Raw genomic sequence first — 57,671 nt, forward strand, 5'->3', positions numbered from 1 at the left:
GCGGCATCGAGGGTGGAGGCAAAACCTACCTTGTCGCCAAAGGCAACGAGGACTCGCTGAAGCGTTGGATAGGACGTTTCACCCGTTGACTTCACATACACCGGCTGCACATACAGCAGGCCGCCACCAACGGGAAGCGTCAGAAGGTTGCCGTTGAGCACATCGGAGGCTCCCTGCCTGAGCAGGTTAAGTTGCTGCGACACATCAGGATCGGAGTTGAACTTGTTCTGGGCCTGGCCCGGCCCTGGAACCTGGGTGTCCGTGGGCAACTGGAGCAACCGCAGCTGGCCATACGAGTCCGCTTTCACCCCCTTCTGGTTACCGGCGTCGGAATCGGCCGCAAGGAATCCGTAGAGGATATTCCGCGCATTTCCATTGACCACCTGCGGGATAAAGGAGGAGGTCAGCTGGAACGCGGGCTTGCTCTGGCCAGGCATCTGCAAGGACAAGTAGTACGGAGGTTGCCGGACAGGATCCGTGACAGTCGGATCGTTCGGGACGCTCCATGCGTCGTTGTTCTGGTAGAAGCTGTCCGCATTGGTCACGTGATAGCGCCCAAGCAGTTCCTGCTGGACCTTGAAGAGGTCTTCCGGATAGCGCACGTGGCTCATCAGCTGTCCGGACATCTCCGAGATCGGTTTGATGGTGCTGGGGAAAATCTTCTGCCACGATTTCAGGATGGGATCCTGGTCATCCCATGCGTACAGCGTGACTGAGCCGTCATAGGCGTCAACAGTGGCCTTGACCGAGTTCCTGATGTAGTTGATGGAGTTGTTCGGCAGGGCCGCGGTGCGTCCGGAGGTCGTCTGCGAGTCGGCGGTAGCGGTTTGCAATTGCTGCTGCTGCGAATACGGGAAGTACTGGCTGGTGGTGTAACCGTCCACAATCCACTTCACCCGGCCGTCAATCACCGCGGGATAAGCGCTGCCATCCACGGTCAGGTACGGGGCGACCTTTTCAACCCGATCGCGCGGGGAGCGGTCGTAGAGGATCTGGGACTTCTCATTGACGCCGTCGGAGAGCAGCAGATCCGAGGACTGGAACTTGATGGAGTACAGGAGCTTGTTGAACCAGTTACCGACGCTTGGACCACCGTTGCCGGTGAAAGTGTACTGCGTCTCAGTGGTGCTGTCCGTGGCGGACGGGCGGTCCTGCTCACGTTGCGGGGCACCGTCCGGAGCACCGACCACCGAGTAGTCCGGCGAATCTTCACCGAAGTAGATGCGCGGTTGGTAATTCGTATCGCTGCCGAGGACGCCCATGGACGGGATCCCGGAAAGCAGGAAGTCCGGCTTTCCGTCAACGGTGACCGTATTGCCCTTGGCGGCGACGACGCCGTAACCATGCGTGTAGACGATGTGGCGGTTGACCCAGGTCTGCTGGCTGGCATTCAACCCGTCCTGGTTCAACTCGCGGACCGCGATCACGGTGTCCTGGGTCTTGCCGTTCACAGTGTAACGGTCGACGTTCAGAGCCTTGGGGAACTGATAGTAGGGCCGGTACTGCTCCAACTGGGAAAACGCTGAGGAGACCAGGTTCGGGTCCAACAACCGGATATTGGCAGTGGTCGCCGCATCCTTGGCAAGCGCCCCCGTTTTGGCGTCCGTGGTGGCGTTGTACGGGGATACCTGGATCTTGTCCAAACCATAGGCGGAACGGGTCATCGAGATATTGCGGTCGATGTACTTGTTTTCCAGCGTCTGCTCCGAAGGACGGACTTGGAACTGTTGGATAACCCAGGGGTAGACGCCACCGGCGAGGATGGAGGTGATAATCAGCATGGCCGTACCGATGACGGGCAGGCGCCAGCGGCCTATCACGGCGGCCACAATGAAGAGTATAGCCACCAGACCCGCGGCAACGGCCAGGATGGTCTGCGTGGGGACCACGGCGTTGACGTCGGTGTACAGGGCACCCGCCCAGCGTCCGCCTTGGTTTTGGACGGTGCCGTAGACGTTAAGCCAGAAGTTGGCTCCGAGCAGCACCAGGAAAACCGCACCTGTCACGGCGAGGAAGATCTGTGCCGATCGGCTCGTGAAAATTCCCCGCTCCATGAGCCGGATGCTGCCGTAAAGGTAGTGGGTCAGGATTCCGGCGATGCCCGCAACCACCACGACGCTCATGAGGAAGCCTGTCACGAAGCCAAGGAACGGCAAGGACATGAGGTAGAAGCTGATGTCCAGGCCGAACTGGGGATCGGTTTGGCCGAACGGCACCTGGTTGAAGAACAGCAGGATCTTTTGCCATTGGCTGGCGGCGGCACTTCCGGCGAAGAGCCCGAAGAGGACCGGGATGCCGATCATGACGACGCGCCGCACGGGCTCGAGTTGGGCCTGGTACCGGTTCATGTTGTCCCTGGACTCCGAGTCAGGGGCATAGACCGGCCGTGCGTGGTAGGCGACGCGGATTGCGTAGAAAACCGCGAGGAACATCAACGCGAAGCCCCCCAGGAACGTCAAGATCCGGGCAAGGTTTTCCGTGACGTAGACCTCAATGAAGCCGAGCTGCTGGTACCACAGGACGTCGGTCCACACGTTGGCGAAGAAAATGAACCCCACCACCACGACGGCGACGACGATCAGGGTAGGCGTCAGCGCACCCCGTCTCAGCGGCGGTCTTCCGGGCGGGTTGGTGCTGGCTGGACGGGACAAACTCGGTACCTCATAGCTAGTCGTCAGTAAACGGACATCGGTGCGTGTGTTCGCCGGCCTTTACCGTGAAGCATGTGGCTGGGGCCGTCATATGTGCCACGAGTGGCGGTAGAGCTAAGTTCCATCGCCAGTCTAGTTGCTGGAGCAGGTCGGAAGCCGGGACATATCCTGCCCCGAGGCGAGTCGTTCCACGGCCGACTTGGCGTCCGCCAAGGTCTCCACCTTGACGACTTGGAGGCCGCTGGGAACGTGTCCGACCACCTCGTCGCAATTGGCTGCCGGCGCGAGGAAGAGGGTAGCGCCGCCGTCCCGGGCGCCGCGCATCTTCTGGGCAATTCCGCCGATCGGTCCCACAGTGCCGTCGGGGGTGATGGTTCCGGTACCTGCCACGTGCTTGCCGCCCGTCAGGTCGCCGGGAGTGATGCTGTCGATGATGCCCAAGGCGAACATCATGCCGGCACTTGGTCCCCCCACCTGGTCGAGCGAGATCTTGACGTCGAACGGGAAGGTGTACTGGTACTGCAGCGTCACGCCGAGGATGTACTTCCCGGCTGAGCTCTTGCCGGGCGTGATGGTCGCCGTCACGGGCTGGCCCTTCCGGTCGACGACGACGGCGGCAGGGGCGCCAGCGCCGTCGGCCAGCGCGGTTTGGATGACACTAAGGGACGTGACCGGCTTTCCGTTGATCGAGGTAAACACGTCCCCGACCTCCAGTTTGCCGTTCGATGCGGAGCCATCGGACAAGCCCGCGACCTGCAGTTTCTGCTGGTAGGGGATGTTTTCCTCCTGGAGCGCCGCAGCCACCGCGTTCTCCTGGGAAGTGGTCATGGCAAGGGCGCTTTCCTGTTCGGATTGCTGCTTGGTGGTGCCCTTGGGATACAGGAGCTCTTCCGGGTAGACGGCTTTGGAACTGTCCAGCCAAGCTTGGAACGCCTCGAAAATATTCACCGGACCATTCGGGCCGCCGTTGATATACACGGTGGTCAGGTCCAGTTCCCCTTTTGCCGGATAGCTCTGGTGGCCGGTAACGGTGATGACAGGCTTGTTGTTGTCCGTCCCCAGGGTGTTGAAGATGGGCCCGGGCGACTCAACGACATAGGGCACGGGAAGTGTGGCCGCCGCAATGCCGAGGAGGAGGGTCAAAGCACCGGACACCAGCATCGCGAAATATCGTCCGTCGCGGCGCTGCGCCGCACGAGGTGCCGGAAACTGACCAGGTTCCTGGCCGCCGTCGTGCGCTTGGGCAGGTCCGGGAGGCTGTCCGGGCTCCCCGGACGCTCCGGGGCTCGGCAAACTAGTCAATGGCAGACCTCTCCGCGCCGGGATATTTGAGTCCAACGCTACCGTTTCGGCCATCGCACAACGCAAGGCCGGTAAACATACCAACGATCCACCCTACGACGCTGTGCCCGTCCGGCGTGCTTTGCCTATAGCGAACGACGTGCCGATGAGGCAGACAGCCTCCGGGCATCGCGGTACCTTGAAAGTGATCACCAGTCACATCGACGATCGGCGGTACCATGACCTCCAACCCCAACACCCCCTCCAATGGAGACGATTCACCACAGGATCCTTTGGCCGAAATGCTGAAGAACCTGATGGGCGGGCAGGGCATGGGCAACATCGACCCCGCTGAGCTGGCGAAAGCAGCCGGGCTACCAAACGATCCGAACATGCTGCAGCAGATGTTCGCCCAGGTCCAGGCCATGATGAGTTCGACCACCGAAGGCCCCGTCAATTGGCAACTCGCCCATGAGAACGCGCGCCGCGTCGCGGCGGCGAGCACCGATCCGTCGGTCAATGCGCTGCAATCCCGCGAAGTCGACGAGGCACTCCGCCTCGCGGAGCTTTGGCTGGACCCGTTCACCGACCTTCAGGCAACCGGTTTGATCGGCCGTGCGTGGTCCCGCGCCGAATGGGTCGAAGCCACCCTGTCCACGTGGAAACGGCTCACCGAACCGGTGGCCAACAGCATCGCCAAGGCCCTCTCGGATGCGCTCACCCAGCAAATGCCGGAAGAAATGAAGGCAATGATGGGCGGTACCTCGTCCATGCTGCAGAACATGGGCGGCGCCATTTTCGGAATGCAGCTCGGCCAGGCGATCGGTGCACTGTCCGGCGAAGTGGTCAGTTCCACGGACATCGGCGTTCCGCTCGCCGATCTCGAAATGGCCTTGCTGCCGGCCAACGTGGCCAAATTCGGCGAAGGACTGAGCATCCCCGAGAACGATGTTCGGCTGTTCCTGGCCGTCCGTGAGGCCGCGCATGCCCGCCTGTTCGTCCAGGTTCCTTGGTTGAGGGGCCACCTCCTGAGCGCCATCGAGGCCTACGCCCGCGGCATCCACATCGACATGTCACGGGTCGAAGACCTCGCCCGCGACCTCGATCCCGGCAACCCCGAAGGTATCCAGGAAGCTTTGTCCCAAGGCGTGTTCATGCCCGAGCGCACCGCCGAACAGTCTGCCGCGTTGGAGAAACTCGAGACCGCATTGGCACTCGTGGAAGGCTGGGTGGACGAACTCACCGCCGCGGCCACCGAGAAAGTGCTGCCGTCCGCCGTCGCGCTCCGCGAGACGGTGCGTCGCCGCCGGGCCACCGGCGGCCCCGCCGAGCACGCCTTTTCCTCGCTCGTGGGCCTCGAGCTCCGTCCGCGCCGCCTGCGCGAAGCGGCAACCCTGTGGGCCGCGTTGAAGGATGAGCGTGGAATCGCGGGGCGCGATGCGATCTGGCAGCACCCCGACCTGCTGCCGACGGCGCAGGACTTGGACGATCCCGCCGGATTCACGGAACGTCGTCGCCTCGCCGAGGCCAGCGACAGCGAAGTGGACGACGCCCTGCAAAAGCTCCTTGAGGGCGGCTACGACGCGCCGGCCGAAGGTGAATCGGACGCTCCCAGATCAGACGACGGCGATACTCCGGGCAGCACGGATCCGGACGAGCCCAAGGGTTAGGCCAGCACCCCCGCAACATTGCACGGAATTGCACGGACGCGCCACAGCACTTAGTCGGCGTCGGTGCCCCAGCCCTCGGCTGGGGCACCGACGCCGTTTTCGTCTCCCGCCCCACTTAGCTCGCGGTCCAAGCCCCGCGACGTCGCAAACGCCACGCCTTCCAGGAAGGCCTTGGCTCGTTCGGTCTCAGGGTAGGCGTCCAAGTGCCGCCAAAAGGCGGCGTTGTGCCCCGCCACGAGGAGATGGGCCAATTCGTGGAGCAACACGTAATCGACCACCCAGGACGGCATGCCCTGAAGCTTGTCCGAAAGCCGGATCGTCCCGTCCGCCGGCGTTGCCGAGCCCCATCGGGACTTCTGGTTGCTTACCCAGCGGACCGACGTCGGAACAGCCCGCCCGCCCAGGTACTTCGCCGACAAGTTCGCGGCATGGTTCGCAAGGGCGACGTCGCCTGTCCGCCTGCCATTGCCGCCGCCTCCGGCTTGCTTCTCGCCTTGGCGCTTGAGCTTGTCCAACATCCGCCGGACCCACTCGCCCTCTTGCGCCTTCGTAAAGTGGGCGGGGATCGCCACGACCGCTTTCCCGTCCTCCCAGAAGGCGGCCACGGTCCGGCGACGCCTCGCCGAGCGGCGAACGACGACGGGCGCCCCGTCATGCGTGGTCAGTGGTTGGGCGCCGGCTCCCCCGGCTGAATTGCCCGTGCGCCGAGTCACGAGGAAGGCTCGCTCTCAGCCAGGACCGTCAGGACGGCTTCGCCGTACTTTTCAAGCTTCGAAGGCCCCACACCGGCAAGTTTCGCCAGTTCTTCAAGGGACGCGGGCCGCGCCTCAGCGATGGCAGTCAATGTGGCATCCGTGAACACAACATAGGCAGGAACGTCGTTGCCAAGGGCTTCTTCCTTACGCCATTGGCGCAAAGCCTCGAAGGTCTGTTCCTCATATGTGGGTGGGCACTGGCTGCAACGCCCCACCTTGCGCTCGGCTCCCGTCGCAAGCATGGTCCCGCACACCCTGCACGACGCCGGCGCGGCCACCTTGCGCCGTGGCAAGGCGCGGCTGCGGGCATTGGCGCCGAGGACGGAATCCGGGCGCAGCCCGTCGAGGAACCGCGACGGCTTCCGATTCGCCCGGCCACCGGGAGTCCGTGCGGTGGACCAGGACAAGCTCAAGTGTTCGCGTGCCCGGGTGATTCCCACATACAGCAGACGACGTTCCTCATCGACGCTTCCCGGAGTATCGGCAAAGGAAATCGGCATGAGTCCTTCGCTCAATCCCACCAGGAAGACAGCGTCCCACTCAAGGCCCTTCGCCGCGTGGAGCGACGCCAACGTAACGCCTTGAACCGTGGGAGCGAACTGGGCGACGGAACGCTCTTGGAGTTCGTTGACGAATTCCACCAAGCTGAAACCGGCGCCCCGGCTCAAAGCAAGCTCGTCGGCGAGCGATACCAGGGCCGCAAGCGACTCCCACCGTTCACGCAAGGCGCCCCCGCTGTGCGGCGCGGCGTCGGTGTAACCCAGGGAAGCCACGATGTCCCGCACCAATTGCCCAAGCGGCTCCTTGGTGGAATCCTCCGCGACTGCCCGCGTGGCAGCGCGCAATTGCAGGATGGCGTCCCGTACTTCCTTGCGGGCGAAGAATCGCTCGCCGCCCCGCAACTGGTAACCGATACCCGCAGAAGCAAGGGCTTGTTCGTACGCTTCGGATTGCCCGTTGGTGCGGAACAGGACCGCGATCTCACTCGGTTTTACGCCGGCGTCGATCAATTCCTTGATCCGTCCGGCAACCACTGCGGCTTCTGCTTCGTCGTCAGGACACTCCATGAACCGCGGCTCCGGCCCGCCGTCGCGTTGTGCCACAAGCTGCAGCGGCTTGGCCCAGGCAGCGTCAGCCGCGGGACCGCCGCTACGGCGGGAACCCAGGAGGTCATTGGCGAGCTTCACAACTTGCGGGGTGGAGCGGTAGTCCCGGACGAGCTTCACAACAGTCGCTTCAGGGTACTGGGCCTTGAAGCCGAGAAGGTGCTTAGGAGACGCTCCCGTGAAGGAATAAATGGTCTGGCTCGCGTCACCGACGACACAAAGTTCGTCGCGTCCCCCCAGCCACAGCTCAAGGAGCCGCTGCTGCAGAGGGGAAACGTCCTGGTACTCGTCCACTACGAAGTGCCGGTACTGTTCGCGGACGGTGGCCGCGACTTTCGGATCCTCCTGGAGAATACCCACCGTGATCAGGAGGACATCCTCGAAATCGATCACGTTCCGATCGGTCTTCACGTCCTCATAGGACTGGAAGACCCTCGACACCGCTGTGAGGTCGAAGCCTCCCGGAGTTCCACGACCTTGGGCATTTTCAAGGTAATTGGCTGGGGTCAACATCGAAACTTTGGCCCACTCGATTTCGGCAGCGAGATCACGGATGGACGCGCGATCGGTGCTGAGCCGGAGGCGCCGGGCGGCCTCGGCGATCATGTTGGCCTTGTGGTCGAGCAGGTTCGGCAGAACTCCGCCGATCGCTTGCGGCCAGAAGAACTGCAATTGGCGAAGGGCCGCGGCATGGAACGTGCGGGCCTGGACGTTCCCAACGGCAAGGTCCCGCAGTCGGCTGCGCATTTCGGCCGCGGCCCGTGACGTGAATGTGACAGCCAGGAGGCGTTGCGGGCTATAGACGCCCGAATGGACGCCGTAGGCAATGCGGTGCGTGATGGCCCGGGTCTTCCCTGTCCCGGCTCCGGCGAGGACACACATCGGTCCTTTGAGATTGCTGGCGACCTCCCGCTGTTCTGCGTCGAGGCCTCCAAGGATGCGCTCTTCGAGCGTTCCGGAGCCGTTGAAAATCACCTCGGTCACTGCTGAAGATCCTCGATGACTCCGCCGTACCAGTGTTCGATCAGGGACCGGGCGATCGAGAGCCTCGTGGGAACCGTGATCTCGCCGCTCAGCACCGCCGCCTGGACTTCCTCGCGACTGAACCACCGCGCCCGCGTGACCTCGACGCCGTCGGGCCGGGCATCGACGTCGTCCGTGGAAGCAGTGAACCCGAGCATGAGCGAGGCCGGAAACGGCCACGACTGGGAGCCAAGGTACTGGCACGCGGTGACCTTCACCCCGACTTCTTCGAGGATTTCGCGGGCCACGGCCTGCTCCAGCGATTCACCTGGCTCCACGAAACCAGCCAAGGTTGAATAATTCTTCGCGTCTGCCGGACCGCCTCCGCCCAGCAACACCCTGCCGTCCGCTCCGACAACCGTGACAATGATGGCTGGATCCGTCCGGGGGTAGTGCTCGGAATTATCGCGGGGGCACCGGCGGACCCAGCCTCCGGCTTCAATCCCGGTGGGAGTACCGCACTGCGGGCAATGGGTGTGCGTAGCGTGCCAATTCGAGATGGCACTCGCCTCAACGAACAGGGCGGTCTCCGTGGCGTCGAGGCGCGCGGCGACCTCCCGGAATCCTGTCCACGTTCCGTCGGCCGGCAGCCCCGCGGTTCCGGGGATGGGCTGCTCTTCGGGGACGAAAAGGACTATGGGCGTCCGCTCCGGAACCGAGGACGCTGCCAGCGTGCGGCCCAGGTAGATCGCCGTGACTCCACCGGCGACCCCTTGAAGGGAGGCAGCGAGGGCTTGGGCGTCCCCAAGCCACAGCTTGTTGTCAAGAATGAGGGCTTGGCGTTGCGACAACACCATGGCCTTGGCGTTGCCGGAAGCTATCACGTCCTGGACCATGCCCGGCTTCATCCGGTCTGCCGATCCCCGGTCAACCACGGCCGGACGTACCGGAAGAACGGTGTCAATGAGGTGATTTGCGGGGGCCCGGAACTCGGTGAAACTCATGTATCTACCGTACTGATTCCCACCGACAATTGACATTTGCCTCCAGGAGGCGGACACCTGCTTTGATACCTGTTTTCTCGCGGATCTCAAGACTCGCCGCGCTGCATCGCCCCCATAGCCGCCAGTCAATCTACCGTGGACACGTGAGAAGAACACCGTTCGAACTGGCCGCTATTGCAACTGCGGCGGTCCCCGGCCTGACGCCGACGGCCGCCGCGTCCGCGCCGGATGATGCTGCCGATTTCGATTCGGCGCTCCTTCTGGACTCGGAAGGCAAACGATGGCGCGTCCGGTCGCCCCGCCACCCGGAAGCCAGTGCGCGCTTGGAAACCGAGTTCATGATCCTCAGGGCATTTGCGCCGGCAATCCGGGCCGAGTTGCCCTTCCTGATGCCGACTGTGGCCGGAACGGTGCGCCAAGGAGCCCTCAGCACTTTCGTCTACGCCCACTTGGCGGGAGCGACGCGCAGCATCGAAGAGCTGTCCGCCGGCAACGATGCCCTGGCCAAGGAGATCGGCGCCGCCCTGGCCGCCGTGCACGACCTCCCCCAGTCGATCGTCAACAACGCGGATCTCCCCAGCTACACCGCCAACGAATTCCGGCAGCGCAAGCTCAACGAACTGGATCAGGCCGCAACCACCGGAAAAATCCCGTCCGCCTTGCTGCGCCGGTGGGAGCATGCGCTTGAGGACGTGGCCTTGTGGCGTTTCAACCCATGCGTGGTCCACGGCGATCTCCATGAAGACAACCTCCTCATCGACGGCGATGCCGTCACAGCGCTGACAGGCTGGACCGAGTTGCGCATTGGCGACCCTGCCGATGACTTCGCGTGGCTCGTGGCCTCCAATGAGCAGACCTTCGTGGAGTCGGTACTGCGGCACTACACCTCGGCCCGACGTGATGCCCCGGACAGCCACTTGCTGCGCCGTTCCGCCCTGCTCGCAGAATTCGCCTTGGCGCAATACCTCGTCAAGGCCCTCGCCGCGGGCCACCAGGAAATGACCGCGGAAGCCGAAAGCATGCTCAAAGCACTCGCGGACGATATCGAACAACAGAATGCACTGGCTGCTGAAGAGGCCGCGGCCATGGCGGCCGCTTCCGTGCCCCCGCCGGTGACACCAGCTGCGCAGGTTCCTCCCGTTCCTCCAGTAGCGCCGAACGCCCCGGCGTCGACGGCTCCAAGCCCGACCCGTACCGTGCCGGCCTCTGCTTCTTCGGCTCCGCCCGGTCCGGCCGCTTCCCTTGCCGTTCAAAGCGATCCGACGAAACCTGCAGTAACCGTGACACCCATACCGGAGGCCGAAGAACCAGGCGATTCGGCCGATCGCACTGAAGAGAAGCCGGCGATCCCTCCGGTCACGGTGGAGAGCTTGGAAAAGGACCAATCGTCCGCATCATCCGGGCCTGCCTCTGATGACGTTGACGCACAGCCTGCCGCACCAGGCGAACCGGACGACACCTCGACCACGGCCCTCAAAGTCGTGGACTCCGACTATTTGCAGGAAGCAAAAGACGCATAGGGGTGCGCTCAGCCTGGGAGGACGCCCGGGCTTTACGAACAGGGCGCCCTCCCCTATCAGGTGGTCAGGACTTCCTATGCAGTACCTAGTGCGGAGGCGATGATCTCCTCCAACTCTTCGGCACTCCCGAGGTCGTGCGGCCGGACGACGGCGTCGTCCGCAACGTAGTAGAACGCCGCACTCACCTCGTCCAGCGGAACACCCTTGAGCCTCGCCCATGCGAGGCGGTAGACGGCAAGTTGCACGGAACGCGTCTTCAGCTGCCGGCCTGCCGGGCGACGTCCCGTCTTCCAATCCACGAGCTCCCACGTACCGTCGGCCCCGCGAAAGACGGCGTCGATCCGTCCACGCACCACGACGTCGCCGATCCGCGTTTCAACGGGAACCTCCACAAAGGCGGGAGCGCGATGTGCCCATTCTGACGACCTGAACGTCGCAACCATCTCGTCCAGGCCATAGGCTTCGTCAATGTGGGCGTCGGAGCCGGGCATTTCGTCGAGGTCCAGCATGCCGGTGGTCCCGAAGTACTCCTCCACCCATGAGTGGAAAGCCGTGCCTTTGCGGGCCGAGACGCCGGGTTGCCGTGGCACGGGGCGCCGGAGCTGTGCCAGCACGGCGGAGGGGTCGTCCCCGAGGTCGACGAACATGGAGGCGGATATGTGTCCGGGCAGGTGAACATCCTGGACCGGTTTCCTGCGCAGTTGCCGTTCCAGCAAGAGGGCTGCTTCCTCCGCCCAGCCTGCCGCGGCGCCGCGGAGGGGCTCACGACTCGACGGACCGGCGTCGACGGCGTTCCCTCCCTCCGCCGAAGCATTGAGGACCAGCGGCGAATCCGGGAGCAACTGCTCAATGGCGGACCTGACCCGGGCGGCTGCGGCATCCATGGCGACGCGACGACCGGGAACGAGGCGGAGCCGTTCTCCTGTCCGCGGATCAATGGGACCTTCAAGGGGATCGTAGGGGAACAGCGCGACTTCCATGCCGACAGTCAAGGGACTCTCCGTGGGCAGGGCGTCTTCCTCCAGGGACTGGGAGTGTACAACAGCAACCGTGCCGCCGTCAGATCCGTTGCCGGGCTCACCCGTAAGCCGTGCGAGCTCGGCGAGGAACGGCGAGGTTTCCGCGATCCCTGCCCGCGATCCATTCCAGGCGGCGCTGGAGGCCCACAGCACGAATTTTGCGCGGGTGTATGCGACATACGCGAGTCGCCGCTCTTCGGCTTCGCCGTGGTACTGGACCTCGGCCTTGAATTCCTTTTCCGCGTCCAGCCAACCTTTCTGGTCGTGCTGGTCGAGATCCCACTGGGGCAAGTCCGCGCGGTCTCCGCGGAGCGGCCAGGGCAAAGCCGCGGCGCCGCTGCTCCACCGCGAGTCCCGATTGCTGGGAAACGCGCCCGCGTTGAGCCCGGGGACAAAGACGACATCCCATTCGAGGCCCTTGGACGCGTGGACCGTCAGCAATTGCACGGCCTCGTGGTTCACCTCCGCATCCGCCATGTCCAAACCGCCTTCTTCGGAGGCGGCAGCTTCGAGCCAACCAAGGAAGGCCAAAAGGTCCACCCGCTGCGAAGTCTGAAGGAAGCCTGCCGCGGCGTCATGGAAGGCATCAAGGTTCCGGCGCGCTTGGTGGATGCTCGTGCCTGGCTTCGCTGCGACCTCGATGTCCAAGAGCATGGCGCGTTCCACTTCGCCAAGCAGCGTGCTGAGGTCATCGCCCATGAAGCCCCGGAGGTTCCGGAGTTCGGCGGACAGCCGGTGCAGGCGGTCGAGGGCTGCCGGGCTCAGGGAACGGCCGTCGGCCGAGGTCCACCCAGGCCGCGGCAGGAAATCCAGTGCCTCCACAAGGCTTGCGGCATCAGTGATGTCGCTCTCCACAACGGTTTCTGCCGCGGCGTCATCCTCTTCCGTGGAAAGGCCTTGGGAGCGCCGCCTCGCGAGGAAACGGGACCAGTCACGGAACGCCATGAGGTCCGCTGGCCCGATTCGCCAGCGCGCGCCGGCGAGGAGGCGCATGAGGGCGTCCGACCTGCCGGGATCAGCGAGGACCCGGAGCGCCGCCACGAGGTCCACAACCTCGGGGGTGTCGAGCAGTCCGCCGAGACCCACAATTTCGTAGGGGATTCCTTGGACTTCGAATTCCCGCCGCAGGCATTCCATTTGTGCGCGACGACGGCAAAGGACGGCCACCGTCGGCGAAACCGGTGCACCGTCGGCTGTTGTTTCAAAAACCGTGCGGCGATAGCGACGGACAGCATTGGCGATCTCCCCGGCTTCATCCTCGTCCGTGGCGAAACGGCCGATGACAACATCGCCGTGGACCGCGGCCGGGCTCGGCTGCAACGCTGGTACTGTCACGGAGTCGCCGTCGGCTTTGTCCCCCGCGGCCTTACCGTTCATAGCCACCTGGTTGAGCGGCACCGAAATGACGTTCGCCGCCGCCAGGATGTTGCGGCCGTTCCGCCAGGCGGTTGTCAGGTACGACGTCGGTGCAGTTGCCCAGTCTGGTGTTCCGGCGTCGTTGTCCACGCGGACGGGAAACTCCTGGACGAAGTGGAAGAGCTGGCCCGCCGAAGCGCCCCTGAAACCATAGATTGATTGGTTCGGGTCGCCGACCGCGGTGACGGCATGCCCTCCTCCGAACAATCTCGAAAAGAGGACCAACTGGGCATGTGACGTGTCCTGGAATTCGTCGAGGAGCACCACTTTGTAGCGCTCCTTCTCGGTAGCGGCCGCCAAGGGTATGTCCCGCGCAATTTTCGCTGCGAGGGCCACGAGGTCGCCGAAGTCAAGGACTCCGCGGTTCCTTTTTGCCTCTTGGTACCGCCCCACCATGTCCGCGACACTGGCCCGGGTTCGCAGCATGGCGCCAAGTTCCCCCGCGGCTTGGGTCGGGTTCTTCTTAGCACCGGCTTGATAGGGCAAGTCCTCGTATTCAGAAACACGATCCATCAGCCAGGCCTCAACCTCAGCGGGTTCCCGGAGGTGCTCTGCGCATTCGCCTGCCATCTGGATGACGGCGTTGACCAGGGTCGACTTGGCTGCGGTGAAGTGTTCGTAGTCGCCGTCGTAGGCTTCGACGACTTCACTGGCGAGTTGCCACGCCTGCGCGCCCCCCAACAGCACAACGTCGCGTTCAATACCCAGGCGCAGGCCGTAATCCGAAACGATGCCGCTCGCGTACGAGTGGTAAGTGGAGACCTTCGGTTCGAGTTCGTCAGAGCCGGCAACGCCTTCCGGAAAGCCGTGCCGTCCATCGTCAGAAGCGGCGATTCGTTGAAGGGTAGCCAGTTTGGCTCGGATGCGGCTGGCCAACTCCCCTGCCGCTTTGCGCGTGAACGTGACGCCCAGGACCTCTTCGGGGCGGACCCATCCGTTGGCCACGAGCCACACCACCCGGTCGGCCATGGTCGCGGTCTTTCCCGAGCCGGCACCCGCGATTACCAGCCGAGGGGTGAGCGGCGACGAAATGATGGCCGCTTGCTCATCCGTGGGACGGTTGCGTTCACCCAGGATGTCCGCCAATTCGCCTGGGGAAAACCGTGGCGCGGGAAGCTCCCCGGGATTGCCTACGCCATCTCCGAGGGCGAATCCTGCAAGCGTCTGGATGGTCATTCGGTAACCTGCTTTCCCCTGGCGCACAACGGGCAAATATCGGGCAGGCGGCAACCGTGGCCGCCATGGCCGCTTTTCGAAGGATCATGGCGGGCCTCGAAGCTGGCGCCCGCCATGAGGACGGCTGCTTCTGCTACAAGGTCCTGTGCCCAGTTTTGCCCCGGCTCCAAGGGTTCCTGGGCCTGAATGGCAGGGGCCTTCGACTTGGTCCCGAGCTGTGCCAGCACGGCACCTCCGGGAACGGACCCCTGGAGCTTGGCCGGTTTGTCCAGCCCTTCCGGAGGGTCGAACGCTCCGTGCAGGACGGCGGCCTGGTATGCGCCGAGTTGCGGATGCCTCTCGAGTTCGGCCTTGCTCGGCTGGCGCTTGCCGGTCTTGAGGTCCACAATCACCAGGCGGCCTTCCGCATCGATTTCCAAGCGGTCCACTTGGCCACGCAGGACAGCATTCCGGAACTCGCGGGTGCCCTCCTGGTGGAGGCTTTCGTCCGGGGCTGCCGGCGGACGTGGGGCTGCCGGCGGAAGTGGGGCCGCAGGCGCAACAGTAGAAACAACGGAAACCGGTGCCAATGGAACGTCGAAATCCACTTCTACGCCGGCGAGGCTGCGGCCTTCTTGCCGCATGGAAATGACGTACTGGGCCAGCTTGCGGACCATCTGTTCCGCACGTTGGAAGTCGAGCCTGCCTTCCCAGTTGTCCTTCATTCCAAGGGTTGGCCATCGACGCACGAGTTCGGCGATGTACTCGGTTCCTGAAGCGTCGGGCAGCTCTTGCGCAATGGTGTGCACCAGCGTTCCCAGGCTCCGGGCGAAGTCGGTGGCCGCCTCTCCCCCTGCCGCCTGGACGAACCAATCCACGGGAGACCTATGCACTGTCTCAACTTTGGACGGAGAAACATATACCGTGCCTCCTTCCGGCACGACCGGTTCGGCACTGCTCAGGGGTGCCAGCCCCCACCAGGAATCGGGATGCGCTCCGGGGACCGCAGGCTGGACGGTCGCGAGGTGCGCGAGGACCCGAGCAGCTTCGGTGGCCTCCGCTGCGACGGCCGGTTGCGCAAGTCCGGCGTCATCGGGCTGGACCCGCTGGCGCAGTTCGGCAACCAGGGCACGCAACGTCATGGGCCGGTCCACCGGTGTGTAGTCGCGGCGGAACTGGCCGGGTTCGAGGGGTGCCACATAGTCAAGGAACGCCGATTGCTGTTCATCTTCGGACGAAACCGCTGTGCAGATGAGAAGCTCCTTGGCACGCGAAACAGCCGCGGAAAAGCTGCGGAGCTCGTCATAGCGGATATCGCGCAGCCTGCTGAGAGCGCCGCGTTGCAGGGCATGCGCCGCTCCATGTTCCACAGCGTCAGCGAACAAGGTGCTACCAAGGAGTTCACCGCGGAGCCTCGTGTTTGGCCAGACTCCTTCTTGCAAGCCAGCAACGATCACTACGGGCCATTCCCTCCCGGCAGCGCTGGCCGGCGTCATGAGCTCGACGGCGTCCTCCAACTGGGCCCGCGCCGCGAGTGTGTCCATAGGCAGTTCTTGACTGAGCAGGTACTCCAGGAACTGTTCCGGACCGGAACCAGGAAGCTGGGTGACATACCGCTCAGCCGTGTGGAACAGCGCCATCATGGCGTCAAGGTCACGGTCAGCACGGGCGCCGGCCGGACCGCCGTCGAGCGCCATTTCCGCCCAGCGAGACGCAAGTCCAGTGGCCTGCCACAGGGCCCACAGCACAGTCTCCGCGTTGGCGCCGGCCTCTTCGGCGGCCGCACGTCCGGCAGCAATCACACGTGCCAGCCGCCGCGCGGAACTGCCCTCGATACCGAGGGAACCCAATGCCCCGGGCTCCACCAGGGCTTCCACGAGCAGGGCATCACTGGACCGCCCTCCGCCACCCAGCAGTTCCTCCCTGCGCAGCGATTGCCGGAGGCGCCGCAGCTCGATGGCCGTGGCGCCTCCTATCCTTGATGTCAGGAGGGAAACAGCCAGTTCGGGCGTCAGCTTTCCGGCGTCGAGCACAACTCCAAAGGCCTCCAGTAGCGGACGGACAGCCACTTCGTCGCGGACGGCGGAATCTGCGACCGGGACCCGAACGGGAATCCCCTGGCCGCCCAAGTAGCGTTGCAATTGCGAAAGTTGTCCGCCGTTGCGCACGATCACCGCGATGTCCCCGAACGCGCGGTTTTCCCGTAACTGCGCTTCCAGGATGCGCTGTGTGACGTAGCGCAATTCGTGGACCGCGGAAGGCAGGACATGTGCCTCCACGCGGCCCTGCGGCTGCCCGGCTCCGGCAGCGTCCACGGGTGCCGCGTTACCGTTTGCTGCGTTACCGTTTGCTGCGTTACCGTTTGCCGCACTATCAGGTTCCGCGTTATCAGGAACGGGATCCAAGCGGCGGGCAAGCCGACCACCAGCCCGCTGGGAAATCCTCGCGGCCACGCCGGTCCAGGCATCGGCGAGCGCGGGAAGGTGGCGATGCGTATGGCGCAAGGGAAGCTCCAAGACTTTGCCGTCGATTCCGCCGAGGAGGGACGGCAGTTCGGCGACGAGGTCCGGACGGGCACCACGGAACCCCTGGACCACGGTGTCAGGAGAGGATGCCACAAGGACATCCTTGCCTTCCGCAATGTCCGCGAGGAGCTCGAAGACTGCCGGATTCGCTTCTTGGACATCGTCCACCAGGAGCAGCTGTAGGCGGTCACGTTCAGCCGCGAGGAACTCCGGCGCATCCTGGAAAATCTGCCGCGCCGCCGTGATGATGCCGGCGGGGTCGAACGCCTCCGGCATCCGCAGGTCCAGGACGTCGCGGTATTCCGAATACAGGTCCGCCGCGGCGATCCAGTCCGGCCGCCCGCAGTCGTAAGCCAGGGACCTGAGATCGTCGGCTGTACGCCCGGATTCGATGATGCGGTCAAAAAGTTGCCTGACCTCCTGCCGGAAGCCGCGCGTCGGCAGTGCCGCGGACAAATCCTTCGGCCATGGAAGCTCGAAGCCCGGCAGCTGGTGTCCTTCGAGGAGTTCTTTGATGATGAGGTCCTGTTCGGGGCCCGAGAGCAACTTCGGCGGGCGCTGGAGCGGAAGTATGCCTTCGGCCTTGGCGCGCCGGATCAGATCGAAAGCGTACGACGCCCAGGTGCGTGCCGGCGTCGTACTCAAACTGCGGTCCAGGCGGCCCGTAAAGGAATCCCGGAGCGCCGACGCCGCGTGCCTGCCCGGCGCCAGGATCAGGATCCGCTCCGGATCCACGCCGTCCCGCTGTACGCGCCGCACGGCTGTTTCCACCAGGACGGTGGACTTTCCCGTGCCCGGAGCGCCCGGTACCAGTACCGGGCCGGAACCGTGCGCGAGTCCGACGACGGCGGCTTGGTCGACCGACAGCACAGGCGCCACGTGCTGGACCTCGCGGGGCGGAAGCAACCGCAGCCTGGCCGTACCGGCCGGTGCCTGGGCTGCTGCTTGCGGATTTTCCTGCTGCTTTTCCTGTGGAGTTGCTGGTGGCGCTACTGATCGACTCACACAGTCATTTCATCATCGGGCACTGACAATTTATGGAGCTGGCGTTCGAGTCGCTCGGAGATGGCATCGATCGCGTCGAAATCCTCGTCGCCCGGAGCCCACCGCGCAAGGCCGAGGTCAACGCGCCAACGGCCCTCCCCGGTCCGCAGGTATCCGGCGTAATCGCCGTGGAGGGGCGTGCCTTCCTGCACATAGTGGCGCAACGCCTCGGCTTCGAGGCCCGGCGGAGCTTCGCCGCTCGCGCGGAGGACGCGCCACCATGCGACCGAGCTGCCGTGATGACTCATGACGGATCCGATCTGGCGCGGCCCTCCGGAGCCAAGAAGCTCGGCAATATCACCGTAAGCCACCGCTACACCCGGCGGCATGAGATCCACGACAGCCAAAACCGCCGTCACAAACTCCGTCCGCATCCATCCAGCGTATCGGCATCATGTGAGGTTCGTAGCAGCGGGAGTGTCGGGCCTTATCTTGTCGTAGGCCGCCGGTAGCGTGGTGGCATGAGCTCCTGGAACACCCTCCCCCGCGCCGCCTTCGATCTCGAAACCACCGGACGCAACTCGCGCTCCGCGAGGATCGTTACGGCGTCCATCACGGTGGTGGATGACAAGGGAGGCGTCGTCAAGGAGCTCGAATGGTTGGCCGATCCTGGCGTGGAGATCCCCGAAGAAGCCAGCGAAATCCATGGAATCACCACGGCGAAGGCGCGGGCCGAAGGGCGTCCGGCTGCGGACGTCACCCGCGAAGTCGCTGCAGCCCTCCAGGAACTTTTCGACGACGCCGTCCCGGTCATCGCGTTCAATGCCAGCTACGACTTCACGGTCCTGGCAGCGGAATCCGCCCGCTACGGTGTACCGCAGTTGACCCGGTTCCCGGTGTTGGACCCGTACGTCATGAACAAGCAAGTGGACCGCTTCCGCAAGGGGAAGAGGACCTTGACGGCCTTGTGCGAGGAATACGGCGTGACCTTGGACAACGCCCACACTTCGGCAGCGGACGCCCTTGCCACCCTCCGTGTGCTGGATGCCATGGCCGGTAAATTCCCGAAGCTCCACATGCCAGCATCCCAGCTCCACCACCTTCAGGTTGATTGGGCGGCGGCGCAGGCCGCGGACTTCCAGAGCTACCTTCGCCGAAGCAAGCCCACGGCTGTTATTGAGGGTGATTGGCCCGTGCTGCCGCCGCAAGACGCGAGCCGCGGCGACTTCTAGCAGCGCCGTCCACGAGCCGGACACTTTCCCGCCGTCCACATGGTGGGACGTACGTCACATCGCCTGCTGGAAGCTGAAAGCAAGCTGGGCGTCAGTCATCTATTCCACGCCCGGCCATTTCGACGCTCCGGATTATGCGCGGCAAGCGCGAATCCATGAACTATATTCGACGTTCCAAGCTTTTCTTTCGCTAATCGTCGTCTCACCGAGGCCGAATAACGTGGTGACATAATTAAGTTTGGCGGGTCGAGTTCTGATATTGCGGCCAAAGCTGCTTCGGCCGCGTTCCCCGCCCGCCTCGCTAAGAACGCATGTTCCCCGATGAAAGTGATTTGCTTGATGAAAATCAAAGCCCTGAAGTGGTTCTCTGCTGTCCCCGTGGCCGCGGTCCTCGCTGTGTCCCTCGCGGCATGCGGCGGCGGTTCGGGCAGCGCCAGCAGCGCCTCGCCTACCGACGCCCTCCAAGGCAGCGACCAAAAGACGCTGGACAAGTACACCACCAAGGACGTCACACCCCTCGACAAGATCGACAAGTCCAAGCTGGGCCTCATCACCGACGGAACCCTGCGCGTCGGCACCTTGTCCGACGCTCCGCCGAACATCTTCATCGATCCCTCGGGCAAATTCACCGGCTATGACAACGAACTCCTGCGCGCGATCGGCGCCAAGCTCGGACTGAAGGTCGAGTTCGCGTCCACCGATTTCTCCGCGCTGCTCTCCCAGGTCAAGAACAAGCAATTCGACGTCGGATCCTCCTCGATCTCCACCACGGACAAGCGCCGCGAGACGGTCGGGTTCACCAACGGCTACGACTTCGGCTACATGGCCGTCGTCACCAAGACCGATTCCAAGGTCAAGGGCTTCGCGGACCTCAACTCCGGCGTACGCATCGGCGTTGTCCAGGGCACGGTCCAGGACGACTACGTCACCAACACGCTCAAGCTCGAGCCCGTTCGCTTCCCGGACTACAACACCGTGTACGCCAATGTGAAGAGCGGCCAGGTTGACGCTTGGGTTGCTCCGTCGCAGCAGGCCACCGGCCAGGTCAAGGACGGCGACAACACCAAGATCGCCGAGAAGGTGGTCAACACCCAGAACTTCACCGCCTACGCCGTGAACAAGGACAACCAGGCCCTGATCGACGCACTTAACTCCGGCCTTGACGCCGTGATCGCCGATGGTACGTGGAGCAAGCTGACCGCCGAGTGGTACAAGGACCGCCCGACCACGGCTGAGCAGACCCCGCAGGGCTGGAAGCCGGGCAGCAAGGCCGTCCAGATCCCGGCCAAGTAACCCCGGCGCTCCATGGATCTCCAGGAAATCCTCAAACAACTCGGCGAAACGTTCCTTGACTGGAACGCGATGGGCGAAGTCATCCCCAAGATGTTCGCGGTCGGCTTGCCGAACACGCTTGTCCTGGCTGTCACGTCGGGCATTATCGGCACGCTCATCGGCATGGTGCTGGCCCTCATGGGGATCTCCCGGAATCCCGTCGCGCGGTGGATTGCCCGGATCTACACGGATGTTCTCCGCGGTCTCCCGGCTGTGCTCACCATCCTGGTGATCGGCCTCGGCTTCGGCCCGATCATCCGCCAACTGACAGGCTCAACAAGTCCGTACCCGTTGGCGGTTGCCGCGCTGGCCCTGATGTCGGGCGCCTATATCGGCGAGATCTTCCGCTCCGGAATCCAAAGCGTCGACAAGGGGCAGCTCGAAGCAACCCGCGCCCTGGGGTTCGGCTACAGCGCTTCCATGCGCCTCGTCGTCGTACCCCAGGGCATCAGGCGGGTCCTACCCGCGCTCGTGAACCAGTTCATCGCGCTGATCAAAGACTCGTCGCTCGTGTTCGTGCTCGGCGTTCTGGCCTCTGAACGGGAAGTCTTCCAGATCGGCAAGGACCTTGCCGCGACAAGCGGCAACCTGTCACCGTACGTTGCAGCGGGAGTGTTCTACCTGGTCATGACGATTCCGCTCACGCATTTCGTGAACTGGTTGGACCGCCGCTTGCGGACGGGCCGGCCTGAAAAGAAGGAACCGGACGAGGCCGCCGCCGTCGTCGGGAAGGGAGCCCAGGCATGAGCGAGTTCGCATCCGGAACACTGACTGCAAAGAACATCCATTTGTCCTTCGGTTCGAACCATGTGCTGCGCGGCATTGACCTGCACGTCGAGAAGGGCACCACGGCTTCCGTGATCGGGCCCTCCGGCTCGGGCAAGTCCACGCTGCTGAGGGTTATGAACCGGCTGATCGAGCCGGCAAAGGGCGACATCCTGCTGGACGGCCGTTCGGTGCTCAAGGACAACCCGGACGAGTTGCGCCGGCGCATCGGCATGGTCTTCCAGCAGTTCAATTTATTCCCGCACAAAACCGTCGCGGACAACGTTTCCCTGGCCTTGCGGAAGCTGCGCGGCATGTCCAAGGAACAGGCCCGCAGCGAGGCCTTGGCCCAATTGGACCTCGTCGGGCTCAAGCACAAAGCCGACGCCCGCCCGGCGAACCTTTCCGGCGGCCAGCAGCAACGCGTGGCCATAGCCCGGGCCTTGGCCATGAAACCCGAGGTCATGTTCTTCGACGAAGCAACTTCCGCCTTGGATCCGGAACTGGTCAAGGGTGTGCTTGCCCTCATGACGGACCTCGCACAGGGCGGCATGACCATGGTTGTGGTGACGCACGAAATGGGCTTCTCCAGGAATGTTTCGGACACCGTGACATTCATGGACGGCGGTGTGGTGGTTGAGTCGGGATCGCCCGAGCAACTCTTCACGGAACCGCGGACCGAACGTTTGAAAGGCTTCCTGTCGGACGTGCTTTAGGACTCCGAAGCACAAAAGAAATCCCCGGTGTTCCCGGTTGCCCCCTTGAGGGAGAACCAGGAACACCGGGGATTTTTCGCGTCCGGGGAGCCTGCTGCTTCCGGGATCCCGTTACTTCCCGGATTTCACGCGGATGACAGTCAAGGCGGCGTCGTCCACATCCTTTCTGAAACCAGGATCAGTCGACGCCCGCTGCAGGACCCGTCCGTACATTTCCGGTATCGCGGCCGGATCGGCACAGAGCACCATGGTTCCGCCGGCACCGATGAAACTGGTGGCCCTGTCCCCCATGCTCCATGGGGACAATTGCACGGCATTGCACAGGTCATCCGAAACGATGACCCCGCTGAAGCCTGCGTCGGCGCGCAGCATGGTTCGCATGATGGCAGGCGAAAACGGGGCAACATGGTCCGGGTCGATCTTGTCGTAGTAGGCGTTCGACACCATCACCCAGCGCACGCCGCCGTCGATCGCTGTTTTAAATGGAGCCAAGTACGGGTCCGTCCGCGTGGTCTCAGTGTCGTGGACATTGCCGCTGACGTCCGTGTTCAGGCTGACCCGTCCCATTCCCGGGAAGTGCTTCACTACGGGCACCACTCCGGCGTCCCTCAATCCCGCTGCCATTGCATTTCCGTGACCGGACACGGCCGATGGCGTGAATCCGTATTCGCGCTGGAAGGCACCAATCGGCTTGTTGGAAGGCGCAAACCCAGGGCTGGGAACAGTGTCCAAAACTGGCGCAAGGTCCATATTGACCCCGGCCTGCAGTAACTGGGAACCCCAGGTCCGGGCGTCGGCGCGAAGCTGCGCAGGGTCCGCATTGCCTTGCGCCAAGGCCGGCGGAATCTGCTGGAAACCGGGCCCGCTCAGCACTTGGACGGCGCCGCCTTCCTGGTCGGTGGCCACGTACAACGGGATGCCCCGGGAAGAGCCCGGCGACACGGCCGCCTTGAGCCGGTCCACGACTCCGGCCGTCGCGGCGACGCCGGCTTGGCTGCGTCCGGCCAGGTACACGTTGCCAATGTGGCTATCGAGCAGGCGACCCACGGTGGCGGCATCGCTTCCGTCGGCCTTCGCTGCGACCATGAACAACTGGCCCACGCGCTGTTCGAGCGTCAGGGCAGCGAGTTCCTGCTCCGGCGTCGGGTGCGGTGGCGGCTCATGCGGTGGGGCTGGAACGGCGAAAGGAGGCTGCGTCCGAAGGAACGGAAGCGGCTCGGCTACCGTGACGTCCGGAAGCGTTCCAGTCGACGGCGCGTGCGAAGCGCCCGGGGCCGGGGAAGCAGATCCGGCCGCCGGCGTCGGGGCGACGTCCACCGAATCCGAGCGCGCGACGCCGGCAAGGGCGGCAACCATGAAGGCCGCCAGCAGGAGCGATGCAATTTTCGAAGACGTGCTTTTCGAAGACCTACGCAGGGGAACCATCGCCTTGTTGATTCGTTCGTTGCCCACGGCCCGCTCCTTGCGCGTTCGCGCCAGCCGCGTTCGCGCCAGCCGCATTCACGCTAGCCGCGTTCACGCTAGCCGCGTTCACGCTGACAAGGAGCAGGCCGCCTTACCTCCGGGGAATGCCTGTGATCAGGCAGTCGCCTCGGCTGCGGCCTTGGCCGCAGCCGGCAGTGCGTCCAGGATTCGGTTCATGGCCGCGTCGTCATGGGCCGATGAGAGGAACCATGCCTCGAAGACCGACGGCGGCAGGTAGACCCCGGATTCCAGCATGGAGTGGAAGAACGGTGCGTACCGGAAGACCTCCTGTGCTTGGGCGTCCGCGTAGTTGTGGACGCCGTTGGCCGAGGTGCCGAACGCTACCGAGAAGAGGTTCCCTGCCCGCTGGATAGAGTGGTCCACGCCCGCGGCGTCGAGTGCCGCCGAAAGAGCCGTAGAAAGTTCCGTGGAGCGCGCATCGACGTAGCTGTACACCTCCGGAGTCGCGTGGGTCAGGGTGGCGACGCCGGCAGCCATCGCAACCGGGTTCCCGGACAGCGTGCCCGCCTGGTACACCGGGCCAATGGGCGAGAGGTAGTCCATGACGTCCGCGCGACCGCCGAGTGCCGCCGTCGGCATGCCGCCGCCGATGACCTTGCCGAACGTCAGGAGATCCGGCGCCCAGCCTTCCTGGCGACCCGTGAGTCCCCAGTAGCCGGCATACCCGGTGCGGAACCCGGTGAGGACTTCGTCGAGGATCAACAACGCGCCATGTTCGCGGGTGATCCGCGACAACGCGGCATTGAAGCCTTCGTTTGGCGTGACCACGCCCATGTTTGCGGGAGCAGCTTCTGTGATCACTGCGGCGATCTTGCTGCCGTGCGCGCCGAACGCGGCTTCGACGGCGTCGAGGTCGTTGTAGGGCAGGACGAGGGTTTCGGCCGCGGCCGCCTCGGTGACGCCTGCCGAACCGGGAAGTGCCATGGTGGCCAGGCCCGAGCCGGCGGAAGCCAGGAGGCCGTCGAGGTGTCCGTGGTAGCAACCTGCGAACTTGACGATGAGGTTGCGTCCCGTGAAGCCGCGGGCGAGGCGGACTGCCGTCATGGTGGCTTCGGTGCCGGTGGATACCATCCGGATGCGTTCGACGGCGGAGACCCGCTCCTTCACGATCGCGGCGAGGTTCGCCTCGTCCGGAGTGGAAGCCCCGAATGACAAACCACGGTCGACGGCGGCGTGGACCGCTTCCAGGACTGCCGGGTGGGCGTGGCCGAGGAGGGCCGGTCCCCAAGAGCAGACGAGGTCCACGTACTGGCGGCCGTCGGCATCGGTCAAGTACGGGCCCTGGGCGGAAACCATGAACTTCGGGGTACCGCCCACGGAGCCGAAGGCGCGTACCGGTGAGTTGACGCCGCCGGGCATCAGGGTCCGGGCACGGTCGAACAGCTGGTCGGAAACAGGGGTGTGTGAAGTCATGGTGTCCATTCTTTCAGGGATTGTGGCAGGCTCAGGCCGCGGCAAGGAGCTCCGCTACGCGCGGGGCCACCTCCGTGCCGAAGAGTTCGATGCAGCGCATCATGGATTCGTGGGGCAGAGTCCCGTTGCTGTACTTAAGGTCGAACCGGTCGACGCCGAGGTTTTCCTTCAGCCGTACGATCTTCCGGGCAACGGTCTCCGGAGAGCCGACGTAGAGCGCACCTTCCGGACCGCACATAGCGTCGAATTCGCCCCGGCTCGCCGGGCCCCAGCCGCGCTCCGCGCCGATCCGGTTGCGCTGGGCGAGCCAGTGCGGGAAGAGCTCCTCGCGGGCTTCCTCGTCGCTCGGCGCGACGTGGCCCGGTGAATGCGTGGCGATCTGCTGCATGGGCTGCCCATACTTGCCCATCGCTTCGCGGTAAAGCCCGACGAGCGGGGCAAAGCGCCGCGGTTCTCCGCCGATGATGGCGAAAATGATCGGATAGCCGTACTCGGCGCAGCGCAACACGGATTCAGGCGTGCCGCCAACTCCGATCCACGTGGGCAACAGGTGGTTTTCCAAGTGCGGGAAGACACTCAGGCCGTGCACATTCGGCCGGGTCCTGCCCTCCCAATGAACCGGTTGCTGGGCGCGGACCTTGTCGAACAGTTCCAGCTTCTCTTCGAAAAGGACCTCGTAGTCGGCAAGGTCCAGTCCGAACAGCGGGAAGGATTCCACGAAGGAACCGCGTCCCAACATCACTTCGGCGCGGCCATTGGAGAGCGCGTCGACCGTGGAAAAACGTTGGAAGACCCGGATTGGGTCGTCGGAACTGAGCACTGTCACAGCGGAACCGAGCCGGATGCGGGAGGTCCGGGCCGCAGCCGCGGCGAGGAACACTTCCGGGGCCGAGACCGCGAAGTCGCGACGGTGATGCTCGCCCACGCCAAACGAGTGAAGTCCGACTGCGTCCGCCAGCTCGGCTTGTGCGAGCAGCTCACGCAGCACCAGGGCATGCGGTTTCGGATTGCCTTCGGCGTCCACTCCGGCATCACCGAAGGTATTCAACCCGAGGAGGATCTCTCCCGGACCCACCGGGGCAGTGGGGCCGGGAGCCGTGGTGGTCATCAGGCTTCCTTGATCCAGCGGGCAAGCTCCGAGGCCCAGTACGTCAGCACCATGTCGGCACCGGCCCGCTTGATGCCAAGGACGGATTCAGTGATGGCGCCGCGGCGGTCGATCCACCCGTTCGCGGCGGCAGCCTCGATCATGGCGTATTCTCCGGAGATTTGGTATGCGGCAACGGGAACGGGGCTCATGTCCGCGACGTCGGCCAGGATGTCGAGGTAGCTCATGGCCGGCTTGACCATCACCATGTCGGCGCCTTCCTCGAGGTCAAGTTCGACCTCGATGATGGCCTCACGCCGGTTGGCCGCATCCATCTGGTAGGTCCGGCGGTCGCCCTTGAGCTGGGAGTCGACGGCTTCGCGGAACGGACCGTAAAACGCGGAGGCGTACTTTGCCGCGTAGGCGAGGACCGCCGTGTTCTTGTGTCCCGCCGCTTCAAGTGCCTGGCGGATCACGGCGATCTGGCCGTCCATCATCCCGGAGGGGCCAAGGACATGGGCGCCGGCGTCAGCTTGAGCCACCGCCATTTGCGCGTAGATTTCCAGGGTCGCGTCGTTGTCCACGTAACCGTTGGCGTCGAGGACCCCGCAATGGCCGTGGTCGGTGAACTCGTCCAGGCACACATCGCCCATGACCACGAGGTCGTCGCCAACCTCTGCGCGGACGTCGCGGATCGCTTTGTTGAGCACGCCGTCGGGATCAAGCGATGCCGTGCCCCGGGCGTCGCGGACAGCGGGAACGCCAAACAGCATGATGCCGCTGACTCCCAACTCCACGGCTTCCACGGCGGCGCGCTTGAGCGAATCCGTGGTGTGCTGGACGACGCCGGGCATGGACGTGATGGGTGCCGGCTCGGTGATTCCTTCACGGATGAAGGCGGGCAGGATGAGGTCCGCGGGCGCGAGCCTGTGTTCGGCAGTCATCCGGCGCATTGCGGGGGTAGTACGGAGCCGGCGCGGCCGGTGGTTGGGAAAACTCAACTTTCGTTCCCTTCGGTGTCGAATACGGTACGGAGGGCGGTCACTATCCCTGCCGGCGTCGGTTCTTTTGCCGTCGCCGCAACGGGCAGGCCAAGCGCGGCAGCCTCTGCCGCCGTCGAACGCCCGATCGCAATGAAGCGGCACTCCCGCAGGGGTGCCAGTGATTCGTGGATGCGGCGGGCTGCGCTCGGCGAGGCGGCGACGACGGCGTGGAGCCTGCCGCTGGAAATATCGCCCCGGGCGACCGCCGGTGTGAGTTCGGGGGCTCCGTTCAGTCCGCCGGCTTGCCAGCCGTTCGCCGCGACGAGCGCGGCAGTGAGCCGGCGTACGGGATCCGCCGGGTAGTCGACGGTGTGGTAGGCCGTCACCACTTGGACTTCCGCCCCTTTGGCCCTGATCCCGGCTGCCAACGCGGAGTCGGCAATGTCCGCTTGGGGCAAGAGAACGGTGGCTGTTCCTGCCGGCCAGGCAGCCACCAGTCCAGCGGCAGACTGCACGTCCTCAGGTGCGAGGTCGACGCCGACACCTTCAGCCTCCAGCACCCTTCGGCTGGATGGACCGATCGTCGCGACCCGGACTGTTTCGGGAATCAGGTCCCTCAGCTTGACGCGCCGCTCGGCCGCGATTTCCTTTAGCGCCCGCACCGTGGTGATGCTGCTGACCACCAGCCAACCAAAGCCGCCTGCGCGCAGTGCGTCGAGGGCGACTTCGAGTGAATGCTGGTCGCGGGCGCGCTCGAAGTCGATCAGCGGGAGCAGCAAGGGTTCGGCGCCGGCCTCCCTCAAGGCTGACACGAGCGACGCAGCCCGGTCAGGACTGCGCGTGATGAGGATCCGGGCGCCCTCGAGCGCCCGGGCCTCCCCCGGCTTGGCTGCGCTGTGCCGTCCCATGGTCTCCTGTTGGCCCTGTTCCACTGCCAGCTTAGGAAGCGGCAAGGTCGGTGATTTCCGCTGCCCCCGCCGCAAGCAGGAGTTCGGCAACTTCGATGCCCAGCAGCGTCGCGCCGACCTCGGTGAGCCCGTCCGTCGCCTTCTTCTCGCGGACGGTCTTGGTGCCGTCCACTGCGCAGACAATGGCTTCGAGGTGCAGCATGCTGCCTTTCCGGTAGGCGTAGGCGCCCACCGGCGCGGCGCAGCCGGCCTCAAGCCGTGCGAGCACAGCCCGTTCGGCCGTGACGGCCAGACGCGTGTCTTCGTCGTTCAGGGCAGCGAGTGCCTGGGCGAGCGCGCCGGCCGGGCCCGGCTGCCCGGGAGCGTCGGCCGTCCGGCACTCGATCGCGAGCGATCCTTGGCCCGGAGCAGGAAGCATGACATCGGTCTCGAAGAATTCCGTCACGACGTCAAGCCTGTTGATCCGTTCCAGCCCTGCTGCGGCGAGGACGACGGCGTCAAGGTCGCCGCTCTTTCCGGGAACCAGTGCCTCCGGTGCGTTGCCGGCTAGGCCGGGAACGCGGCCGAGCCGGGTGTCCACGTTCCCGCGGATGTCCACGACGTCCAGGTCCGGCCGGGCGGCGCGCAACTGCGCAGCGCGGCGCGGCGAGCCGGTACCGACCTTCGCTCCTTCCGGGAGGTCTGCCAGCTTCAGCCCGTCGCGTGCGCACAGGACATCCCTGACATCGACGCGCTTGGGCGTCGCCCCTATGGTGAGGCCGGGAGCCGCCCCCGTCGGTAGGTCCTTCAGGGAGTGCACCGCGGCATCGCACGCATCAGCCAGGAGCGCCTCCCGGAGGGCGGCAACGAACACGCCGGTGCCGCCCATCTGGGAAAGCGATCCGGTCCGGACGTCGCCTTCGGTCTTGATGTGCACAAGTTCCACGGAGAAGCCTCCGACGGCGGCCAACTGGTCCGCCGCCTGCTGGCTCTGGGTCAGCGCGAGTTTGCTCGCGCGGGTACCGATCCGGACGGTCATTTTGCCCCTTCTCCCACGGGGTAAGGGTCATGGCCCGTGCCGATGGTGGTGTCCGCGCCCGCAATGGTTGGCTTTTCGCCGCGGAAGTTGGCACAGCAGCCCGGACGGCAGACGTCGTACCACGGGCCGAGGCCGGTCGTAGCGGGGCGGTCGGCAATGTTGTTGGCCACCGTCCGTTCGCACACGAGGTCCACGAGGCCGGACACGAACTTGCGGTGTGTGCCAGGGGTAGGAACACGAGTCGCGGCGATGCCCAGGTTCGTGCAGGTTTCCAAGGCCTCTGTATCGAGGTCCCAAGCCACTTCCATGTGGTCCGAGACGAAACCGAGGGGAACGATCACGATGCCCTTGATCCCCTGCCCGGCAAGCTCTTCGATGGCGTCGTTGATGTCGGGCTCAAGCCACGGAACATGCGGCGCGCCCGAGCGGGACTGGTACACGAGGGACCACGGCGCTGTCAGCCCGGATTCGGCCTGGACGCGCTGGATGACCTCTGTGGCGGCAGCGAGGTGCTGGGCCACGTAGGCCGAGCCTTCCTCGAATTCCCGCGGCTCCCCTTCGGAGCGTCCGGCAGCTTCGGCGTCGCGCGTCGGGATGGAGTGCGTGGCGAACAGGATCTGGATCGGAGCGTCCTCGAGGCCGGCCGCGGCCAGCTTCTCCCGCACTTCGACGAGTCCGGCGGCGGTGCCTTCCACGAACGGCTCCACGAAGCCCGGGTGGTCGAAGTATTGGCGGACCTTGTCCACCTCGAGCTTGCCGTCCAGGCCGGTCTCCGTCAGGGCCATGCCGATGTCCTCGCGGTACTGGCGGCAGCTGGAGTAGCAGGAGTAGGCGCTGGTGGTGACCATCAGCAGTTTGCGGTGGCCGGCGTCGTAAGCGTCCTGGAGCGTCTGCGGAATGTAGGGGTCCCAGTTACGGTTGCCCCACAACACCGGAAGGTCGATGCCGCGGGACGCGAGCTCGGCCTCGAGCGAGGCTTTCAGGTCCCTGTTTTGCTGGTTGATGGGGCTGATGCCGCCGAAGGCGCGGTAGTGGTGCGATACCTCTTCGAGGCGTTCATCCGGGATTCCGCGGCCACGGGTGACGTTGCGCAGGAAGGGGATGACGTCTTCCTGGCCTTCGGGTCCGCCGAAGGACGCAAGCAGGATGGCGTCGTAGTCTTTGGGGGCCATGCGCCCGGCCTCGGTGACCTCGTTCACTTCGGTGAGGCTCGCGGGCCCGCTGGCGTGGCGGCCGCTCATGCGAGGACCTCGGCAATCTCTGCGGCGTCGATGCGGCGGCCGGTGTAGAACGGGATTTCCTCGCGGACGTGGTTGCGGGCATCGGTTGCCCGCAGGTGGCGCATGAGGTCCACCAAGTCGACGAGTTCGGGAGCTTCGAGGCCGAGGATCCATTCCCAGTCGCCCAGCGCGAAGGAGGAAACGGTATTGGAGATGACCTGCGGGAAGTCGCGGCCCAGCATGCCGTGGTCGCGGAGCATCTTGCCGCGCTCTTCGGCGGGCAGCAGGTACCACTCGTAGGAACGGACGAACGGGTAGACGCAGAGCCACGTGCTGGGTTGGACGCCGCGTGCGTAGGCGGGGACGTGGTTCTTGGCGAATTCGGCTTCGCGGTGCACACCCATGGCGGACCAGACGATCTCGGTGCCGCCGAAGAGGGCACTGCGGCGGATATCCCGGACGGCCTGCTGCAGGTCCTCGGCCCGGGCTCCGTGGAGCCACACCATGACGTCGGCGTCGGAACGCATCGCGGAGACGTCGTAGCTTCCCCGCAGGACGACGCCGTCCGCGGCGAGCTTTTCGGTCAGTTGCTCAAATTCCTGGACAGCGTCGGCGCTGCGCGGAACCTCGCCAGACCGCTTGAAGACGGTCCACAGTGTGAAGAACTGCTCCTCGGTTTCGGCAGTTTTAGTGACAGATTCGGCGAAAGTGTGGCTCATGGTACAAGTTTGCCCCGTCGATGCCCCTAAGTCGAAATAAAGATCTTCTACAGCACGTAGAAGTGGTTTATTTCACAATGTTGCGCCCATCTGCGCCCGGGTGTCCGCAACCACGGCAGCCAAGCCGTTTCCAGCCAGCCAACCCCCAACAACAGTCAAGCCATCCACGCCGGCACAAATCCGCCGAACCTCAGCAACCCGCTGTTTGTGACCGACCGCCGCGAAAGGCAAAGCACCCGCCCACCGGACAACGTCCCAATCGAGGACGTCTTCGCGGGCAATCGGCACTGTCAGCAACGTCGAAGCATCCCGCAACGCCGCCTCAAACAATGCGTCGTCATCGAGCGCGGCCACCGATTCCGGAGCGCCTTCGCCTTCGCCGCGTCCATAGGACAAGCGCAACACGTGGGTACCGGGCCCGGCTTCTTCGGCCAGCCAGTCCCATTTAGCGGTGGCGTGGGTGAGCGCTTTCGCTTCGATGCCGGCGGTCTGCGGCGCCACGAGTATGCCCGTGCCCCGGGGCCGACGGTCCAGTTCGGGAACATCCACCACCAGGGTCACGAGGCTTACCAAAGGGCCAGCGGCGGGGCGCAACCCTGAAAGTCCGGGAACCGAGGAATCAAGAAGCCCGAGGGCAGTCGGACCGTCAAGCGCAACCACGAGCCGTCCGGCGTCGTACGCTTCATCCCCGGCCGTGACGCGCCACTCCTTGCCGGAGCGCGTGATGGAATCCACCCTGGCACCAGGACGAAGAACAACACCCAGGGATCGCAACTCAGCCACAAGGGCGGTCACCAGTGTGTTCATGCCGCCCTTCAAGCCCCCGACGGCGGATCCGGCTTTCGCGGTCGCCCCACCGTTGGAGGCCTGGGCAGTTGGAGCAGGAGCAGTCTTGCGTTGATTCGCGACGGCCGCAGCCAACGACCCGTGCTTGCGCAATCCCGCACGCAACCCGGGCGCCACCATGTCGACGTCGAGCAGGCCGGGATCAGCCGAGTGCACTCCCCCTACCACGGGCGACACAAGCCGCTCAAGCACGCGCTTGCCCATTCGCGAGCGGACCAACGCGGAGACACTCGTGAGCTCCGCCGAGGTGCCCACGGAAGCGGGCAGGAAGCGGTCGAACGATGCCCGCAAGGAGCCGACGAGGCCGAGCGAGCGCCGGACCTCGGGGTCCCAGGGATTGGCGGGGATGCCGAGGACGCCGGTCTTGGGAAGCTCCTGCGCGCCGTCGGGCAACTGCACCCAGGCGCCTCCGGGGCGGGGTGAGACTATGTTGTTCCCCAGTCCCAGTTCGCGGGCCAGGTCCGCTACGGCGGTGGTCCGGGTTGCAAAGGACTCGGCGCCGCTATCGAGCCCAAGACCGCCAACTGTATGCTTCCCGACGCACCCGCCCCAAGCGTGGCTTGCCTCCAGAACTGTGACGCGCCCACCGAGCTTCGCCAACGAGCGGGCGGCGAGCAGTCCGGAAATTCCTCCGCCAACAACCAGCGCCTGCGGAGGCGCCGCCTTATCGCGCATGCCCGTTACCCCACGGGGATCGAGTGGATGAGTTCCACAACCCGGGTCAGGACAGCCGGATCGGTTTCCGGAGGAACGCCATGGCCGAGGTTCACCACGTGGCCGGGTGCAACGGAGCCAGCGGCGATCACGCCCCGGACGTGGGCTTCCAGGATCTCCCAAGGGGCGGACAAGAGGGCGGGGTCGATATTCCCTTGAAGCGGCACGCTGCCACCAAGCCGCCGGTTCGCTTCGTCCAGCGGCAGCCGGTAATCCACGCCCACAACATCGACGCCAACGTCGCGCATGGCGACGAGCAGCTCGGAGGTTCCGGTCCCGAAATGGACCAAAGGCGCGCCGAGATGGCGGACGTGGTCAAGCGCACGGGCAGACGCCGGGGCGACGTACTTCGAGTAGTCGTTCAGGCCGAGGGATCCCGCCCACGAGTCGAACAGTTGAGCCGCGGATGCACCGGCTTCGAGCTGGGCTTGGAGGAACATTCCCGAAGCGTCCGCGGCCCAGTTGGCCAGGGCGCTCCAGGTATCCGTATCGGCGTGCATCATGGTGCGGGGGCCGAGGTGGTCGCGGGACGGCTTGCCTTCAACCATGTACGCGGCAAGGGTGAACGGCGCGCCGGCGAAACCGATCAACGGGGTGGTGCCGAGTTCGGCGACCGTGAGGCGGACGGCCTCCCGGATCGGCTCGAGCGCTTCCCAGCTCAGTTTCGGCAAGGCTGCGACGTCCTCAGCCGTCCGGATCGGCTTGTCCAAGACAGGCCCGACGCCGGGAACGATGTCAACGCCGACACCGGCCAGCTTGAGCGGGATGACGATGTCGGAAAAGAAGATGGCGGCATCGACGTCGTGGCGGCGGACGGGCTGCAGCGTAATTTCCGAAGCGAGCTCGGGACGCAGGCATGAATCGAGCATCGCAACGCCCTCACGGACCTTGAGGTACTCCGGGAGCGATCGGCCCGCCTGCCGCATGAACCATACAGGACGCCGCGAAGGTGCCCCGCCGCGGTACGCCTGGATAAGAGGAGAGTCCGCGGTGCGGCCATCCATCAGCGGGTGGTTCGCGCCGAGGCCGGAAACGGCATTGCCGGCTACGTCTTGGGCAGGTGCGGAGGGGGCCGGCACGGAGTTGACCGACACGGACGGCGGCAGTGCGGAGCTGGAAGTCATGCCTTTGATTGTGCCGAAAATCGGGGGCAAAAGATAACGACAGCTTGTCCTGTTCCACCCGGGATTCACCCGAAGTGACGCGGGTCACTCCGATGCGTGCGAAGAACCACGGCCAAAGCATTGTTCTACAGGGCACCGAAAAAGCTATGATGACTCTTGCTGTGGTTCTTTTCTCATTGGTGGCTACACACGCCGACATCGACCTCGAGACCGTCGCTCAATTGAGCAACGGTTCATCTGAGGTTGCCTCCTCCGCCCTTGCCGATTCCCAACTCGTTTCGGGCGCCGTGGTCCTCGCGACCTGCAATCGCTACGAAATCTACGGCGAGACGCCCCACGCGGACAACCTTGAGGCGGCCCGTTCGGAATTGATCAGCCGGATCAGCAGCCTGAGCGGACTCAACGAGCAAGTGGTCTCCCATGCCTTCAGCACCCGGAGCGGCCCGGAAGTCAGCCGGCACCTCTTCGCCGTCAGCGCAGGACTGGATTCCGCCGTCGTCGGAGAACGCGAAATCGCCGGCCAGGTCCGCCGCGCCCTGATCACCGCCCAGCACGAAGGAACGGCGAGTTCCGGACTGGTGCGCCTGTTCCAGGCGGCTTCGAAGACCGCCAAGGACGTTGGAGCGCAGACGGCTTTGGGATCACGGGGGTTGTCCATCGTGTCGGTGGCCCTTGACCTCGCCACCGACCTCTCGGACAGCACCGATTGGACCACCAAGAAAGTAGTGGTCTTCGGGACAGGCGCCTACGCCGGCGCAACCATGTCCTTGCTCCGTGAACGTGGCTGCACCGACGTCTCCGTGTACTCCTCCTCCGGCCGGGCCGAGGCATTCGTGGCAACGCGTGGCGGAACAGCGCTCGACGCCGAAACTCTTCCAGCCGCCGTCGCCGAGGCTGACGTCATGATCGGCTGCAGCGGCTCGGACAACCGGGTCGAGGCCGCCGACCTCGCGAAGGTACGCGAGTCGTCCACGCAGACCCTTATCGCGATCGACCTCGCACTCACCCACGACTTCGATCCCGCGGTGGGCGAGCTCGACGGCGTCGAACTCCTGACGCTCGAATCCGTCCGCTTGGCGGCACCCCAGGAACAAGCGGAGTCGCTGGCCCAGGCCAGCACGATTGTGTCCGGCGCTGCAACGGCGTTCGAGCAGGCACGCGAAGCCCGCTCGGCCGATTCCGCCATCGTGGCCTTGCGGCGGCACACCATGAACGTGCTCGACGCCGAGATGGAGAAAGTCCGGGCCCGCCACGGTTGCACTGCCGCCGCTGAAGAGGTCGAGTTCGCTCTGCGCCGCATGGTCAAGCAATTGCTCCACATCCCCACGGTTCGTGCCCGTGAGCTCGCCGCCAATGGCCAGCAAGACGAGTACATCGCGGCCCTTGAAGCCCTTTACGGCATCCAGGTCGAGCAGCCGTCCCCCAAGGCTCCGGCTGCCGAATGCCCGGTAGTTCACGAGCCCGAAGCCGAGGAAATGGGTCCCGGCGGGCTTCGCGCGGAGAGCGCCTAACCCCATTCCCCTTGAGCATGCGCCACGCTCACGTCCACCAACGGACATAACCCGGCTATGTCCATCCCTCACCACAAAGAATGAGCATGCTCCGCGCTCACGGGCACCACTGGACATGACCCGGCTATGTCCATCCCTCACCACAAACAATGAGCATGCTCCGCGCGCGGCGCAGGGTCAGGCGAACGCGTTGACTCCGGTCATTTCCGCCGAAACTTCCCACAACCGTGCCGCGGCTTCCGGGTCGATGGCATGCGCGTCGACCCCTTGGTACCGGGCAAGGGGCGATTCCGGATCTGTGGGCTTGGCGATATCGCAGTCTTCGCAATACACCCCGCCTTTTCCTTCGAGGGCCGGGGAGGTCGCTGCCCAAGTCGATGTCGCAGCACCTTGCTCGGGTGTCTTGAACCCTTCGCGCACGTTGCCTTCGGCATCCATCCATCCAGCGGCCACCATTTCTTCGCGCGGCAGGTGGCGCTGCAACTCTGTCATGATGCCGCCGGGATGAACGGCAAATGCCCGGACGCCCGCGGATTTACCCAGGCGGTCCAGTTGGACAGCGAACAACGCATTGGCCGTCTTCGCCTGCCCGTAGGCCTTCCATTTGTCGTATCCGGCGTCGAAATTGATGTCATCGAAGCGGATCGGCGAAAGCTTATGCCCTGTGGAGGACAGTGCCACCACGCGGGCCGAACCGGCTGCTGCCAAGGCGGGCCAGAGTGTGTTGACAAGGGTGAAGTGGCCCAAGTGGTTCGTGGCGAACTGCGATTCCCATCCGGGCCCGACGCGTTGTTCCGGGCTTGCCATGATGGCCGCGTTGTTGATGAGGATGTCGAGCGTCGGATTGGCGGCGACGAACCGCTTCGCGAAGTCCTTCACGGCTTCCTGGTCCGCCAAATCCAAAGCCTCGACCGTCACGTCCGCGGTGCCAAGGCCGGCTGCCGCCAGCACTTCCCTGGCGTGTTCGGGCCGTCTCGCGGGAACAGTCACCCGTGCAACCGCCGAACTGAGTGCCCGCACAGTTTCGAGGCCAAGCCCGGAATAGCCTCCCGTGACAATCGCGGTCTTGCCATGCAGGTCGATGCCCTCGATGACCTCCCTGGCGTTCGAATAGTGCCCGAACCCCGATCCGATGGGCTGCTGGGCGGTTATGGATTCTTCGCTCACGTCAAGGCCTTTCGTTTCCGTCCAAGGGGAATTCCGCCCCGAAGGGTACTGCTTAGTACACAGGCTTGGCCGGTTCGACGTCGCGCACCCATGCCAGGATCCCGCCGTCGAGATGGCTGACGCGGGTGTAACCGGCTCGCTGCGCCGCCGCGAGCACGGCCGCCGAGCGCGTGCCGCCCTTGCAGTGGAACACGATGTCCTTGTCTTGGGGAAGGTCCGCCCACGCTTCCCCGGCCAGGATACGTCCTTGCGGGATGAGCACCGAGCCGTCGATGCTCACAATCTCGTGCTCGCCCGCCTCCCGGACGTCGATCAACTCGAAGTCGCGATCGCCGGCAGCGCGCGCCTCAAGCATCCCGGACAATTCGGTAGCGGTCACAGTTCGGACGGCGTCGGCGGCGGGCTCAGGCGTGATTCCGCAGAAAGCTTCATAATCCGTCAATTCGGTAATCGGCTCGGCCGCGGGATCCTTGGACACTTTGATCTCGCGCCAACTGCCGCCGAGCGCGTCATAGAGCGCCACGCGCCCCAGCATGGAGCGCCCGACGCCGGTGATCAGCTTGACTGCCTCCGTCACCATGAGGGATCCGACGGCGGCGCACAGCATGCCGAACACGCCACCTTCACCGCAGGACGGGACAGAACCGGCCGGAGGGGCTTCAGGGTAAAGGTCGCGGTAGCTGGGTCCGTACTTGTCCCAGAACACGCTCACCTGGCCGTCGAAGCGGAAAATGGATCCCCACACATACGGCTTGCCGAGAATGGCTGCGGCGTCGTTCACGAGGTAGCGGGTGGCAAAGTTGTCCGCGCCGTCGAGGATGAGGTCGTAGCCGGAGAAAAGCTCCAGGGCGTTGGACGAGTCCAGGCGGGCGTCGTGCAATTGGACGTTCACCAGCGGGTTGAGCTCCTTGATGGCATCCCGCGCGGACTCGATCTTCGGCCGGCCGACGTCGCCGACGCCGTGGATGATCTGGCGCTGCAGGTTGCTGAGGTCGACGGCGTCGTCGTCTACGATACCCAGCGTCCCCACTCCGGCGGCGGCCAGGTAAAGCAACGCCGGAGATCCCAGTCCCCCTGCGCCGATCACCAGTACCTTGGCGTTCTTGAGACGCCGCTGACCCGTCGCTCCGATTTCGGGAATAATGAGGTGGCGCGAGTACCGCTCCACCTCTTCCGTTGTCAGTGCGCCCGCCGGTTCCACCAGCGGGGGCAAAGTGGACGAGGTCGGAGACGGCAAGGATTGGGCAGCAAAAGTAGTGGCCATACTTCAAAGTATCCCTGCCGCAGCCGCCAGGTCATATTACCGCGCAGTATTGTGGTCATAACTGCAAAGGGGAAAGGCGGCAGACAAGTGGCTGAGAGTTCACGTACCAAACAGGAGACCCAGGTCAAGCCTGATCGGACCGTATCGCAGCGCTCGGCGAGGCTGCCCCGCGATGAGCGCAGGGCCCAACTCTTGAACGCCGCCTTGGAGGTATTCGTCGCCAACGGTTTCCACGGCGCGGCCATGGACGAAATCGCGGAGACGGCGCATGTCAGCAAGCCCGTCCTCTACCAGCACTTCCCCTCGAAGCGGGACCTCTACATGGCCCTGCTGGACAGCCACCTGGCCACGCTTACGGACTTGATGCTCACCGCGCTGAACTCGACGTCGGACAACAAGGAACGTGTCCAGGCCGTCATGCGTGCCTACTACCGCTTTATTGCGAGCGACGACCAGGCCCACCGGCTCGTCTTCGAATCGGACCTCATCAACGACCCCGATGTCAGTTCCAGGTTGGAGACTTTCAACCGGACGTTTGCAGATGCCGTCGCGAAGGTGATTGCCGAAGACACCAAGCTGCCGCACTTGGAAGCACAATTACTGGGCCGCGGCCTTGCCGGGATGGCGCAGGTCAGCGCCCGGTATTGGCTGGAAACGGACGGCAACCTGGACATCGATGTGGCGAGCGACTTGATCTACCGTTTAGCTTGGCGCGGAATCAGTCGCTTCCCCAAAGAGTCCTAAGCTACAAATAGAGCACTGAGTAAATTCTTTTGATTGGCTGGGAGGCCCTGCTGTGGAAATAAAGATCGGCATTCAGAACGTTGGCCGTGAGATCGTGCTGGAGTCCGCGTTGGATGCCGACGCCGTTGCCAAGATCGTGGGCGAGGCCATTTCCGGCGGCAAGGACCTTCGCCTGACGGATGAGAAGGGGCGCCAGATCATCGTTCCCGGCAACGTCCTGGGCTACGTGGAGATCGGCGCCGAGGAAGTTCGCCGCGTCGGCTTCGGCGCCCTCTAGGCAACACCCGACGCCGGCAATTTCAGGAACACCAGCGAGCCAGGAGTCCGCATGCTTTCACTTGTCATCGTGGTGCTAGCCACCGTCGCCACAGGCTTCATCGTCTGGGGTAACGACAAACGCCGTGGAACGTATGGAATCGCCTTGCCCGCAGGCGCGTCCGTGACCGTTGGCATGCTTAGTTGGATGGTCTTCATCCAACTCGGCTTCGGCTACCTGCCCGGCGTTACGTGGATTCCTTGGGTTTTGCCGATCGTCCTGGGCACGGTGGCGGCTATCTTGCTGGCGATCTTCCTGGGCCGTACCCGCGCAAAGCACGACCTCACGAAGCTGACGGCAGCCCTGAAGCTCTGACCGCGACTTTACCGAGCGGCCTGGAAACACGGGCGGCAGCCAAGCAACAGTGACCACGCACCGTCGGTGCGTGGTCACTGTTGTTTAACGTCACTGTTGTTTAACGTCACTGTTGCTTAACGTCAAGACTGCCTAACCCGGCTCGGCATCGGGGTATCGTTCCGGCTGGGGCGCCGCTCCAAGTTCCCGGGCGGTCCTGCCCACCTCGGTGGCTGCGCGGATGTCGCGCCCAGTCACCTCACCGCCGGCATCGTGCGAGCTGTAGCGGACGAACACCCGGTTGTAGCGCCAGTCCAGGTCCGGGTGGTGGTTCTGGGCCTCAGCGATGCGCCCGACGGCGGCAATCAGCTCAAGCGCGGCAGCCGACGTCGGGCATTTGAAGACGGTGACCACCGCGCCAGAGCGGTATTTCCAGTCCGGCAGTGCCGCCAAGGCGGCGTCGAGCGCCGGTCCGGTGAGGATTTGGTCCTTGCCCGCCATGTTCGTTCCTTCCCCGGCGTGCCTCCGTTTCGGGAGGCTTTATGCGACGGGCTGATTGCCGCTAGAGGAACTCGGCGCGTCCTTCCATGGCCGAGGACGCCAAGGCGTGCTCCCGCCGCGGGATACGGCCCGCTTGCCTTGCCAGCCTACCGGCGATGACGGCATGTTTGAAGGCTTCGCCCATCTGGACCGGGTTCTGTGCGCGGGTGACCGCCGTAGCCAGCAGAACAGCATCGCAACCGAGTTCCATGGCCAGGGCGGCGTCGGAGGCGGTGCCGATCCCGGCGTCGAGCACTACCGGCACGGAAGCACGCGACACAATCAGTTCGATGTTGTGCGGATTCAGGATGCCAAGGCCCGTGCCGATCGGTGCGCCCAGCGGCATCACGGCGGTAGCCCCGAGGTTTTCCAGGCGAAGGGCCAGGACGGGATCGTCGTTCGTGTAGGCAAACACCTTGAAGCCGCGGTCCACGAGCTTCTCTGTTGCGTCCACGAGCTCGACGGCGTCAGGAAGGAGGGTGTGTTCGTCGGCGATGACTTCGAGCTTCACCCAGTCCGTTTCGAGTGCTTCCCGGGCCAGTTCGGCCGTCATCACGGCGTCTTTGGCCGTGAAACAACCGGCGGTGTTGGGCAGGACGCGGATTCCGTGGTCTACGAGCAGTTGGAAAAGTGAGCCGGTTTCCGACGGCGAGTACCTGCGCAGTGCCACCGTGGTGAGTTCGGTTCCGGACGCGAGCAGGGCTGCGCCCAGTCCGTCGAGGCTCGGCGCCCCGCCCGTCCCGGTGATGAGCCGCGAACTGAATTCGACGCCGTCGATCACCAAGGAATCGGTAACGGTGCCCGCACTTTGGGTGCTTGTTGTTGTCATGGTTCAGCCTCCTTGGACTGCTGTAACGATTTCGAGTTCGTCGCCCTCTGCGAGCGCCGTGGCCGCCCATTGGCTGCGCGGCACCACTTCGGAATTGCGTGCGACGGCGACTCCGATCTTGAGTCCGTCGCTCGCCTGGCCGTTGGCGTCCAGTGCGCGTCCGGTGATGTGGCTGACGACAGTAGTGACCGATGCGCCCTCACCCAGGGTGTGTTGGGCGCCGTTCAGTTTGATGTTCATGCGTAATCCTTCGAGAGGTGTTGGCAGGTCAGGTCCTGGTCTCCGTCAGCGGAGGCAGTTCCTGTGAGTGGTCGTGAGAAGCGGCCGGGCCGGAATTTGTTCCAACGCGGATCGGCGACGTTGTCCATGATGTCGACGCAGATCCGGCCGGCTGCCGGGGTGAGGAGCACGCCGTGCCGGAAGAACCCGGTGGCGACGATGAGGCCCTGCACGTCCTCGCCGCCAGTGTGACCCGAGGTTCCGGGGCTTTGGACGCGTCCCAGCAGCGGCGCGTTGTCCGGTGTGCCCGGGCGGGCGCGGGCGGTTGCTTCCAGGAGTTCGAGTTCGGATACCGCGGGCACCAGCACTTGGGCGTCGCGCAGCAATTGGTAGACGCCGCCGGCGGACACTGGGTTGTCCGATGTTCCCGCGCCGGACAGGTCGTCTTCCCGTTGCGTCGCCCCGATGACCACGGTTCCGTCTTCGCGCGGAACGATATACACGGGCACGCCTCGGACCATGCCCCGGACAGTAGCCGTCACGAGGGGCTGGAGCTTGTCCGGAACGCGCAGCCGCAGGATGTCTCCATAAACAGGACGGAGCGGGAGGCTGAGCCCATCCGGCAATTCTCCGAGCGCGGCGGCACCGAGTCCGTTGGCGACGATCGTCTCGGTGGCGAAGACTCGCGTACCCGATTCGAGTGCCACTCCGGCGACTCGTCCGCTGTCCCACAAGAGCTGCTTCGCCCGGTCGGGGACAGTGACGCCGTCGTCGGTTCCCTCGGTCCAGGTGGGATCGGCGGGCTCGTGGTCTTTCAGCGCGGCCAGGATGGTGGCCGCAAGCCTGCGGGGATCCACTTGGTGGTCGCCGGGAATGGCGAACGCGCACGAAATCTGCGGACTCAACAGCGGTTCCTGTTCCCGGGCCTCACGGACAGGCACTGACTCCACCTGGAGACCGTGGGAACGCTGGACGTCCCGCAGGTCGGCGAGTGCGCGCCGGTCCGCTGCGTCCGCGCCGACGGCGAGGGTCGGCGTCGTGCGGTATCCCGTGCCATGTCCGGAAGCCGAGGCCGGAAGCGATTGTTCGAATCCGGGCCAAAGCGCCGACGATTCGAGCATGAGCTCCAGGAGGTCCTCTTCCTGGTAGTGCAATTCGCTGACGGGCGCCAGCATGCCGGCGGCCGCGAAAGTGGCGCCGCTGGCTGGCGCGGGATCGATCAGCGCAACTGAGCGGCCAGATTTTCGGGCCTCCCACGCGATGCCGAGGCCGATGATTCCACCGCCGATCACGGCTACGTCGGCCTGCAGGCGGGCAGGCTGGAATGTGTTCTGGGGTTTTGGCTCGTCCATGGAGTCCTTCCCTACGCCGGTACTAGCCGGATCAGGTCAAGCGGTCGGCGCTGAAGCCCTCTCAGCCGCGCGGCGATTGTGACTGCCGCCGCGGCTCCCGCGGTACCAGCCCAGTTTAGAGGAACTACTCTGTTTTCCATGACCCTGAACGATGTCCACACCACCGCCCGCCTTTACCTCTGCACCGATGCCCGCAAGGAGCAGGGCGATTTTGAACAATTTGTCGATGCTGCGTTCCAAGGCGGGGTGGACATCATCCAGTTGCGGGACAAGAGCCTTGAGGCAGCCGAGGAGCTCGAACTCCTCGAGGTCCTGCATGCGGTGGCACAGCGACACGGCCGCTTGTGGGCCGTGAACGACCGCGCCGACATCGCTTCCCTGTCTGGGGCTCCCGTGTTCCACATCGGCCAGAAGGACATTCCGCTGCGCTCCGCCCGGAAGCTCCTCCACGATCCCACTGTTATCGGTCTCTCCACCCACTCGCCGGAGCAGATCGACGCCGCGATCGCCGCATCGCCCGGCCGCAGCGGACTCGACTACTTCTGCGTGGGACCCGTGTGGGCGACGCCCACCAAGCCGGGCCGTACCGCCGTCGGGCTCGAGTTGCTGAAGTACGCTGCCGACGCAGTGAAGAGGGCGGATGAGGAAACCGTGGGAGGCGTCGTGCTGCCGTGGTTCGCCATTGGGGGCATCGACCTCGGCAACGTCGACGCCGTCGTGGAGGCGGGCGCCAGCCGCATCGTCGTGGTGCGGGCGATCACGGAGGCGACGGACCCGACGGCGGCTGCACAGTCGTTGCTGGCTGCCCTCGATGCGGCGGCCGCGTAGGCGCGCTGCCGCGAACAGGAACGGGCCGGGAGACAGTGCCTCCCGGGGTCCGTTTGGCAGACTCCGGGAGGTTTTGGAGTTACCCTGACTTTCGTGTCACATCAGCTAGCCCCGAACGTCAGTGAAGCCGCGAACACGCTGGCGGAAGCGCTTGCGTCCCTTCGAACGGAACTTGAGCTGCCTTCCGGCTACCCCGCTGATGCACTGCGCGACGCCGAAACCGCAGTGTCCCGCCACACCCTGCCCGCCGTCGACCTGACGGACGTTCCTTTCATCACGATCGACCCCGCTTCGTCCACGGATCTCGACCAGGCCCTCTTCATCGAACGCGAGGGGAACGGTTACCGGGTTCTTTACGCGATCTCCGACGTTCCATCGTTCGTGCTTCCCGGTGGCGCGCTCGACGCCGAGACCCGCCACCGGGGGCAGACCTACTACGCTCCGGACGGCCGGATCCCGCTGCACCCGGAAATCATCAGCGAACGCGCCGGGAGCCTGCTGGCCGGGCAAACGTGCAGCGCGTTCGTCTGGGATTTCGACCTCGACGCCGACGCCGAGTTCCGTGCTGTCTCCGTCCGGCGTGCGAGCGTCCGGAGCCGCGCCAAACTCAATTACAAGGGTGTCCAGGCGGAGATCGATTCCGGAACGGCCGATCCGGTCCTTCAGCTCCTCAAGGAGGTGGGGCTCAAGCGGGTGGAACTCGAGAGGCTTCGCGGCGGGGCAAGCCTGAACATGCCGGAGCAGGAGATCGTGCAACTGCCCGACGGCGGTGGCTACCGGATCGTTGCCGCTCCGTCGCTGCCGGTGGAGGACTGGAACGCGCAGATTTCCCTCATGACCGGGATGGCGGCGGCCCGGCTGATGCTCGACGGCAAGGTGGGAATCCTCCGCACGATGCCGGCACCGGATGAGCGGTCCTTGCTCCATTTCAAGCGCCAGACGGGTGCGCTCGGCAAACCGTGGGATGACGGGATCAGTTACGGCGAATACTTGCGGACCTTGGACGCCAAGGATCCAAGGCAACTGGCGATCCTCCACTCGGCCGGGATGCTTTTCCGCGGCGCGGGCTACACGCCCTTTGACGGCGAGGTACCGGAGAGCGTCATGCAATCCGCGATCGGCGCACCGTACGCCCACACGACGGCTCCGCTGCGCCGCCTGATCGATCGTTTCGTCCTGGTAATTTGCGAGGCGCTCAGTGCCGGGACGGCGATCCCTGCGTGGGCGCGCGACGCCCTGCCGAGCCTGCCGGAGATCATGGCGTCTTCCGACCAGCTTGCGGCCCGGATGGAGCGGCTCGCGCTTGACACCGTGGAAGCTGCCCTCTTGGTGAACCATGTCGGCCAGGAATTCGACGCAGTGGTTATCGCCGGGTCAAAGCCCTCGAAGAACAACGGAAACGGCAATGGCAATGGGAACGGCGCCAACGGTAACGGCAACGGCCACCCCTACGGCACCGTCCAGATCGCAGAGCCCGCGGTCACCGCACGCTGCGAAGGAGAGCTCGAGTCCGGGACGAAGGTCCGGGTGAAGCTCCTTGAAGCCAACATCGCCACTCGCCAAATCACGTTCGAACTGCTTTCCCAGGCCGATGCCTTGGGCGTTCAGGAGCCCTGATCCGGGTTTTCCCGCGTCCTCACGCTAGACTGTGGGGGTAGTAATGGATGCCCGGTCGTTGATTCAGTTAAATTCTTGACATCAACAAGCCCGCCCCTACGCGATCTTGAGATACACCAGCTGGTCCCCAGTGCCAGTATTTAGATAGCCCGCGATCGGCTTCCACTGGATTTGCCCGCGCGCCATCCGTGCTCCGGAACGGCATTGCCACCACCGTTGAGCACGCAGCGCGGCCTAAATGAATAAGGAAACTCCACCGTGAGTGAATTGCACACCCATGAAGTCCTGACAGACGGAACAGAAACAATTGAGCCCGAAGAAACCATCTCTTCGGACGAGACGCCCCACGAGATCGCCGAAAAGTCCTTCGCCGACTACAACGTCCGCGCGGACATCGTCGAATCCCTCGCCGACGCAGGGATCACCCACCCGTTCCCCATCCAGGCCATGACCCTTCCGGTAGCCCTCGGTGGTCACGACATCATCGGCCAAGCCAAGACCGGCACCGGAAAGACCCTTGGGTTCGGCATCCCGGCCCTCCAGCGAATCGTGGGACGGGACGATCCGGGCCACGATAAACTGGCGGTCCCGGGCGCGCCGCAGGCCTTGGTGATCGTCCCCACGCGCGAACTCGCCGTGCAGGTGGCCAACGACCTCCAGACCGCTTCCAGGAAGCGCAATGCCCGGATCGCAACGATCTACGGCGGCCGCGCCTACGAACCCCAGATCGAAGCCTTGCAGAAGGGCGTGGAGATTGTGGTGGGCACTCCGGGCCGCCTGATCGACCTCTACAAGCAGCGCCACCTGAGCCTGAAGAACGTCCGGATGGTCATCCTCGACGAAGCCGACGAGATGCTCGACCTCGGGTTCCTCCCCGACGTAGAGACTCTCATTGCCGCCACCCCCGCGGTCCGGCAGACCCTCCTCTTCTCCGCGACGATGCCCGGTCCGGTCATCGCGATGGCCCGCCGCTACATGACGCAGCCAACACACATCCGGGCCGCGGATCCGAACGACGAAGGCCTGACCAAGCGGGACATCCGCCAGTTGATCTACCGCGCCCACAGCATGGACAAGACCGAGGTCGTGTCCCGGATCCTGCAGGCCCGCGGCCGTGGCCGGACCATCATCTTCACGAAGACCAAGCGCACCGCGGCCAAAGTCGCCGAGGAACTGGTCGACCGCGGCTTCGCGGCTGCGGCCATCCACGGCGATCTCGGCCAGGGTGCCCGCGAGCAGGCCCTGCGTGCCTTCCGGAACAACAAAGTGGACGTCCTTGTGGCAACGGACGTCGCCGCCCGCGGCATCGACGTCGACGACGTCACGCACGTCATCAATTACCAGTGCGTCGAAGACGAGAAGATTTACCTGCACCGCGTTGGCCGCACCGGCCGTGCCGGCAACAAGGGAACCGCCGTCACGTTTGTGGACTGGGACGAAGTCCCCCGCTGGGCCCTGATCAACAAAGCCCTCGGCCTGGACACGCCGGAACCCGTGGAAACCTACTCCTCCTCCCCGCACCTTTTCAGCGACCTCGACATTCCGGAAGGCACCAAGGGCCGCTTGCCGCGGAACCAGCGCACCCTTGCCGGAGTCGACGCTGAAGTCCTCGAAGACCTGGGCGAGACCGGCAAGAAGACTTCCCGTTCGCGCGGCGGCTCGGCCGGCGGACGTTCAGGGCGCGACGGCGGCCGCGGCGGACGCCGGGCAGCCAAGTCCGGAGACGCTTCCTCGCAGGAAAGCACGGGCGAGGGCGGACGCACCCGCACGCGCCGCCGTCGTACGTCCAATGGCGAAGCAGCCGCAGCAGAAGGTTCGGCCCAGACAGCGGACGCCCAGTCCGGCGAAGGCACCGAGAAGCCGGCCCGCGCCCGCCGCTCGCGCACCCGCCGGCGCAACGGCGAAGTGGTTTCCTCCCCGGCCACGTCCGGCGAGAGCACCGAGGCTTAACGGCCTCAATGACTGACATTGTTTGGGCGCCGGACGGCAGCAACCTGGTGGTTCACGCGGACAACGCGGTATTCCTCCCTACGCTGCCGGACGGCGCCTTCACACTGATCTATGTGGACCCGCCATTCAACACGGGGCGCGTCCAGCGGCGCCAAGAGACGCGCATGGTCCGCAACGCCGAAGGCGACGGCGACCGCGTCGGGTTCAAGGGGCGCTCCTACGACACCATCAAGGGCGCCCTGCACAGCTACGACGACGCCTTCAGCGACTACTGGTCGTTCCTCGAACCGCGCCTCCTTGAGGCCTGGCGGCTCCTCGCCGACGACGGAACCCTGTACCTGCACCTCGACTACCGGGAAGTGCACTACGCCAAGGTGATGCTGGACTCGATCTTCGGGCGCGAGTGCTTCCTGAACGAGATCATCTGGGCCTACGACTACGGCGCCCGGGCCAGGAACCGCTGGCCCACCAAGCACGACAACATCCTCGTGTACGTCAAGAATCCGGGCAAATACCACTTCGACAACGCCGAAGTGGACCGGGAACCATACATGGCGCCAGGCCTCGTCACGCCGGCCAAGCGCGAACTGGGAAAGCTCCCCACTGACGTGTGGTGGCATACGATCGTCTCGCCTACCGGCAAGGAGAAGACCGGCTATCCGACGCAAAAGCCGGAAGGCCTCGTCCGCCGGATCGTCACGGCCTCAAGCAGGCCCGGCGATTGGTGCCTGGACTTCTTCGCCGGCTCGGGCACGCTGGGCTCGGTAGCGGCGAAACTGGACCGCAAGTTCGTGTGCGTGGACCAGAACGCCCCCGCCATCGAAGTGATGCGCAAGCGTTTGGAAGGAAAAGCCGTCTTCCACTCCGCCTAGGGCGCGGTCACTTCCCGCGTCCGGCGCGGGAAATCAACGGACGACCTTGCTCCCGGTTCCGAGTTCCTCGATCAACGCAAGGACATCCGGAGACGTCAGGTTCTCCCCTAGCAGGTTGGGCTTCCCGGTCCCGTGGTAGTCCGAAGAACCCGTGATGAACAGGCCCTGCTCCGCGGCGAGGCGTCGCAGGAACGCCCGGCCTTCCTCCGGATTGTCGCGGTGATCGACCTCGAGTCCCTGCAAGCCCGCGTCAATCATTTCCCGGTAGGTGCGCTCGCCCACCACGCGGCCGCGAGCCGAAGCGACCGGATGGGCGAAGACCGCTACGCCGCCCGCCGACCGTACAAGTTCGACGGCGATGGCAGGGTCCGGAGCGTAGTGCTGCACGAAGTACCGCGAATGGGAGGTCAGGATCGCCGCGAACGCCTCCGACCGGTCCGCCACCGCCCCGGCAGCCACTAGCGCGTCGGCGATGTGCGGCCGCCCCACCGTCGCGCCGGGCGCCACATGGTGGATGACATCGTCCCAAGTCAACGGATAGTCCTCCGCCAACAACGTGACCATCCGCTTCGCGCGCGTGAGCCGCGCATCCTTCGCCTTGGTGATTTCGTCAAGCAAGCCGGGGTGCGCGGGATCGTGGAGGTAGCTCAGGAGGTGGACGCTGATTCCCTCCTGGGTGCGGCACGAGATCTCCATGCCCGGCACGAACGCCAGGCCATATTCACGCGCCGCGACTGATGCCTCGTCCCACCCAAGAGTGGAGTCGTGGTCGGTCAACGCCACGGCGTCCAGGCCTGCTGAAGACGCCGAGGCGATCACTCCAGCGGGAGGCTCGGTGCCGTCGGAAACATTGGAGTGCGCGTGCAGGTCGATCTTCACCCATCAAGCGTATTTGATCGGGGCCAGCTTGCGCCGGTGCGCCGTTGGCCTAGCGTCGGCCTTGATGGGACGATGGGACGGTGAATGATGCACATAACACCCAAAACGGTGAAAACACAGCCTCCCAGCCGTTGGAGGAGCGCGTCAACAACCGCTCCCAGCGGCCCACGTCGGACGCCTTCAAGGCGTTCATGGCCAGCAACTGGGCTCCCGCCCCGCAGGAAACCCCTGCACGGGACGCCGTTGCGGACCATGCGGCCACCCGTCGCAGGGTCATCTCAGAGAAATTCCCCGCAGTCCGCCTGGTCATCCCGGCAGGTCCTCTCAAGGTCCGTTCGAACGATTGCGACTACCGCTTCCGTCCCCATTCCGCTTTCGCCCACCTCACCGGCCTGGGCCTGGACCACGAGCCCGACGCCGTGCTCGTCCTGGAACCCGTAGAGGAAGGAACCGGCGACGACGGCGGCAACCACCTCGCGACGCTCTACTTCCGTCCGCTGGCCGGCAGGGACACGGAGCAGTTCTACGCCGACTCCCGTTCGGGCGAATTCTGGATCGGAGCGCGCCCGACGCTCGCCGAGTTCGAAGCCAGGCTCGGCATCAAGACCGCCCACATCGATGAGCTTGAAATCGCGGTCACCAAGAACGTCGGAGCCCCGGAAATCGGCGGCGTCGCCATCCGGTTGGTTCGCAAAGTGGACGACAACATCGATGCCCTCGTGGACACCGCCCGGTACAACACCGCCAAGGATCCGGAAAACCTGGACCTCAGCGAACTCGACGCTTTGGACGAGTTGCTCAGCGAAGCGCTCGCCGAGTTGCGCCTCCTCAAGGATGCATGGGAAATCGAGCAAATGAAGACCGCCGTGGCCGCCACGGTCGAGGGCTTCGCAGACGTCGTCCGGGCCCTCCCCCGCGCCATGACCCACCACCGCGGCGAACGCGTCATCGAAGGCGCGTTTTTCGCGCGCGCACGCGAAGAAGGAAATGAGCTCGGCTACGACACCATTGCCGCCTCGGGAAACAACGCAACGGTGCTGCACTGGACCCGGAACACGGGCAAGGTCAATGCCGGTGAACTCCTGCTCCTGGACGCCGGAGTCGAGGCCGATTCCCTCTACACGGCTGACGTCACCCGGACCATCCCGGCCAACGGAAAGTTCACGGATATCCAGCGCAAGGTCTACGAGGCCGTCCTGGACGCCGCCGACGCCGGATTTGCCGCTGCCCAACCCGGCGTGAAGTTCCGCGACATCCACACTGCCGCTACCACCGTGCTTGCCGAACGCCTTGCGGAGTGGGGTCTCCTCCCGGTGTCCGTGGACGAAGCCATCAGCCCCGACGGCCAGCAGCACCGCCGTTGGATGCCGCACGGCACCAGCCACCACCTTGGCCTGGACGTCCACGACTGTGCCCAAGCGAAGCGCGACCTCTACCTCGACGGCGTCCTGACCGAGGGCATGGTGTTCACCATCGAACCCGGCCTCTACTTCAAGAACGAGGACCTCGCGATTCCGGAGGAGTACCGGGGAATCGGCGTCCGCATCGAGGACGACATCCTGATGACGGCCAACGGCCCCGTCAACCTCAGCGCGGCACTACCCCGTAAGGCGGACGACGTCGAGAACTGGATGGCCGGCATCTACGAGGAAGCCGAAGGGTAGGCGCCACCCCTTAAAAGGGAAGGCCACGGGATCATGACGTTTGATGATCCCGTGGCCTTCCCTTTTGCGTAACTTCAACTTGTGGGTTGACCACTAGTAATAGTGACGGCCGGCGACGGTAACCAACCGCCCCGGTTCGGTGCTGGGCGATGCTCTCGAGCAGGTGAGCTGCGTTCGCCGGCGTACCCAGCCGGTACGCCTCTACTTCCATGGCCTCATAGTCCGCCAGGGACATGAGGACAGCGCTGCCCTTTTTGGAAATGATCTCAATGGCAGTGTGACGTCGTTCTTTTCCCGGAAGCCCATCTAGGTGTAAACCGCGTTTTGCACCTAGACGGCAAGTTGCGACCACCTAGATTCATCGATTTTGCACCTAGATTGCCGCTCCGGGCACCTAATTCCTCCATGAGCCACCCATCGGGGTCGTACTTTCGTCGTAGGCGGCACCGAGGAGATTCCCTCCACGTACGGTGGCTGACCGCCTGGAAATGAAAGCGGCACTTGATGCCCTACGACGAAGGAGGTGAAACCGGATGGAACTGACTACAGAAACCGAACTTGAGGCAGGAGCAACTTTGGCCTGCAGCGGCGGGTGCCTGTGCACCTGATCCCGTAAACCCTGTTGGCGGCGGGATCTTCCGCTCCCGTCGCCAACAATCCACCATCACAGCAATTACCGATACGGGAATATGGGGAAACCGTGCGCTTACCACTCTTTAATGTATTCGAGTTCCCACAACACAAGAGTCTCTACGAGGCCATCCACGCCGCAGGTCCAGGGGTCGCGTGGAGCATCATGAAAGAGCTCGAAGCCTTCGATCAGCCGCTCTACCGGGCACACCAAACAGGCGACGACAATTTTGATTCGTTGAGGACGCGTGCCCTCGGATTCATGAATGCCGTCCCTGGCCTTGCCGCCCACGACAAATCCACCCACGCAACACGATTTGCCGAATACGGCCCAAAACTACAGTTTGAGTCGACTTTCCTCAATCTTTGGATGAGGGACAAAGAGACCCTCTTCCGTGATGTTGTCGAAGTCGTCGGGCGGCACCACCTTCATGAAGCAGCGGGTACGGGACGTGGCGTCATTGCGCTCCCGCTTCATCTGGGTCCCTCGTACGCTGCAATTCCCATGCTCGCCCATGAGATGCCGACTACAACTCTGTATAACCGGATGAATTTCGACGAGATTCAGGCTGTGTCCTTCCCCGACTTGGACTTCCGCGGAATTCAGCTTGGAAGCAGGTCCGCCTTGCGTGCAGGACTGTCCGCACTGCGAGAAGGCAGGATCTTCTCCATGTTCCCGGAACTCGATCCCCGCGGCGTGGACGAACACCATGTGCGGGTTCCATTCCTTGGGACGACAATCATGGTTCCGACGGGCCCCGTCATCCTAAGCCATATGTCGCGTGCTTCCATGGTTCCGGTGGTCCTCAAAGCCGTGGGCGGAGGTCGCTTCCAACTCACATTCCATCCTGCGATAGTTCCACCGACGTCTGAGAACGCGCTCCTCAATTCGTTGCTGGACCTCTGGAAGGTCATAGAGTCAGAACTCCTCACCGGCGAAATCGGTGAATGGGAAATGTGGTTCGAATTCGATCGGATGCTCCCGAAAATAGGTAAAGCTGCATGAAGACAAATTGCCAACCGCTACTCTCCATCAGAGAAGCCTGCCGCAACTACAACGACGGGGCCGGGAACACAAAGATCGCGCTCAGCCGCGTTGACCTGGACGTCCTTCCGGGGGAACTCGTCGCAATCATTGGTCCTTCGGGATCAGGTAAATCCACTCTGCTCCAAATTGCCGGGGGAATCGACTCACCGACGACTGGAAGCGTCGACGTGGCCGGTCGACGGATCTCCGATATGACCGAGAAGGAACGGACGCTGTTTAGGCGCGAACACATTGGTTTCGTTTTCCAGGCCATTCATCTTGTCCCAAGCATGACAGTGGTGGAGAACATCGGATTAACCTCGATTGTTTCGAACCACAGAACTGTCGATTGGAAAGCCGAAGCCCTGGTTCTGCTCCATCATTTGGGACTTCATGAATATGCGGACAAGTTCCCTGACCAGTTGTCGGGAGGCCAGAGGCAACGGGTAGGCGTTGGGCGGGCGATCTTCGGAAATCCGAGTGTCATCCTCGCCGACGAGCCGACCGGAAGCCTTGACTCCGGAAACCGGGAAATCGTCCTCAAGCTGATCCGCCAGGCTATCGATGACGGTCAGCGGACAGGTGGCCTTATGGTCACCCACGACCTGCAGGCCGCAAGCTATGCGGACAGGATCATAGCAATAAGCGATGGAATCGTCGTCGACCAGTTCGTGAATACTGCGGCTCAACAATTCAATGGTCAGAGGGGAGGCCATGTCCATGATGAGCGCATTCGCTCGTGGTTTACGGCAGTTTCGCTTTGACTTTCCACGCTATGGGATAGCGGGGATTGCCCTGGCACTTGGTGTGGCATTGGTTTTTGGAACGCTGCTGACCTCGAAAGCCTTCAACGATCAACTCACACGCGGCGTCGGTTCGCTGAACGGGATTGCGGATGTCGCCGTGGTTCCAGCAATTCCAGGTACCACGGTGCCCGAAAGCACCGTGGAACAAATAGCCAAGTTGGCGAATGTTGAAACCACCATCCCAACCCTCGCCCGCAACACAAGCCTCAGGTCTTCGACACCGGCTGGATCAGAGCAACCGCTCACTTTGACGGGGTACCCGACCTCGCTCAACGTGGGATTAATGATGGGCTTGGATGTCCGGGGAAGGGCTCCCGCCGCGGACAAGCCGGAGGCGTTGGTCCCGGAAGACGTAGCCACTCGCCTTGGCGTCAAAATTGATGACTTTCTCACAGCTTCGTCAAGCGAAGGTGCAACAAAGTTACAGGTGGTGGGTATTTTTGACGGACGACGCCTCGGCCCACTTGCCTACGACAACATATTTGTCGATTTGCAGTACGTCCAGAGAGTATTCTCCCTGCCGGGCCAAATATCCAGGGTCGACATTCGTTTGCATCCAGGGCATTCAGCAGCAGACTGGCAAGCCGACAACGTAGGAAGCTTGCCACGCGTCCTAAAGGTGCAGGACACCTCCGTGCTCAGCTCCACCTTTGGACCGCTCCTCACTGTGGTGTCCATTATTTTGATGGTGGCGTCCGGGACGGTTCTCGGCATAGCAATACTGCTGTCGGCGACGGCCTTTCGCATGGTGGTCGCCGCCCGCCAACCGGCCTACGGCATTTTGAGAACCGTTGGTGCGCAAGGTCGGTGGCTTGCAACGTCCGTCCTTTTCGAATCACTCATCCTCGCGCTGGCATGCTCAGTAGTGGGTCTTGGAGCCGGGTTTGGGGTCAGCTTGCTCCTCAACCACGTGCTTTCGTCAGTTGGCAATCTTCCGGGCGGAACAATCGCAACCGAGCCATGGCAGATTGCGATCGCAGTTTCGAGCGGTGTGTTGGCAAGCATGACCGGAGCATCCGCATCCATCCTGAAAGTGCTCCGCCACGTCCCTATGGCGGCCATTTCGCCAGAACACGCCGAACGTCGGACACGGCAAACTCTCCGTTCCATCCTCGGTTTCCTTTTGCTGGCGTTCGGCGCTGCCAGCTACTTGCTGGATGCTGCAGCAGCCAAGTGGGCTGGTGTGGTCGTTTCGCTGGGAGCAGCCGGACTTCTCGCTCCCCAGGTGCTCGTGGTCTTGGTACGGCTGAAATTTCATCCGGAATGGACGGGAAAGGCCGCGGCCAGTCGACTGAGGCGGCATGCCTCGTTGGACTCGACCGTCACCGTCACCGCGATGGTTGTGTGTCTTGGAACCGCGCTTGTCATTGGGGTCAGTTCGGTGCGGAGCGCCATGGTCGAGCAGATCGATCGCCAATTTGGCGCAGATATCCAGATATCCTCGGCAACCGCAATGACCGGAAAGTTGGACGAAAAGCTATCCTCGGTCCCCGGCATTCAGAAGATTTCGGAGACGGTCTGGGATTATGGGGCCATCGATTTCGCCGGAAAAACAGGTCAGGTCGGAATCCTCGCCGTCGATCCAACCAGCTATTTTGACACGGCCCAACTCCCTTGGCGTCAAGGCAACGACGTTTCCTCACCAACTGCCCTCAAAGATGGTGGATCAATCATTTTTCCTGAGGCCCTTGCAGCCAGCCGGGAGATTTCAGTCGGCGATCGCGTGCAACTGAGCCGGGCCGGGAAGGCAGTTACCCTCCGAGTGGTCGCGACGTTTGCGTCTCTCGCCACGGGGACGCAGGTAGTTGTTGATCGTGACACTGCCTCTGCGCTCGGATTGATCGGATTCAATGGCTGGAACATTGAAGCAAAGCCAGGTGTTAACATTGCAAGCCTCCGTGACGCGATCTCCGCTGTAACGGCGGACATCCCGGGGACCACCGTGATAACCGCGGAAAAAATGCGACAACGCTCGGAGTCTGAACTTGGTTCTTATGCCGGGGCAGCGTTCGGGGTAGTGGTGATTGCACTCGGTCTCGGCGCAATCGGTTCAGCGGGCCTGTTTTCGGTGGCCGTCGTGAGGCGGGAGAAAGAATTCGGAATGCTCCGAGCGATTGGTGCAACCCGTGGAAGCATCACAAAGCTCGTTGTCTACGAAGCAATTTTGACGGGGACCGCAGCTTCATTGAGTGGCCTGCTCATCGGTCAGTTGTCGGGCTGGATCCTCACCCAAATCGTCGCCGAAACCCTTGGAGCGACGCTGCAACCATCGTTTGGCATATCCGCTTGCATTGGAATCCTTGCGGTCACCCTGGCATCCCTGTGCCTCGCGTCACTGGGTCCCGCCATCCGCAGCTCGCGGGTCGAGCCGGCAGCCGCGCTACGGACCGAATAGCACACAAATAGTTAGGAATTACTTTGGACAAAATGCCCTTGAGGCTGCGTGACAGGGAATCCCCGGGTTCACCCGCCAGTCGTTGAAAGACGTCCTGACAGTCATGCGGAACCAGCGCCTCCTCGATCGTCACCCACAGACAGAACATCCGGGAACCTACCGATTTGAAAGACAGGCGAGACTTTTTCACGAGTTCGCCTCAACCTTTTCCCTTGATGCGTCGCCTTCCCTGCGAAAACGTACCTTAGCGCCCGGCGCCCCTACTGCTTTGCCGCGTTGCCGCCGTCGTTGTTTTCCTCGCCGTTTCCTGAACCGTTCACGCGGATGCCGTATTGCGGCCGCCCGTCCGGGAGATCCGGGTACCTCACGCTGCTAGTAGGCCGTGCAGCCGGCGCCGGAGTCTCCGCACCTTCCTGGCCGGGCTCCGCCGTGCCAGCCTGCTGGTTTTCCGGACCGCGCTGGCCGTATGGATCCTGCCAGGACGCAGGACGTTCCGGGGCGGAACCGTGTGATCCACCGGACTGGGTGGGATGGTTCCGGTAGTCCTGTGGTGTGTATGAGTGCGGCGGCCGGCCGAAGGAAGCCTCAGAAGGGTTCATCGGCAGTTGGTGGAGCAGGCGGCGGGCTTCCTGCGAGGCTTCGACGGCGACGATGACGTCGTAGTTGGTGGCCACTACCTGGCTCGTTGACGTGAAGTCGCGCTTACCGCGTTGCGCCGCATAGGTAACGATCCCGAAGAGCATGAAGAACGCCGCACCCATCAGGACCGATGTGAAGATCGAGAACGGGCCACCGGCCGGGGTGAAGAACGAAAGCATGACGCCGACGAACAAGCCGAACCACATACCACTCAACGCCCCGGACAGCGCAACCCGCGGGTAGCTGAGCCGTCCAGTGACCCGCTCCACCATCTTGAGGTCGTTGCCCACGATGGAAACATGCTGCACCGGGAACTGCTGGTCAGCTAGGTAGTCCACCGCCTTTTGGGCATCAAGATAGGAGGTGTAGGAACCAACAGTGTCTCCCTTCGGGACGCTGCGGGACTCCTCCGTGGCCTTGGGGGCACCGAAAATGTTCGCCATAGCCCCATTCTGTCCCATTCGTATGGGAAGCGGCTGAAATTCAGCTAAAAGAGAGCAGACTCGGTAGCCTGTAAACGTGAGCACAAATCCTTCACGCGTCTTTGTTGCGCGCTTGCTCGGCCTCGACGTCTTCGACCCCCTCGGAGACCGCCTCGGTCGGCTACGTGACGTCGTAGTGCTCTCGCGCGGCATGCGCGGGGCCCCGCATGCGGTGGGTATCGTCGTCGAAGTTCCGGGCAAGAAGCGCGTCTTTGTTCCCATGACCCGGCTGACATCGATGGACCAGAGCCAAATCATCTGCACCGGGCTGGTCAACTTGCGCCGGTTCCAGCAGCGCGGCGCCGAACAGTTGGTGGTCGGCGGACTTTTCGACCGCAAGGTGACGCTCAAGGATGGCAGCGGCGAGGCCATCATCGAGGACATAGCGATGGACCAGCAGCGCAACGGCGACTGGCTGGTCTCCAAGCTCTTCGTGCGCCGCGGGACATCAACATCCAGGCTACGTGGGTTGCGCCGCGGCCACACCTTGCTCGTGGACTGGGCGGACACCCTGCCGGACGCCACCACGGATCCCCAGGGCGCCAGCCACTTCGTCGCTACCCATGAGGACCTGAAACCCGCAGACTTCGCCGACGCCCTCCAGGAGATGTCGGACAAGCGCCGCATCGAGGTAGCGAGCGAACTCCAGGACGAACGCCTGGCTGACGTCCTCCAGGAATTGCCGGAAGAAGACCAGGTAACGCTGCTGTCCGCGTTGGACAAGGAACGCGCCGCCGACGTCCTTGAGGAGATGGACCCGGACGACGCCGCGGACCTCCTCGCCGACCTGCCATCCGCCAAGGCGGAAGAACTGCTGCTGCTGATGGAGCCGGACGAAGCCGACGACGTCCGCAGGCTCCTCCAATATGACGAAGACACCGCGGGCGGCTTGATGACCCCAGTGCCGGTCATCCTGCCACCGGAAGCAACAGTCGCCGAAGCCTTGGCCCACGTCCGAAGCGAGGAACTCTCTCCCGCGTTGGCGTCCGCCATCTTTATCTGCCGTCCGCCGCTCGAGACTCCAACTGGACGTTTCCTGGGCGTCGTCCACATTCAGCAATTGCTGCGCAGCGCCCCGCCCGAACAACTCGGCACCATCGTGGACAAGAACCTCGAACCGGTATCGGACCACGCCAGCGTCAGCGAGGTCAGCCACACCATGGCCTCCTACAACCTCAACTCACTGCCGGTAGTCAACAGCTCCGGCCGCTTGGTGGGGGCGGTGACTGTTGACGACCTCCTGGACCATCTGCTCCCGGACGACTGGCGAACCCACGAAGACGGCGCACCGATCAGGAAACTAGGAGGTCGAATTGGCTGAGAAGCACACCACCGCCGGGCTGGATACTCCGCTCGAGCTACGTTCGAGGATGCTCCCGAATTTCGGTAGCGACCCCGACGCATTCGGCCGTTTCGCCGAGCGTTTCGCCCGTTACATGGGCACCGCGAATTTCCTGTTCTACATGACGATCTTCGTGGTGGTCTGGATCATCTTCAATGTTGTTGGCTTGTTTGGGTTCCAGTGGGACCCCTATCCCTTCATCCTCCTCAACCTCTTCTTCTCGACGCAGGCTTCCTACGCCGCTCCCCTGATCCTCTTGGCGCAGAACCGCCAAGACGACAGGGACAGGGTAACGATCGAGCAGGACCGCGCACGCGACGAGCGCAACCTGGCTGACACCGAGTACCTCACCCGCGAGGTCGCGGCGCTCCGCATCGCTCTTCGCGAAGTCGCCACACGTGACTACATGCGGGCGGAACTCCGTTCCTTGCTCACAGACCTGCTCGAGGCCCAGGAAGAACTCCGCACCGACGAATCGACCGGCCCCGAGAGGCGCGAGAAGGTCAAGGACAAAATCAAGGACAAAAGGGACAAGCAACGCAATCCGCGGACGCAGCAAATCCCCAAGGTCCAGGCCCCCCAGCCGAAGAACGAGGAGCCGGATTCGGGGCTTTCGCCCGTGGGCACCTCCCCGGAACGGCAATCAGGACCATCCAGCGATCCCGAAAGTTAGAACTACCGACCCATGAGCAT

At 64.1% G+C, this 57,671-nt stretch carries 48 protein-coding genes and 1 riboswitch (2 of these 49 only partly in view); of the genes, 21 read left to right on the forward strand and 27 right to left on the reverse strand.

What is annotated here, in order from left to right; translation table 11 throughout:
• On the reverse strand, nucleotides 1-2,651 hold the 5' portion of the coding sequence (locus tag ABCW42_RS14400) for a UPF0182 family protein (RefSeq protein WP_423181856.1). It extends 337 nt beyond the left edge of the window; the window shows 2,651 of its 2,988 coding nt (coding positions 1-2,651); the start codon lies at nucleotides 2,649-2,651; its stop codon lies beyond the left edge, outside the window.
• 132 nt (nucleotides 2,652-2,783) lie between these two features.
• Nucleotides 2,784-3,953, reverse strand: coding sequence for a YlbL family protein (locus tag ABCW42_RS14405; RefSeq protein ID WP_423181857.1), 1,170 nt, complete (start codon nucleotides 3,951-3,953; stop codon nucleotides 2,784-2,786).
• Between the two features lie 218 nt (nucleotides 3,954-4,171).
• Here ABCW42_RS14405 and ABCW42_RS14410 point away from each other — a divergent pair, with 218 nt between their 5' ends.
• The gene (locus tag ABCW42_RS14410; RefSeq protein ID WP_423181858.1) at nucleotides 4,172-5,602 is read left to right on the forward strand and encodes a zinc-dependent metalloprotease; all 1,431 of its coding nucleotides are present in this window, start codon (nucleotides 4,172-4,174) and stop codon (nucleotides 5,600-5,602) included.
• Between the two features lie 50 nt (nucleotides 5,603-5,652).
• Here the strand turns inward: ABCW42_RS14410 and ABCW42_RS14415 are convergent, their stop codons facing one another.
• From ABCW42_RS14415 to nudC, 3 genes are read right to left on the reverse strand one after another with little or no spacing between them, the layout of a single operon-like run.
• Nucleotides 5,653-6,315 (reverse strand): M48 family metallopeptidase, encoded by a 663-nt coding sequence (locus ABCW42_RS14415; protein WP_423181859.1) that lies wholly within the window; start codon nucleotides 6,313-6,315, stop codon nucleotides 5,653-5,655.
• Nucleotides 6,312-8,447 carry an ATP-dependent DNA helicase UvrD2 gene (locus ABCW42_RS14420; protein ID WP_423181860.1) on the reverse strand — a complete coding sequence of 712 codons (2,136 nt, stop codon included), beginning with the start codon at nucleotides 8,445-8,447 and terminating at the stop codon, nucleotides 6,312-6,314. Before ABCW42_RS14420 ends, ABCW42_RS14415 begins: the two co-directional genes overlap by 4 nt.
• A complete protein-coding gene (gene nudC, locus ABCW42_RS14425; RefSeq protein WP_423181861.1) occupies nucleotides 8,444-9,430 on the reverse strand; it encodes an NAD(+) diphosphatase in 987 nt (328 codons plus the stop codon). The genes ABCW42_RS14420 and nudC overlap by 4 nt, the downstream gene beginning before the upstream one ends.
• 143 nt (nucleotides 9,431-9,573) lie before the next feature.
• Between nudC and ABCW42_RS14430 the strand changes: the two genes are divergently transcribed.
• Complete coding sequence (locus ABCW42_RS14430; protein ID WP_423181862.1) at nucleotides 9,574-10,950, forward strand: phosphotransferase; 1,377 nt, start codon at nucleotides 9,574-9,576, stop codon at nucleotides 10,948-10,950.
• 74 nt (nucleotides 10,951-11,024) lie between these two features.
• On the opposite strand, the gene ABCW42_RS14435 is transcribed toward ABCW42_RS14430, so the two are convergent.
• The 3 genes from ABCW42_RS14435 to ABCW42_RS14445 all read right to left on the reverse strand — a co-directional run bounded on the left by ABCW42_RS14435 (nucleotide 11,025) and on the right by ABCW42_RS14445 (nucleotide 18,483).
• Nucleotides 11,025-14,561, reverse strand: coding sequence for an ATP-dependent helicase (locus ABCW42_RS14435; RefSeq protein ID WP_423181863.1), 3,537 nt, complete (start codon nucleotides 14,559-14,561; stop codon nucleotides 11,025-11,027).
• Nucleotides 14,558-17,977, reverse strand: coding sequence for an ATP-dependent helicase (locus ABCW42_RS14440; RefSeq protein WP_423184908.1), 3,420 nt, complete (start codon nucleotides 17,975-17,977; stop codon nucleotides 14,558-14,560). The genes ABCW42_RS14435 and ABCW42_RS14440 overlap by 4 nt, the downstream gene beginning before the upstream one ends.
• A gap of 89 nt (nucleotides 17,978-18,066) precedes the next feature.
• Nucleotides 18,067-18,483, reverse strand: coding sequence for an MGMT family protein (locus ABCW42_RS14445; RefSeq protein WP_423181864.1), 417 nt, complete (start codon nucleotides 18,481-18,483; stop codon nucleotides 18,067-18,069).
• Between the two features lie 87 nt (nucleotides 18,484-18,570).
• Between ABCW42_RS14445 and ABCW42_RS14450 the strand changes: the two genes are divergently transcribed.
• From ABCW42_RS14450 to ABCW42_RS14465, 4 genes are all read left to right on the forward strand, one after another.
• The gene (locus ABCW42_RS14450; protein ID WP_423181865.1) at nucleotides 18,571-19,281 is read left to right on the forward strand and encodes a 3'-5' exonuclease; all 711 of its coding nucleotides are present in this window, start codon (nucleotides 18,571-18,573) and stop codon (nucleotides 19,279-19,281) included.
• 339 nt (nucleotides 19,282-19,620) lie between these two features.
• The gene (locus ABCW42_RS14455; protein WP_423181866.1) at nucleotides 19,621-20,574 is read left to right on the forward strand and encodes an ABC transporter substrate-binding protein; all 954 of its coding nucleotides are present in this window, start codon (nucleotides 19,621-19,623) and stop codon (nucleotides 20,572-20,574) included.
• A gap of 12 nt (nucleotides 20,575-20,586) precedes the next feature.
• A complete protein-coding gene (locus ABCW42_RS14460) occupies nucleotides 20,587-21,360 on the forward strand; it encodes an amino acid ABC transporter permease (RefSeq protein ID WP_423181867.1) in 774 nt (257 codons plus the stop codon).
• Nucleotides 21,357-22,094 (forward strand): amino acid ABC transporter ATP-binding protein, encoded by a 738-nt coding sequence (locus ABCW42_RS14465; RefSeq protein ID WP_423181868.1) that lies wholly within the window; start codon nucleotides 21,357-21,359, stop codon nucleotides 22,092-22,094. The genes ABCW42_RS14460 and ABCW42_RS14465 overlap by 4 nt, the downstream gene beginning before the upstream one ends.
• A 111-nt stretch (nucleotides 22,095-22,205) precedes the next feature.
• On the opposite strand, the gene ABCW42_RS14470 is transcribed toward ABCW42_RS14465, so the two are convergent.
• The 10 genes from ABCW42_RS14470 to hemE all read right to left on the reverse strand — a co-directional run bounded on the left by ABCW42_RS14470 (nucleotide 22,206) and on the right by hemE (nucleotide 33,611).
• Nucleotides 22,206-23,546 carry a glycoside hydrolase family 3 N-terminal domain-containing protein gene (locus tag ABCW42_RS14470; protein WP_423181869.1) on the reverse strand — a complete coding sequence of 447 codons (1,341 nt, stop codon included), beginning with the start codon at nucleotides 23,544-23,546 and terminating at the stop codon, nucleotides 22,206-22,208.
• 126 nt (nucleotides 23,547-23,672) lie between these two features.
• The gene (hemL, locus tag ABCW42_RS14475; RefSeq protein ID WP_423181870.1) at nucleotides 23,673-24,992 is read right to left on the reverse strand and encodes a glutamate-1-semialdehyde 2,1-aminomutase; all 1,320 of its coding nucleotides are present in this window, start codon (nucleotides 24,990-24,992) and stop codon (nucleotides 23,673-23,675) included.
• 31 nt (nucleotides 24,993-25,023) lie between these two features.
• The gene (locus tag ABCW42_RS14480) at nucleotides 25,024-26,100 is read right to left on the reverse strand and encodes an LLM class flavin-dependent oxidoreductase (protein ID WP_423181871.1); all 1,077 of its coding nucleotides are present in this window, start codon (nucleotides 26,098-26,100) and stop codon (nucleotides 25,024-25,026) included.
• Nucleotides 26,100-27,080 carry a porphobilinogen synthase gene (hemB, locus tag ABCW42_RS14485; RefSeq protein WP_423181872.1) on the reverse strand — a complete coding sequence of 327 codons (981 nt, stop codon included), beginning with the start codon at nucleotides 27,078-27,080 and terminating at the stop codon, nucleotides 26,100-26,102. The genes ABCW42_RS14480 and hemB overlap by 1 nt, the downstream gene beginning before the upstream one ends.
• Complete coding sequence (locus ABCW42_RS14490) at nucleotides 27,077-27,970, reverse strand: uroporphyrinogen-III synthase (protein ID WP_423181873.1); 894 nt, start codon at nucleotides 27,968-27,970, stop codon at nucleotides 27,077-27,079. The genes hemB and ABCW42_RS14490 overlap by 4 nt, the downstream gene beginning before the upstream one ends.
• 31 nt (nucleotides 27,971-28,001) lie before the next feature.
• Nucleotides 28,002-28,988: a hydroxymethylbilane synthase gene (gene hemC, locus ABCW42_RS14495; protein WP_423181874.1), complete on the reverse strand. Its 987-nt coding sequence runs from the start codon at nucleotides 28,986-28,988 to the stop codon at nucleotides 28,002-28,004.
• Nucleotides 28,985-30,229, reverse strand: coding sequence for a ferrochelatase (locus tag ABCW42_RS14500; RefSeq protein ID WP_423181875.1), 1,245 nt, complete (start codon nucleotides 30,227-30,229; stop codon nucleotides 28,985-28,987). The genes hemC and ABCW42_RS14500 overlap by 4 nt, the downstream gene beginning before the upstream one ends.
• Nucleotides 30,226-30,927 carry a hydrogen peroxide-dependent heme synthase gene (gene hemQ / locus ABCW42_RS14505; protein WP_423181876.1) on the reverse strand — a complete coding sequence of 234 codons (702 nt, stop codon included), beginning with the start codon at nucleotides 30,925-30,927 and terminating at the stop codon, nucleotides 30,226-30,228. The genes ABCW42_RS14500 and hemQ overlap by 4 nt, the downstream gene beginning before the upstream one ends.
• Before the next feature lie 72 nt (nucleotides 30,928-30,999).
• Entirely contained in the window at nucleotides 31,000-32,448 is a 1,449-nt protein-coding gene (gene hemG, locus ABCW42_RS14510) for a protoporphyrinogen oxidase (RefSeq protein ID WP_423181877.1), read from the reverse strand.
• A gap of 5 nt (nucleotides 32,449-32,453) precedes the next feature.
• The gene (hemE, locus tag ABCW42_RS14515) at nucleotides 32,454-33,611 is read right to left on the reverse strand and encodes a uroporphyrinogen decarboxylase (protein WP_423181878.1); all 1,158 of its coding nucleotides are present in this window, start codon (nucleotides 33,609-33,611) and stop codon (nucleotides 32,454-32,456) included.
• A 161-nt stretch (nucleotides 33,612-33,772) separates the two neighbouring features.
• Between hemE and ABCW42_RS14520 the strand changes: the two genes are divergently transcribed.
• A complete protein-coding gene (locus ABCW42_RS14520) occupies nucleotides 33,773-35,122 on the forward strand; it encodes a glutamyl-tRNA reductase (protein ID WP_423184909.1) in 1,350 nt (449 codons plus the stop codon).
• Between the two features lie 177 nt (nucleotides 35,123-35,299).
• Here ABCW42_RS14520 and ABCW42_RS14525 read toward each other — a convergent pair whose 3' ends face one another.
• Both ABCW42_RS14525 and moeB read right to left on the reverse strand, forming a co-directional pair.
• Nucleotides 35,300-36,289, reverse strand: coding sequence for an SDR family NAD(P)-dependent oxidoreductase (locus tag ABCW42_RS14525; protein ID WP_423181879.1), 990 nt, complete (start codon nucleotides 36,287-36,289; stop codon nucleotides 35,300-35,302).
• Between the two features lie 52 nt (nucleotides 36,290-36,341).
• Nucleotides 36,342-37,553, reverse strand: a complete 1,212-nt coding sequence (moeB, locus tag ABCW42_RS14530; protein WP_423181880.1) for a molybdopterin-synthase adenylyltransferase MoeB — start codon at nucleotides 37,551-37,553, stop codon at nucleotides 36,342-36,344.
• 87 nt (nucleotides 37,554-37,640) lie between these two features.
• Here moeB and ABCW42_RS14535 point away from each other — a divergent pair, with 87 nt between their 5' ends.
• The 3 genes from ABCW42_RS14535 to ABCW42_RS14545 are packed head-to-tail and all read left to right on the forward strand — an operon-like array spanning nucleotide 37,641 to nucleotide 38,928.
• Nucleotides 37,641-38,297 carry a TetR/AcrR family transcriptional regulator gene (locus ABCW42_RS14535; RefSeq protein WP_423181881.1) on the forward strand — a complete coding sequence of 219 codons (657 nt, stop codon included), beginning with the start codon at nucleotides 37,641-37,643 and terminating at the stop codon, nucleotides 38,295-38,297.
• A 52-nt stretch (nucleotides 38,298-38,349) separates the two neighbouring features.
• Nucleotides 38,350-38,574, forward strand: coding sequence for a DUF3107 domain-containing protein (locus ABCW42_RS14540; protein ID WP_423181882.1), 225 nt, complete (start codon nucleotides 38,350-38,352; stop codon nucleotides 38,572-38,574).
• Between the two features lie 51 nt (nucleotides 38,575-38,625).
• Nucleotides 38,626-38,928: a hypothetical protein gene (locus ABCW42_RS14545; RefSeq protein ID WP_423181883.1), complete on the forward strand. Its 303-nt coding sequence runs from the start codon at nucleotides 38,626-38,628 to the stop codon at nucleotides 38,926-38,928.
• 132 nt (nucleotides 38,929-39,060) lie between these two features.
• Here the strand turns inward: ABCW42_RS14545 and ABCW42_RS14550 are convergent, their stop codons facing one another.
• The 4 genes from ABCW42_RS14550 to thiO form a co-directional block, all read right to left on the reverse strand.
• A complete protein-coding gene (locus ABCW42_RS14550; RefSeq protein WP_423181884.1) occupies nucleotides 39,061-39,408 on the reverse strand; it encodes a 4a-hydroxytetrahydrobiopterin dehydratase in 348 nt (115 codons plus the stop codon).
• Between the two features lie 61 nt (nucleotides 39,409-39,469).
• Nucleotides 39,470-40,276 carry a thiazole synthase gene (locus ABCW42_RS14555; RefSeq protein ID WP_423181885.1) on the reverse strand — a complete coding sequence of 269 codons (807 nt, stop codon included), beginning with the start codon at nucleotides 40,274-40,276 and terminating at the stop codon, nucleotides 39,470-39,472.
• Nucleotides 40,277-40,279: 3 nt separating this feature from the next.
• On the reverse strand, nucleotides 40,280-40,516 hold the full coding sequence (gene thiS / locus ABCW42_RS14560) for a sulfur carrier protein ThiS (RefSeq protein WP_133205327.1): 237 nt from the start codon (nucleotides 40,514-40,516) through the stop codon (nucleotides 40,280-40,282).
• The gene (gene thiO / locus ABCW42_RS14565) at nucleotides 40,513-41,847 is read right to left on the reverse strand and encodes a glycine oxidase ThiO (protein ID WP_423181886.1); all 1,335 of its coding nucleotides are present in this window, start codon (nucleotides 41,845-41,847) and stop codon (nucleotides 40,513-40,515) included. The genes thiS and thiO overlap by 4 nt, the downstream gene beginning before the upstream one ends.
• Nucleotides 41,839-41,958, reverse strand: a riboswitch (TPP riboswitch). It overlaps the preceding gene by 9 nt.
• A 27-nt stretch (nucleotides 41,959-41,985) precedes the next feature.
• On the opposite strand from thiO, the gene thiE reads away from it, so the two are divergent.
• The 4 genes from thiE to ABCW42_RS14585 all read left to right on the forward strand — a co-directional run bounded on the left by thiE (nucleotide 41,986) and on the right by ABCW42_RS14585 (nucleotide 47,114).
• Nucleotides 41,986-42,675, forward strand: coding sequence for a thiamine phosphate synthase (thiE, locus tag ABCW42_RS14570; protein ID WP_423181887.1), 690 nt, complete (start codon nucleotides 41,986-41,988; stop codon nucleotides 42,673-42,675).
• A 93-nt stretch (nucleotides 42,676-42,768) separates the two neighbouring features.
• Complete coding sequence (locus tag ABCW42_RS14575) at nucleotides 42,769-44,292, forward strand: RNB domain-containing ribonuclease (RefSeq protein ID WP_423181888.1); 1,524 nt, start codon at nucleotides 42,769-42,771, stop codon at nucleotides 44,290-44,292.
• Between the two features lie 258 nt (nucleotides 44,293-44,550).
• On the forward strand, nucleotides 44,551-46,242 hold the full coding sequence (locus ABCW42_RS14580; protein WP_423181889.1) for a DEAD/DEAH box helicase: 1,692 nt from the start codon (nucleotides 44,551-44,553) through the stop codon (nucleotides 46,240-46,242).
• A gap of 8 nt (nucleotides 46,243-46,250) precedes the next feature.
• Nucleotides 46,251-47,114 (forward strand): DNA-methyltransferase, encoded by an 864-nt coding sequence (locus ABCW42_RS14585; protein ID WP_423181890.1) that lies wholly within the window; start codon nucleotides 46,251-46,253, stop codon nucleotides 47,112-47,114.
• A gap of 33 nt (nucleotides 47,115-47,147) precedes the next feature.
• Here ABCW42_RS14585 and ABCW42_RS14590 read toward each other — a convergent pair whose 3' ends face one another.
• Complete coding sequence (locus tag ABCW42_RS14590) at nucleotides 47,148-47,993, reverse strand: PHP domain-containing protein (protein WP_423181891.1); 846 nt, start codon at nucleotides 47,991-47,993, stop codon at nucleotides 47,148-47,150.
• An 80-nt stretch (nucleotides 47,994-48,073) separates the two neighbouring features.
• On the opposite strand from ABCW42_RS14590, the gene ABCW42_RS14595 reads away from it, so the two are divergent.
• Nucleotides 48,074-49,657 (forward strand): aminopeptidase P family protein, encoded by a 1,584-nt coding sequence (locus ABCW42_RS14595; RefSeq protein ID WP_423181892.1) that lies wholly within the window; start codon nucleotides 48,074-48,076, stop codon nucleotides 49,655-49,657.
• 31 nt (nucleotides 49,658-49,688) lie between these two features.
• Here ABCW42_RS14595 and ABCW42_RS14600 read toward each other — a convergent pair whose 3' ends face one another.
• Entirely contained in the window at nucleotides 49,689-49,892 is a 204-nt protein-coding gene (locus tag ABCW42_RS14600; protein WP_423181893.1) for a hypothetical protein, read from the reverse strand.
• 561 nt (nucleotides 49,893-50,453) lie between these two features.
• On the opposite strand from ABCW42_RS14600, the gene ABCW42_RS14605 reads away from it, so the two are divergent.
• From ABCW42_RS14605 to ABCW42_RS14615, 3 genes are read left to right on the forward strand one after another with little or no spacing between them, the layout of a single operon-like run.
• Nucleotides 50,454-51,293, forward strand: coding sequence for a lysophospholipid acyltransferase family protein (locus ABCW42_RS14605; protein ID WP_423181894.1), 840 nt, complete (start codon nucleotides 50,454-50,456; stop codon nucleotides 51,291-51,293).
• Nucleotides 51,290-52,078 carry an ABC transporter ATP-binding protein gene (locus ABCW42_RS14610; RefSeq protein WP_423181895.1) on the forward strand — a complete coding sequence of 263 codons (789 nt, stop codon included), beginning with the start codon at nucleotides 51,290-51,292 and terminating at the stop codon, nucleotides 52,076-52,078. The genes ABCW42_RS14605 and ABCW42_RS14610 overlap by 4 nt, the downstream gene beginning before the upstream one ends.
• Entirely contained in the window at nucleotides 52,029-54,515 is a 2,487-nt protein-coding gene (locus ABCW42_RS14615; RefSeq protein ID WP_423181896.1) for an FtsX-like permease family protein, read from the forward strand. Before ABCW42_RS14610 ends, ABCW42_RS14615 begins: the two co-directional genes overlap by 50 nt.
• Nucleotides 54,516-54,775: 260 nt before the next feature.
• Here the strand turns inward: ABCW42_RS14615 and ABCW42_RS14620 are convergent, their stop codons facing one another.
• Entirely contained in the window at nucleotides 54,776-55,597 is an 822-nt protein-coding gene (locus tag ABCW42_RS14620; RefSeq protein WP_423181897.1) for a general stress protein, read from the reverse strand.
• A gap of 76 nt (nucleotides 55,598-55,673) precedes the next feature.
• Here ABCW42_RS14620 and ABCW42_RS14625 point away from each other — a divergent pair, with 76 nt between their 5' ends.
• The 3 genes in view from ABCW42_RS14625 to ABCW42_RS14635 are tightly spaced (at most 49 nt apart) and all read left to right on the forward strand, a layout consistent with a single transcriptional unit that may run on beyond the window.
• Nucleotides 55,674-56,957 carry a magnesium transporter MgtE N-terminal domain-containing protein gene (locus ABCW42_RS14625; protein WP_423181898.1) on the forward strand — a complete coding sequence of 428 codons (1,284 nt, stop codon included), beginning with the start codon at nucleotides 55,674-55,676 and terminating at the stop codon, nucleotides 56,955-56,957.
• A gap of 49 nt (nucleotides 56,958-57,006) precedes the next feature.
• Nucleotides 57,007-57,651, forward strand: a complete 645-nt coding sequence (locus ABCW42_RS14630) for a DUF1003 domain-containing protein (protein ID WP_423184910.1) — start codon at nucleotides 57,007-57,009, stop codon at nucleotides 57,649-57,651.
• 12 nt (nucleotides 57,652-57,663) lie between these two features.
• On the forward strand, nucleotides 57,664-57,671 hold the 5' end (the start) of the coding sequence (locus ABCW42_RS14635) for an Mrp/NBP35 family ATP-binding protein (protein ID WP_423181899.1). 1,120 nt of this gene lie beyond the right edge of the window; only the first 8 of its 1,128 coding nucleotides appear in the window; it begins with the start codon at nucleotides 57,664-57,666; the stop codon falls past the right edge of the window.

It is taken from the genome of Arthrobacter sp. NyZ413, assembly GCF_049390645.1.
In the GTDB taxonomy this organism is placed as follows: Bacteria; Actinomycetota; Actinomycetes; order Actinomycetales; family Micrococcaceae; genus Arthrobacter.

What these genes read in the sequence shown, in the direction of transcription:
- thiE (WP_423181887.1), top strand. Translation starts at nt 41,986, where the DNA reads ATGACCCTGAACGATGTCCACACCACCGCCCGCCTTTACCTCTGCACC.
- ABCW42_RS14600 (WP_423181893.1), bottom strand. Translation starts at nt 49,892, where the DNA reads ATGTCCCTGGCGGACTATGAGGCCATGGAAGTAGAGGCGTACCGGCTG.
- hemQ (WP_423181876.1), bottom strand. Translation starts at nt 30,927, where the DNA reads ATGAGCCACACTTTCGCCGAATCTGTCACTAAAACTGCCGAAACCGAG.
- ABCW42_RS14465 (WP_423181868.1), top strand. Translation starts at nt 21,357, where the DNA reads ATGAGCGAGTTCGCATCCGGAACACTGACTGCAAAGAACATCCATTTG.
- ABCW42_RS14605 (WP_423181894.1), top strand. Translation starts at nt 50,454, where the DNA reads ATGAAAGAGCTCGAAGCCTTCGATCAGCCGCTCTACCGGGCACACCAA.
- ABCW42_RS14490 (WP_423181873.1), bottom strand. Translation starts at nt 27,970, where the DNA reads ATGGGACGGCACAGCGCAGCCAAGCCGGGGGAGGCCCGGGCGCTCGAG.
- ABCW42_RS14410 (WP_423181858.1), top strand. Translation starts at nt 4,172, where the DNA reads ATGACCTCCAACCCCAACACCCCCTCCAATGGAGACGATTCACCACAG.
- ABCW42_RS14480 (WP_423181871.1), bottom strand. Translation starts at nt 26,100, where the DNA reads ATGACCACCACGGCTCCCGGCCCCACTGCCCCGGTGGGTCCGGGAGAG.
- ABCW42_RS14460 (WP_423181867.1), top strand. Translation starts at nt 20,587, where the DNA reads ATGGATCTCCAGGAAATCCTCAAACAACTCGGCGAAACGTTCCTTGAC.
- ABCW42_RS14550 (WP_423181884.1), bottom strand. Translation starts at nt 39,408, where the DNA reads ATGGCGGGCAAGGACCAAATCCTCACCGGACCGGCGCTCGACGCCGCC.
- ABCW42_RS14450 (WP_423181865.1), top strand. Translation starts at nt 18,571, where the DNA reads ATGAGCTCCTGGAACACCCTCCCCCGCGCCGCCTTCGATCTCGAAACC.
- ABCW42_RS14445 (WP_423181864.1), bottom strand. Translation starts at nt 18,483, where the DNA reads ATGCGGACGGAGTTTGTGACGGCGGTTTTGGCTGTCGTGGATCTCATG.
- hemG (WP_423181877.1), bottom strand. Translation starts at nt 32,448, where the DNA reads ATGCGCGATAAGGCGGCGCCTCCGCAGGCGCTGGTTGTTGGCGGAGGA.
- thiS (WP_133205327.1), bottom strand. Translation starts at nt 40,516, where the DNA reads ATGAACATCAAACTGAACGGCGCCCAACACACCCTGGGTGAGGGCGCA.
- hemL (WP_423181870.1), bottom strand. Translation starts at nt 24,992, where the DNA reads ATGACTTCACACACCCCTGTTTCCGACCAGCTGTTCGACCGTGCCCGG.
- ABCW42_RS14500 (WP_423181875.1), bottom strand. Translation starts at nt 30,229, where the DNA reads ATGAGCGGCCGCCACGCCAGCGGGCCCGCGAGCCTCACCGAAGTGAAC.
- ABCW42_RS14630 (WP_423184910.1), top strand. Translation starts at nt 57,007, where the DNA reads ATGCTCCCGAATTTCGGTAGCGACCCCGACGCATTCGGCCGTTTCGCC.
- hemC (WP_423181874.1), bottom strand. Translation starts at nt 28,988, where the DNA reads ATGACCGTCCGGATCGGTACCCGCGCGAGCAAACTCGCGCTGACCCAG.
- ABCW42_RS14610 (WP_423181895.1), top strand. Translation starts at nt 51,290, where the DNA reads ATGAAGACAAATTGCCAACCGCTACTCTCCATCAGAGAAGCCTGCCGC.
- ABCW42_RS14585 (WP_423181890.1), top strand. Translation starts at nt 46,251, where the DNA reads ATGACTGACATTGTTTGGGCGCCGGACGGCAGCAACCTGGTGGTTCAC.
- hemE (WP_423181878.1), bottom strand. Translation starts at nt 33,611, where the DNA reads ATGACTTCCAGCTCCGCACTGCCGCCGTCCGTGTCGGTCAACTCCGTG.
- ABCW42_RS14435 (WP_423181863.1), bottom strand. Translation starts at nt 14,561, where the DNA reads ATGACCATCCAGACGCTTGCAGGATTCGCCCTCGGAGATGGCGTAGGC.
- thiO (WP_423181886.1), bottom strand. Translation starts at nt 41,847, where the DNA reads ATGGACGAGCCAAAACCCCAGAACACATTCCAGCCTGCCCGCCTGCAG.
- ABCW42_RS14615 (WP_423181896.1), top strand. Translation starts at nt 52,029, where the DNA reads ATGTCCATGATGAGCGCATTCGCTCGTGGTTTACGGCAGTTTCGCTTT.
- ABCW42_RS14455 (WP_423181866.1), top strand. Translation starts at nt 19,621, where the DNA reads ATGAAAATCAAAGCCCTGAAGTGGTTCTCTGCTGTCCCCGTGGCCGCG.
- moeB (WP_423181880.1), bottom strand. Translation starts at nt 37,553, where the DNA reads ATGGCCACTACTTTTGCTGCCCAATCCTTGCCGTCTCCGACCTCGTCC.
- ABCW42_RS14545 (WP_423181883.1), top strand. Translation starts at nt 38,626, where the DNA reads ATGCTTTCACTTGTCATCGTGGTGCTAGCCACCGTCGCCACAGGCTTC.
- nudC (WP_423181861.1), bottom strand. Translation starts at nt 9,430, where the DNA reads ATGAGTTTCACCGAGTTCCGGGCCCCCGCAAATCACCTCATTGACACC.
- ABCW42_RS14620 (WP_423181897.1), bottom strand. Translation starts at nt 55,597, where the DNA reads ATGGCGAACATTTTCGGTGCCCCCAAGGCCACGGAGGAGTCCCGCAGC.
- ABCW42_RS14555 (WP_423181885.1), bottom strand. Translation starts at nt 40,276, where the DNA reads ATGACAACAACAAGCACCCAAAGTGCGGGCACCGTTACCGATTCCTTG.